The organism is Streptomyces adelaidensis, assembly GCF_016598475.1.
Lineage (GTDB): Bacteria > Actinomycetota > Actinomycetes > Streptomycetales > Streptomycetaceae > Streptomyces > Streptomyces adelaidensis.
The window spans coordinates 1-55,617 of the sequence record NZ_JAEMUX010000037.1; the positions used below are offsets into that span (position 1 = coordinate 1).

Below are 55,617 nucleotides of genomic sequence, written 5' to 3' on the forward strand. Positions count from 1 at the left end.
AGGCGTAGAGGACGCTCGCGGCGGCCTCCTTCAGACACGGGTTGCCGAAGGTGCGCTCGTACGCGACGCGCCTGCCCTGCCAGACACCCTGGACGGTGACGACGACGGGGTCGTACTGCTTGTTGCACATCACCCCGGTTCTGCCGGCCAGCGCGTCGAGGTCCCCGCCGCTGCTCCGGAGTTCGGCACAGGCCTCGGCGGGCGCCGGGTGCGTGCCGGACGGCTTCGGCGCGCAGGTCAGGGTGACCGCGCGCGCGGGGGTGACGGTGGCCGCGCTCTCACCGTGGCCCGTGGTCAGGACCAGGGCCGAGGGGGCGTAGAGCCCGGACGTCGTGGGCTCGGGGGCGGCGACCGCGGAACCCGTGAGGGGTCCGCAGACAGCGGTGGCCGTCAGGGTGAGAGTCGCTGCCCAACGCGCGGTGTTCGGCATGGTGTGCATCCTTCCGCTCTGCTGGAGTCACCGGACGGCTTCGCCACATGTGTCGTGTATGCGAGACCCGTCCGATCGGTGCCGTATCGGCGAGCGCGAGTCTGCCGGGTCCGAGGCCGGAACACACATCGACCCCACAGGTTTCGGTAACTTTTAGTATTCAATCAGTGGCGTGAAGTTACGGAATTCGACCAAGCAAACCCCGAATCTGAGCGGTTCTTGATCGTCCGGAGTTTGCAGATGGCCGGATCTCCACGGCTGAGCAATCGGCCTGAAACATTCCGCTTCAGCCCTCGGAGGACCCGCCCGGCAGAGCCCCGGGCACCCCCAGCCCGTCCGGCGTTTGAGGACAGGGCCGTTCAGGCCGACAGCGGGGGTCTGGGGCGGCAGCCCCCAGGAACGGGATGGGACGGGTAAGGGCGGCGGGGGCGAAAAAACCGTCCCCGCCGCCCCAGTGACCCTCTACAGCCCCAACCCCGACAAAAGCTCCGGAAGTTCGAGCGACGTCAGCGGCAGCACGGACTCGGCGCCCGTCCCTGACTCGGAGTCGGAGTCGGACCCCGTGGTCGTACCGTCGCCGACCGACAGGATCGAGCCGCCCCGCTCGGCCTCCACGGAGGAACCAGGCACGGGGGAAGCCGTTTTCTTCGCCCCCGGCGACGGGGTCGCGTCGTCGACGCCCGCGCCCGGCTCGTCGGTGACGGGCTCGGTCTCGGGCGGGGGCACCTCGGAGCCCGAGACGGAGAAGGACTCGGGGCTGGCGGTCACGCCGTCGGTGAGCCACCGCTGCGCGTCGGAGTCGTCGCGGATCTTGACGACGACATCGGCCTTGGGCTCGGAGACGGTGGGGGCGACGGCGAGCCCCTCCCCCCACCGGGGCAGCAACTGGCCCCGCACGGTGAAGTCGTAGCGCACATCGTCCCCACGCCGGGAGTCCTCGTCCGCGCACGTGCCGAGAACGAGGACACCGGCGTCCACCTGGGAGTCGAGGCACAGTTCGGGGTCCGCGACACTGCGCAGCAGTCCGTCCTCCTCGTACGACCACTTCTGGGTCCAGTCGGAGGAGCACACCGCGAGTTCGGTGGAGGCTCCCTTCTCGGCCTCACCGCCCTGGATGTCGAGGCACAGATCGGCGGCCTGGTTGCGCAGCCGGGTCTGCTGCGGTGCCGTGGGCTGCCCGGCCATGGCGGGCGGCGTCGGTGAGGCGGAGTCGGAGGTGGTGTTCCCGGGGCCGGTGTCCGGCGCCGTGGCCACTCCGCTGGAGGCCGCGGGAGCGGCGCCGCTGCCGTCGTCCGACAGCAGCGCGGCACCGAGGATGGCCGCGAGCAGCGCACCCGAGGAGACGCCGACGGTGAGCAGCGCCCTGGGACTGCGCGCCGAGGAGGTGAGCCGGCGGCGCTGCGCGGGGATCTGGGAGAGCAGGCGGTGGCGACCGCCGTTGCCCGGACGTCTTGAGTTGCCCTTGTACGGCATGCGGCCGGGACGGGAGTCGAGATAGCGCCGGGCGCCCCAGCCGAGGGCGGCCTCGGCGATGACCCCGCCGAGACCGCCCTCGAAATGGCTGAGCTGCTCGGCGGCGTAACGGCAGTAGCGGCACTCCAGCAGATGCTGCTGGACATCCGGCAGCAGGGCGCCGCCGCGTCGAATCGGCACGTCGAGGAGCCGGTTGTAGAAGCGGCAATCCTTGGACGGCGCGAGTTCGCGATGCGCGCGGACGCAGCCCTCACGGAATTTGTCGCGCGCCTGTTCCAGCGTGGCCGCCGCGCTGTCCGTGTCCAGACCCAGCAGACCAGTGGGTATGGTTATCATTTCTGCTTCTACCTCGGTGTGCCACAGCAAGCACTGGGCGACCGCCGGGAGGGCCTGGAAAGAGCGCTCGACGAGCTTGCGATTTTCGGGCGTCATGGACTTCGCCGCCCGCATACCGCGGCCGCCTGCGGGTTTCCTCAGGTCCGGCAGCACACCGGACACTCCTCCTTCGGCGGACCACTCCTTGACGGTGTCGCGCGCCGCGACCAGGAGCCGGGGCCGCAGGGCGACTCCGGATTCGCCCCGCATCAGCCCGTCGAGCACCCGGTGGAACGCGGTCGCGGCCACCATCGAGGCGACAGCGGACCCGGTGGCGAGGCAGATGACCGCATAGTCGTACGTCGGTTGCCAGTGACGCGCCATCAACAGGGCGACCGGGTCGCCGGTGCCGCCGTCCGGCCAGCCCCTCAGCCGGGCGGCGAGAGTCTCGTCGGACTCGCCGGGGACCGGTCCGGGCGCGGGCGCATATGTGGGGCGGGGAGGGTGGGGGGTGTGCACAGAGCGGGTTCCTTCCAAGGCGCAAGATGGCACACGGAGTTGTGGCCGCCGAAAAGGGCCCTGGATTGGTGCGTACCTTTTTGGCGGGCGCCGGGAAAGCGGGTCGGAGGCCGAGCCGCACGATGACCGCCGACCTTGAGCCTTTTGGGCCCTTCGGCGACCGGAAAAGCCAAATGGCCTTTCTGGCCGGGCCATTGCCCATGCGCAGGAAGTTCACCCTTGCACAAGTTACTCATGGCTAACAAGGCACTTGGGCAACATCCGCATCACTAAAAGCAGGTCAGATGACCGGTACGAAGCCCTCCGCTTAGCAGAACGAAGCCTTCCGGTTCGCTGAAAATTCAAGCTTCCAAGCACCCCGTGTGAACCGTGCGCACTCCCCGGCGGCCCGCGCACGCTCCCGGTGCGGGTGTGGTTCGTTGTTCACTGAAAACGGCCGCCTCTGAAGGCCTCGCGCGAAACGGCGGCTCTCCCGCGCGAAACGGACCGCCGACCGTGTTCCTCCCGCCCTCGGTCGGCGGCCCCGGGGACGGCGGATCTCTCAGAGCACGTGTCCATGCGTCTGCGATCCCGGTCTCTCGCCATCCACGAGGGCAGCGCCGTGAAGGAGGTTGACCGGACGGTGACGCTCCCGCAGGGGAAGTGACCACGCCCGGTTCGGGCTGTGTCAGGCCGGCTGCGCGGAGGAGCGCGGCACCGGGGTGAGGGCGGGGGCCAGGCTCTCGGGTGTGTGGGGGTAGGCGGCTGTCCGGTGCTGGAAGGAGAGGATCTTCGGGTTCTGGACGACGCCGTCGCGGATCTCGATGGCCTTTCTGACCGTGACGTCGGTGTCCCATGCCGTGGGGCCGCTCATGACCTTGCGCAGGTAGGGAAGGAGCGCCTCACTGTTTTCCCAGGTGGCGGAGTTCCACAGGTGGGACGGACTGTGGTCCACCGCGTAGTAGTGGCAGCCCGGCCCCACCGCGGGCATGGGCTCGCCGAAGGTGGTCGGACGGGCCCATTCGAAGCCCATGCCCTCGTCGCAGGCGACGTCGATGAAGAAGGTCCCCGGCCGGAACAGGGCGAGTTCCTCTTCGGTGACGAACGTGAGCGGCGCGTCGGTGTCCTGCAAGACGCAGTTGACGATGATGTCGAACCCGGCCAGGTACTCCGCCAGCGGCACGGAACCGGCCGCGGTGAATGCCCGCAGGCGCGACGGATCGTCCTCCTGGTGCTCGAAGTGACCCATCACGACCGAGGGCATCGGCGAGGCGACCGCTGCCGCGGCACGTTGGGTGAGCACCGTGACGTCGGAAACCCCCATGGCGCCCAGGCCCGTGACGGCTCCGCGCGCCGTGGCGCCGAAGCTGATGACCACGGCACGCAGACGCCGCCCGTAGCTGCCGGTCAGCCCGCCGAGCTGCAGGGCGTGCAGCACCGAGCAGTAGCCCGCGAGCTCGTTGTTCTTGTGGAACACATGGACGCTGAAGGCGCCCGTGGACGTCCAGTGGTTCATGGCCTCCCAGGCGATCAGGGTCAGCCGTTTGTCGATGGCGAGCTGGGTCAGCTTCTCGTCCTGCACGCAGTGCGGCCATCCCCACAGCACCTGGCCCTCACGTAGCGCGGCGACGTCCTCGTGCATGGGTTTGGGCAGCATCAGCACATCGCATTCGGCGAGGAGCTGCTCGCGCGAGCGCAGGCCCGCCACGAGCGGTCCGAGCGTGTCGTCGGCGACACCGAACCGTTCGCCGTAGCCCTGTTCGAGGAAGATCCTCTCGCGTACGTCCGGGGCGATCCGGTCGAGGTGAGCGGGGTGCAACGGCAGGCGGAACTCGTTCTCCTTGCGGGAGGAGGCGAGTACTCCGAGACTCATCAGGCTCATACGCTTCCTCATCATTTCGTTCGCTTCGCTCTTCGCGTGCTTGTTGTGGCTGCCCGATATCCGCCTCAGGAGCCGGCGGCCCCGTGCCTGCGGACCCGCTCGGCCAGCGGGAGGGGCGTTTCGTCCAGACCGTCGACCGACCCGCTCGCCATGCGTGCGCACGTCCCGTGGCAGGCGAGGAGCTGCTTGTCGTCGCGGTGGGAAACCACCACCGCCTCCGGTTCGGGTACGTTGCGGTAGTCGGTGCCGCAGATGAGGCAGGCCAGTCCGGAGAGCATCTCCGCGGTCGGTTCGGGACGGCCGCGACGGCGGCCGGAGATCGAGTCCTGTGAATACATGCGTCCCGCATCCTCTTGATCGGTGCAAAGCGGTGCTGATCGGTTCAGAGCAGTGCTGATCGGTACAGGGCCGTGCGCGAGACGCAAGAATGCCTCGCGGATGTCCCGGAAACCGGGACATCCGCTACCGCGCCGCGCGGGACCGGATACGGAAGACGGCGTGACAGTGCGAGCCAGGAAACATGGTGCGGCTCGTTTCCGGCCGGATCCGATGTACGCCCGACCTGTGCCGTTGCCCGAGGGCGACGCCGAAACTGATGACGGCGTGCGAGGTGCGCTCGGTGCCGCAACCGTACTCCCCTCCGGACCCGGCACGTGCCGGATGCCTGACGCCCCGGAGCCGAGCCGCCGGGGCGTCACCGAGCCCTTCCCGGCTCAACCGGGAACATTTCCGGCGCACCGGACGTTGGGCCGAGTGGTGGTCGTTGAAGTTTGCGAACGTGGAAGCGCCCGCGGAGTTCTGGCAGCGGGCGTTTCGTCGTCTACGGGTTCCCTCCGACGGCCGGCGACCGACAGCCGCGGGATGGGGGCCTGCTCGCGCTGCGTTCACACCGATCCCCGACGGGTGCCACATCCGGCCCCCCGCCCCTCGCGCCGTGGGCAACGCCCCGTGCGCCCCGAAAGGAACTCCTTGACCACAGAGATCAGCGACCGGAGCACCGTCCCGGCACACCACACCGCGACGGGCGAAGCCCCGGCCGGCGGCCGGGGCAGCGACTACGCCGCGCTGTCCCGCGAGGTGAAGCAGAGCGGGCTGCTGAAACGGCGCCCGGGCTACTACTCCGTCAAGGTCGGCGTGAACCTGCTTCTGCTGGCCGCCGGCTGGACCGCGTTCGCGCTGATCGGGCAGTCCTGGTGGCAGCTGGTGACCGCCGCCTTCCTCGCGGTGATGTTCACCCAGACCGGGTTCATAGGGCACGACGCGGGACACCACCAGATCGCCGCCTCCAAGCGCGTCAACAACCTGCTCGGCCGCGTGCACGCCGACCTGCTGATCGGCCTCAGCTACGGCTGGTGGATCGCCAAGCACAACCGGCACCACTCCCACCCCAACCATGTCGACCGCGACCCCGACATCGCCGACGGCGCGATCGCCTTCACCCAGGACCACGCCCGCGTCCGCACCGGAGCGTACGCGTGGCTGGCGCGTCACCAGGCCTGGCTGTTCTTCCCGATGCTGCTCCTGGAAGGACTCGCCCTGCACGTCGCCGGCGTACGGGCGCTGCTCGACCGCACCGGCGCCGCGACCTCGCGGGCGACCAAGCTGGCCGAGGCGGGACTGTTGACGGCGCATCTCGTCGGCTATCTGGCCGCCCTGTTCCTGGTCCTGTCTCCCGTCCAGGCCGTGGTCTTCCTCCTCGTGCACCAAGGGCTGTTCGGCCTGTACATGGGATGCTCGTTCGCCCCCAACCACAAGGGCATGGCCCTGTTCGCCAAGGACGACAAAGTCGATTTCCTGCGTCGGCAGGTACTGACGTCACGCAACATCCGCGGTCACCGACTCACCGACTTCGCACTCGGCGGGCTCAACTACCAGATCGAACACCACCTGTTCCCCTCCATGCCGCGGCCCAGCCTGCGCCATGCCCAGGAACTCGTGCGCGCGTACTGCGCCCGGCACGGCATCGCGTACCACCAGACCGGGCTCTTCGACTCCTACGCCCAGGTACTGCGGCACCTCCACGAGGTCGGCGGCCCGCTGCGCCTGCGCCCCGAACTGGAGTACTGATCACTTCGCCGTCCGTGCCCTCTATGCCCTCTTGAACCCTGCGGATGCTCATACGTCGCCCGCTCAGATCTGCCAGGACCGCAGCCGGTCCGCCGCGCCGTAGATGTCCGTCTTCCCGGAGAGCAGGTCGCGCGCGAGGTCCACCAGGGCCCCGTACGGCGGGTCGATGCCGACGCCGCTGACGAACATGTACGCCACGGCCGTCGCGCAGGCGAAGCGGGCGTTGGCGGCCGGCAGGGGCTTGAGCAGGGCGAGGGTGTGCAGCAGCGCGGCGGCCCGCCAGGCCGGGTCGGTGTCGACGCCGAGGCGCGGCGGATCGACGCGGTGCCGGGCCACGGCGGCGACGAGTGCGGAGAAGTCGTTGATGGTGGGCTGCTCGGGCATGACCTCTTCGTGTCGCTGGAGCAGCCAGGGCACGTCGATGTGAATGACGGGAGCCATCGGTCAGACGGCCCGTCCTTCCACCTTCGCGGCGGGTTCGTCGTCCGGGAAGGCGGCGGCGAACTCGTCGGCGTGCGCGCTGAAGAACTGTCGGAACGCCTCCGCGCCCTCTTTCAGCGCCCGGTGTCGCACTATGTCGGCCGCGGCCGCCTCACGCACGAGCGCCTTCATCGACGTACCGCGCTCCTTGGCTATCTGCCGCAGGTCCTCTAGCTCACGGTCGCTGAACTCCACATTCAGAGCTGGCATGCGTCAACGGTACCGCGCGGGTACTTACCCGTAAATAGTCCCAGGTCACATGGCCTGCGATGCGGTACCGGCACCGCAAGGGCGCGGCCGACGTCCCGGGGGACATCGACCGCGCACGTTCGTACAAGGGACTCACGCGGGGCTCAGGTCTGGTCCGCCACGAACGACGCCATCCGGACCAGCGCCGCGTTCCAGTTGATCGTGTGTTCGTTGGTCGACCAGGACTGGATGTCGTCGATGTAGCAGAACTGGCCTATGCAGCCCTGGAGTTTGCTTTGCGCGAAAGGGTCCTGAATGCTCGAATTGGGGCCTCCGGCGAGCGTGCCGCGCGGCGGGTTGGGGAGGTCCGGGTCGAGCTGACGGGCGTACCAGCGGCTGTGCTGGTTGCGGGCGTCGGCCTCGCCGTAGCCCGTCACGTAGGAGATGTTGAGGGCGTTGCGGCCGAAGAGGTAGTCCATGCTCTGGAGGGCGCCCTCGCGGTACTTCGACGCCCCGCTGATGTCGTACGCCGTGGCGATGACGACCGCGTTGTTGAGGATCTGGTGGTTGGAGCCCCAGTCGTAGAGGTTGTCGCCCGGCGCGTACGGCATGCCGTACGGGTGTGCCTTCAGGGTGGCCAGGTAGCGGTCGGCGCCCTTGATCACCGACTGGCGGACCTTGTCACGGCCGGGGAGTCTGCTGGGGACGGTCGCCAGGTCGAGGCGGCCCGCGGCGGCCGTGCGGGCCCAGTCGAAGCCGAGGCCGCCGAAGATGTCGGCGGTGTGGACGGGTGAGTCTAGGACGTACTCCTGGAAGGCCTTCTCGCCGGTGGTGAGGTACAGCTGCGCGGCCGCCCAGTAGAACTCGTCGGTGACGTTGTTGTCGGAGTAGGTGCCGCCGCCGATGCCGTCGCTCTCGGAGGCGTGGATCGCGGGGTGTTCGAGGGCCGCTGCCCAGGCCGTCCGGGCCGCGTCGAGTGCCTTCGCGGCGAAGGCGCGGTCGTACGGGCGGTAGAGGCGGGCGGCCTGTGCGGCGGTGGCGGCGAGGTTCAACGTGGCCGCGGTGCTCGGGGGGTGCAGTTCGCGCTTCTGCGGGTCGTCGCTCGGCATCAGGGGCAGGCCGGTCCACTGCTCGTCGTGGATCTTGTGATGGGCCATGCCCGCGAGTGGCTGCCCGTCCGGCACCTGCATCTTCAGCAGGAAGTCCAGTTCCCAGCGGACCTCGTCCAGCAGGTCCGGCACCCTGTTGCCGCTCTCGGGGATGTTCAGCGAGCCGTCGCCGAGTTTCTCGCTCTGCCCGGTGCGGGCGTACAGGGAGCGCTCGTAGGTGCCCAGCACCTCCCAGGTGGAGATGCCGCCGTTGACGACGTACTTGCCGTGGTCGCCGGCGTCGTACCAGCCGCCGGTGACGTCGAGCGTGTAGTCGCAGACGCCGGGCTGGCAGGGCACCTCACCGTCGCCCTGGTTGGGCGCGACATCGACGTGGCCGGCGGCTCGGCCGTAGCCGGGGCGCAGGTCGTCGCTGATCGCGGTGCCGCTGCGCTGGGTGTAGTAGTACTTCAGCGAGTCGAGCCGCAGCCTTTCGTACGCGCTCGGGTCGATGTCGAACGGGCGGCTGGTCTCACCGTCGGCGACCAGCGTGAAGCCGGTGCCGCGCGCCCGGTACGCGCCGAAGTCGATCGAGTGGACGTTCTGCCCGGACGAGGCGTCGACGCCGCGCGGGGTGGTCCGCCCGTGGGCGACCACGGCGCCCGAGGCGTTCTTCAGCTGCCAGGGCAGTTTCGCGGCGGCGTCGGTGACCAGGGTGGCGTTCTTCGGCCCGGCGGGCAGATAGGCGACCTGGTTGACGCGCACCCGGGGCCCGGTGTCGGGCTCGTACACCTCCGGCGGGACCCCGCCGAGCAGCGACACGTCGTCCATGCAGAAGGTGAACGGGGCGGCGTTGCCGCCGAGTTGGAAGCCGACCTGGCCCTGGGTGGTGTCGACGGGCGAGGTGAAGGTGTAGGAGTACGAGTCGCCCGAGACGTTCAGTTGCGGGCTCACCTCGAAGTAGGTGTCGTACGGGGCCGCCGACAGGCCGACGATGGCGCGCAGGACGTTGCCCTGGGGTGTGCCGGACGCGGAGAAGGCGAACCGGTACGACTCGCCCTTGACGAGGGTGATGTCGTTCTGGCCGACGGCCGCGTCCCAGCGGTTGGTGGTACCGCCGGGGATGTCGGCGCAGAGGCGGCCGTCGGTGAGGCCGGCGGTGACGTTGCCGGTCGTCCACCAGGGGGCGGTGGTGGTGTCGAAAGTGCCGTTCTCGACCTGTTCGACCTCCTCGGCCTGGGCCGAGCCGGTGGGCAGCGCGGTGAGCGCCGCCGCGAGGAGGGCCGTTATGGCGAGCAGGGTGGTTCTGCGTCGTTTCACGTCTGGGCTCCTCGGGGGAGGTGGGGGCGCACAGCGGTGACGGATTGCGACTGGTGGCGTGGGAGCGCTCCCAGATGCGGACGATGGCCATGCTGTGCGAGACATGACTGTCCGTCAACGGTCCGGACGGGGCTGGTTTTCCGTCCGGACCGACGCGGCGGCTCCCCAGGGGGACGCGGCTGTGCGTCACCCGTGGTCAGAGTGCGAGGACGTCCAGTCTGCCGATCCGCAGCGCGCCGCGTGCCTCGCCCGGATGGCGGCTGGTCAGCGTGAGCCGGATCCGGGTGCCGCGCAGCGGGGTGAACGTGATCGCCGTGGGGGTGTCGGAGGCCGTGGCCCAGTCGACCTTCGTGCTCTCGGCGGGAACGTACCGTCTGCCGTCCCACACCGCGACTTCGACGGTCTCGGGAAGCGTGTGACCGGCGTCGACGGTGAAGGAGACCTCGACCCGGTCGACCCTCTGGGTCCTCCCCCAGTCGACCGACACCCAGTCCTCGGGCCGGGCAGCACTGAACGCGGGCAGCAGGGCCGTGGCCGCCTTGAGGAAGGCGTTGGACCAGCCGGTGGCGGGGTCGCCGTCGAGCATCGCGGCGGGCAGGGTGTCGGGGCGCCCTGAGTAACTGGCGTCGGCGAGCGGGTAGTTCGGGGCGGCCGGATGGTCGGGCGCGAATTCGGCGGCCGGGGTGGCCGACCCGCCCCGTGCCGCGGTGGCCCTGACGGTCACCTTTCCGGTGCGCAGGCCCGCCACCTCTGCCGTCACCTTCACCGAACCGGACTCGGTCCCGGACCGTACGATCGCGAGCGCCTTGCCGCCGAACGCGGTCCGGGTGGTGGCCTGGTAGCGCTCGGCGCTCTCCTCGCGGCCGTTGTCGAGCCCGGCCAGGGAGCCTCCCTTCACGTCGAAGGAGATCAGGTGCTGGGCGTCGGGCACGACGGTGCCCCGGGCGTCGACGACCTCGGCGGTGACGAAGGCGAGTGAACGCCCGTCCGCCGCGAGGGACTTGCGGTCGGCGGTCAGGCGCACGGCGCGCGGTTCGCCGGCGGTGCGCAGGACGTCGGTGGCGACCGTCCTGCCGTTCCGGCGCGCCACCGCCTTCAACTCACCCGGCGCGTAAGGGACTTTCCAGGTGAGGTGCAGTTTCCCGGCACTGCCGTTGGGGCTGGTGTAGCTGCCGGGATAGGGGCCGTCGGTGAAGGTCTTGTCGTCGCCGGTCGCCTCGGTGGTCTCCAGGTAGGGCCGCCCGTCGACGGTCTTCTTCTCGTCGAACTTCCGTGTCCCGAGGGACCTTCCGTTGAGAAACAGCTCGACGGTGTCGACGTTGGAGTACGCCCATACCTCGACCGTCTCGCCCTTCTCGTGGTTCCAGCTCATCGGCAGCAGATGCACCATGGGCTCGCTGATCCACTGGCTCTGGAACAGGTAGTACATGTCCTTGGGGAAGCCGGCCGTGTCGACGGCGCCGAAGAAGGACGCCTTCACCGGGAAGACGTCGTACGGCGTGGGCTCGCCGATGTAGTCGATGCCGGACCAGAGGAACTGCCCGGCGAACCACTTCCGGTCGCGGTCCTTCTTGTGCCCGTACTCGCCGCTCATGGTCCAGGAGGCGAGATTGTTGTCGTACGACGAGACGCCCCGCTTGCCGGGGGTGTGGTTCTCTCCGGTGTTGAGGCGCTCCGGCTCCTGGTAGACGCCTCTGGTGGACGTCTCCGAGGACGACTCCGACTCGAAGAGGAACAGGTGGGGATAGCGGGCGTGCAGCGCGTCCACCGACTTGGCGGTGTTGTAGTTGAGGCCGAGGCCGTCGAGCTTGGCCAGGATCAGGTCGCCCGGGGTGCCGGGGGCGGGGACGCTGCGGTGGCGGTGGGAGCCGATGACGACGGGGCGGGTGTCGTCGGCGGCCTTGACGGCGGCGATCAGCCGGTCCGCCATCGCGAGGCCGGCGGTGGAGGTGAACTCGGAGACCTCGTTACCGACCGACCACATGAGGACGGCGGGCGAGTTGCGGGCCGCCAGCACCATCTCGGTGGCGTCCCGGTCGGCCCACTCGTCGAAGAAACGGCCGTAGTCGTAGCGGGTCTTGGGGCTCTTCCAGCAGTCGAAGGCCTCCACCGTCATCACGATGCCCAGTTCCTCGCAGATCTCGATCATCTCCGGCGAGGGCGGGTTGTGCGAGGTGCGGAAGGCGTTGACCCCCATCGACTTCATGATCGTCATCTGCCGACGGATCGCGTCGGCGCTGACGGCGGCGCCGAGCGCGCCCAAATCGTGGTGGAGGTCGACGCCCTTGATCTTGTGCGGGGTGCCGTTGAGGTGGAAGCCCTCGTCCGGGTCGAACCGGAAGGTACGGATGCCGAAGGTCGTGCGGTGGGTGTCGGTGGTTCTGCCGCCGACCCTCAGCTCGGTCTTCAGGGTGTAGCGGTGCGGCGTCGCCAAGTCCCACAACTTCGGGTCTCGCACGGTGAGTTCATGGGTCTCGGTCGCCGTGTCGGTGACCGCCACCGTGGAGGAGGTACGGGCGACGGTGCGGCCCCGGGCGTCGACTATCCGGGAGACGACCTCGACGTCCGCCGCATCGCCGGAGGCGTTCGCCACGGAGGTCCGTACGCGGACGAGGGCGCGCTCCTCGGTGATGTCCGGCGTGGTGACGTACGTGCCCCAGCGCGCCACGTGGACCGGGTCGGTGACGACGAGGCGGGCCTCGCGGTAGATGCCGCTGCCGGAGTACCAGCGGCTGCTGGGAAGCCGGTTCTGGACCTTGACCGCGATGACGTTCTCGGTGGTGCCGTCGGTGTGCAGCAGGTCGGTGAGGTCGAAGGCGAAGCCGGTGTAGCCGTAGGGGTGGCGGCCGACCTCGGTGCCGTTGCAGTAGACGTACGAGTCCATGTAGACGCCGTCGAACTCGACGGAGACCCGCTTGTCCGCGAGCGCGGGCGGCAGGATGAAGGTGTTGCGGTACCAGCCGAGGCCGCCGGGGAAGAAGCCGGTGCCGCTGGTGGTGTTGTGCTGGGTGGTCGGGGCGAGCTCGATGCTCCAGTCGTGCGGGACGGCGACCTGGCGCCAGGCCGAGTCGTCGTGGCCGGGGTTCGCGGCGTCGGTGTACTCGCCGGTCGGGTCGGTGATGCCGCCCGGGTTGACGAGGGCGAAGCGCCAGCCGTCGCGGAGCGGGATGCCGCGGCCGGTGGACGAGGGTCTCGCCCGGGCCGCGGCGGCCGCGGTGCCCGTCAGCCCTCCCGCCATCGGGGCGGCGGCGCCCGTGATGAGTAAGGACCTGCGTGTGACGGTCATGGTGTTCCCTTCGTCGAACGTGCGGGTGGACGTTCCGGGAGCCGTGAAGCACAAGGCCCCACAAGCACTCACAATTGATCGTGACCAAACAGAATCTGACGACGTGCCCCAGGGACGTCAAGAGCCCCTCGTATCACTTGGCGAACGTCGGCACCGCAAACTCCGCAGGGCTGTGGGTTTCCGGTCCGCTTTCCCGGCGTAGCGCATAGGCTCGATTTCGCCCGTAAGCCAGTTCGGTCCGGCGGAATGGAACTCGCGACGATGAGGAGCCGCAAGGTAACGCACGGTGATGCACCTGCGTATGCCCTGGACGGTGCCGCGACCGCGCGGGCGGTCATGGACGGCGAAGGCACCATCGTCGAGTGGAGCGAGGGCGCCACCCGCCTGCTGGGCTGGCCCGCCGAGAAAGTCGTGGGACGCCCCGCCGAGGAGCTGCTGGCCGAGGGGGGCTCTTTGCTGCCGCCCCCGCCGGGCAGCCTCATCTGGAGCGGCACGCTCACGTTGCGTCACCGTGACGGTCAGAAGGTGTCCGCGTGGCTCCTGGCCCATCGCCGGAGGCCGAAGGACGGGGACGGCAGCGGCGGCTGGCTCATTCTCTGCCCGCTGGACGATCCCGGCCCGCTGGTGCGGGAAGATCCGCTGGCGGCGGCGGTCATGGTCCAGTCGCCGTGCGCCATGGCGGTCTTCGACGACCGGCTCCGGCTGCGCGGTATCAACGACGTGATGGCGGACGCCGTGGGGATGCACGAGGAGAACCTCCGGGGCCTGCACATGTCCGAGATCGTGGGCGGACGGCAGGGCGAACGGCTGGAGCAGCAGCTGCGCGAGGTGCTCGCCCGGGGCCGGCGCGTGGACGTACAGACCTTCCTGCGGGCCGCCGACGAGAACCGCGCCCACGCCTGGTCGGCGGCGATCGCCCCGCTCACCGACGACTCCGGTGTGCCGATCGGGGTCTGCGTCACCGGGCACGACATCACCGAGCAGTACCTGGCCCGGCAGCGACTGCAGCTGGTGAACGAGGCGAGCATCCGCATCGGCACCACCCTCGATGTCCGGCGTACCGCCCAGGAGCTGGCCGACGTGTGCGTCCCGGCCCTCGCCGACTTCGTCAGCGTCGACCTCATGCAGTCCGTCGACCACGGCGACGAACCCCTCGAAGGCCCGCTCTCCGCGCCCTTCACGCTGCGCCGTGCCGCCCACCAGTCGATCACTCCCGGCTGTCCCGAGGCGGTGGTCGAGGTGGACGGCACGGATGTCTACCCGGCCACCTCGCCGCAGGCGGCGTCTCTGTCGGTCGGGCACACCGTCGTGGCGACGGACCCGGCCAACACGCTGGTGGACTGGCTCGCCTGGGACCCCAAGCGCGGTGCCCGGGTCAAGGAGCTGGGCATCCACACCACCATGTCGGTACCGATCCGGGCCCGGGGCACCACCCTCGGCGTGGCCGTCCTGACCCGTTTCAAGCGGCTCGACCCGTACACCGCCGACGACGAACTGCTCGCCGAGGAGGTGACGGCCCGGGCCGCCGTCTGTATCGACAACGCCCGCCGCTACTCCCGCGAGCGGGAGACGGCCCTCGCCCTCCAGCGCAGCCTCCTGCCCCAGACCCTGCCCCGGATGCCCGCCCTGGAGGCCGCCTCCCGGTACCTTCCGGCGGCCCAGGCCGGGGTCGGCGGCGACTGGTTCGACGTCATCCCGCTCTCCGGGATGCGGGTCGCCATGGTCGTCGGCGACGTCGTAGGGCACGGCGTCCAGGCCTCGGCCACCATGGGCCGCCTGCGGACCGCCGTACGCACCCTCGCCGACGTCGACCTCGCCCCGGACGAGCTGCTCACCCACCTCGACGACCTCGTCGTACGGCTGTCCGCGGAGGCCGGCAGCGAAGGTGTGACGGGCGAGGTGGGCGCCACCTGCCTGTACGCCGTCTACGACCCGGTGACCCGCCGCTGCACCTTCGCCAGGGCCGGGCACCCGCCGCCGGTCGTGCTGGACCCGGACGGACAGCCCATGGAGGTGCATGTGCCGTCGGGACAGCCCCTGGGTCTCGGCGGACTGCCCTTCGAGTCCGCCGAGCTCGAACTGGCCGAGGGCACCGTCGTCGCCCTCTACACCGACGGACTGATCGAGACCCGGGACCGGGACATCGACGCCGGTCAGGAGCTGCTGGCCAGGGCCCTGTCCGGCCGCAAGGGCCCGCTGGACGACATCTGCCGGGACGTCGTCCAGTCCCTCCTGCCCCCGAACGGCGCCCCCGACGACGTGGCCCTGCTGCTGGCCCGCACCCGTGGGCTCAAGGCGGCGCAGGTCGCGACCTGGGCGATACCGGCCGACCCGGCGTTCGTCTCGCGGACCCGCCAGTACGTCCTGACGCAGATGGCGCTGTGGGGCATCAGCGAGTCGGCGTTCACGGCGGAACTGGTCGTGAGCGAGCTGGTCACCAACGCCATCCGGCACGGCGCGCCGCCGATCCAGCTGCGGCTCATCCACAACGAGACCACCTTGATCTGCGAGGTGTCGGACGGCAGCGGCACGGCCCCGCATCTGCGCCGCGCCAAGACCTTCGACGAGGGCGGGCGCGGCCTGCTGCTCGTGGCCCAGCTGACCCAGCGGTGGGGCAGCCGGCACACGGAGGACGGCAAGACGATCTGGGCGGAGCTGACGTTGTCGGAGGAGTGAGGCGCTCGGCACGGGCGCCGTCCCCGCCGTGCTCCTCGGGGAGTTCTCCGGCGCCGCTCCCTGTGCCGGGCCGCCGGCCTCAGCCGGAGCCGGCGTCCCTCAGCCCCTGCCGGTACTCCCCCGGCGGCGCCCCGTAGCGCTGCCGGAACGCTCGGCTGAAGTGGAACGGGCTGCCGAACCCGGAGGCGGCGGCCACCCGTTCGACGGGCAGTTCGGTGGCCTCCAGGAGCCGGGCGGCGTGGCGGAGGCGGGCGTGGCGGAGGGCGCGCATCGGGGAGTGGCCGAGCTGTTCGGTGAAGAGGTGCGCGAAGCGGGACGGGGAGAGGGCGACGCACTCGGCGAGGGTGCGGACGGTGTGCGGGGCGCCGGGGTCGGCGGTGATCAGGTCCTCGGCCCGGCGGATCCTCGGGTCCACCCCCGCCCGGCGGGGCTCGGCCCGGGCGGCGGTGAGCAGCACGATCTCCTCCAGGGAGCACAGGGCGAGTTCGCGGGCCGCCGCGCCGTGCGCCACGGCGATCTCGCCGTCCACGGCAGCGGATTCCGGCGACGGCGGTGTGCCCTCCCCGGTCCAGCGGGCGTCGGCGAGCATCCTTCGGAAGGCCGCGTCGACGCGCTCGCGGATTCCGCCGGGGGCCGACGGGACGGCGTAGAGCCGGTCGCCGTTCCCGTGCGGGCGCAGCCAGACCGTCCAGGACGCCCGCGCCTGGCAGTGCACCCACCAGAACGCCCAGTGCCCGGCGCCGGGCCGCACCGCGTAGTGCTGCGCTACGTCCGGGCCGAGGACCACGAGGTCACCCGGGCCCGCGGCCGTCTCCGCCGCGCCCTGCCTGAGCAGGCCTTCACCGCCCGTGGTCCAGGTGAACAGCCAGCTGCCCGCGCCGCGCGGCCGGTTCACGGCGTACGGCGGCCGCGAGTCGAACCGCCCGATGATCACCTGGCCGGGCGGCGGTGACGGATCGGCAGTGACAGCAGTCTCAGGCAGGTCGTCAGCACGCACAGGCATCCTCCCGAACAGCGCTCGGACCTAGCGTGGAGCACGGTTGACGACGGTGGGAAGGGACGCACGGATGACAGTCACAGGCAAGAGCGAGTTCGAGGGCATGCACAGGGGCGAGTTCGAGGAGAACGGCTATGTGGTGGTGCGGGGGCTGTTCCCGCCCGCCGAGACCGATGAGCTGTGCGGCCGGTTCACGGCCCTCACGGCGGGCGGCCCGGTGCCGGGGCACTTCGAGCCACGCCCGCCCACGGCCGAAGGACCGGCCGAAGCACCGGCCGACCCGCTGCACGTCCACCCCCGGGTCATGCACCCGCACCGCATCGACGACCTGTCGCTGCGGGTGCTCCTCGACGTCCGGCTGCGGGACATCCTCCAAGGGCTGCTCGGGGAGGAGGTCCTGGCCGCGCAGAGCATGTTCTACTTCAAGCCGCCGGGCGCCCGGGGGCAGGCGCTGCACCAGGACAACTTCTATCTGCGGGTCGAGCCGGGCACCTGTGTGGCGGCGTGGATCGCCTGCGACGTGATCGACCGGGACAACGGCGGCCTGGAGGTCGTGCCGGGGACGCATCGTATGGACCTGTTCTGTCCGGAGGAGGCGGACTCGGTGGTGTCCTTCGTCCGCGAGTACGTACCGCCGCCGCCCGGCCTGGCCCCCGTACCCGTCGACATGGCGCCGGGCGACGTCCTCTTCTTCAACGGCAGCCTCGTGCACGGCTCCCAGCCCAACCGCACCACCGACCGTTTCCGTCGCTCCTTCATCGGCCACTACATGGGGCGCTCCGCCGAACGCATCGGGCGCTACTACGACGCGCTCACCATGAACGGCGAGTCCCATCCCCTGCCGGAGAGCGAGGGGGCCGGCCCGTGCGGCACGGAGTTCGAGGCGGCGGGCGCCCACTGACGGCGACCCGGAGCGCGAAGGACAGCGGGCGGCCATGAACACCCGCATCCCGCTCCGGCAGCCAGGTGACAGCGCGGCGTGGGAGGCGAGGGCACGGTCGGGCGCTCCCGCATCCTCGTGGCACCTGACCGGCGCCGGGCCGGTCGCGGCCGTGAGTCGTAGGTCGTACCGGAGGAAGCGGTGCCCATGCCACGCCTGATGTCCTGGACGAAACCCCGTGCGACGCACCGTGGGCTGGTGGCGGCGGCCGTGCTGGCCGCCGCCACCGGCTTGGCCGCCCCGGCCGCGTCCACGCCGGGTCACCCCACCGCCGCTCCCCCGGGACCGGCCGCTCCCTCGACGCTGTGTGTGCCGGCGGGCACCCTGCGCGGCGAGGACGGGCAGCGGGCGTCCGTCAGCCTGTGCGCGACCGACGGCACCCCGACACTGTCCGTCTCCGCCCCGGCCGCCTGCGAACACCCGGGCGGGGAAGGCCCGTTCACCTGCCTGACCGCCGGTACCTGGACCGCGCGTCGCGACGGCCGGCCGGTCGCCTCGGGGCCGCTGCCCGGCGGCCGGGACTACCCGGGGCCCGGCACGTACGACATCAGCGCCTTCGTGCGGGTGCGCTCGGCGCCCGCCGGTGTCGACCTGCGCGGCGAGGTGCACGCCACGCTCACCCTGACCGCGCCCAAGCCGGACCCCACCCACCGGGTCGAGGTGGACGGGGGCGCCCTGCGGCGCGATTCCGTGACGACGCTGACGTACACCGTGGCCCGGGACAGTGAGCGGGGCGACGACAGCGCGCGGTTCGGGCTGATCGGGGAGGAGGGCGTGGGGATGGAGCTCACCACGTCCGACGCGCGGTGCGGGAATCCACTGCCGGGCCGCTTTCCGTCGGCGGAGCGGACACCGCACGTCGTGGACTGTGCCCTCACCGGGCTCCAGCCGGGCCGTTCCACCACCGTGACCGTGCGGGTCTCGGTGAAGGACACCTGCGGCACGATCGTCTCGAAGCTGGGCTACTGGATCCCGCAGGGGCAGAACCTGTACACGGGCGGCATGCTGGCGGGGCCCACGGTCGGCTGCGCCTGAGCGTCCGCCCGCACCGGCTCAGCCGAGTTCGAGCAGGCCCCGCCGGACCGCCTCGGACACGGTGCCCGCCCGGTTCTCGGTGCCGAGCTTGCGGTAGACGCGGACGAGGTGGGTCTTGATCGTCGCCTCGGTCAGATGCAGGGCGGCGGCGATGGACCGGTTGCTGTGGCCCCGCGCGAGCAGCCGTACGACCTCGATCTCCCGGTCGCTCAGAACGGCCCCCGGATCGGTCAGGCGACCGGCGAGGTGTCCGGCGGCCTCCGGGGCGAGACCCATGCCTCCGGCCGCCGCGGCGCGTACGGCCCGGAACAGTTCCTCGGGCGGGCCCGCCTTGAGGACGTAGCCGCGCGCGCCGGCCGACATCGCCCGTACGACGTCGGCCTGGGTGCCGGAGCTGGTGAGCACGACGACGTGGGTGCCGGGGGCCTCGGCGGTGATCCGCCGGGTCGCGTCGAGGCCGCCCGCCCGGTCGCCGGGGGCCGTGTCGTCGGTCAGGCGGAGGTCCATCAGCACCACGTCGGGGCTCAGCCGCGCGGCCAGGCGCACGGCCGTCTCGCCGTCGCCGGTCTCGCCGATGACATCGAAGCCGGGTTCGCCGGTGAGGAGGGCGCGCAGCCCGGCGCGTACGACGACGTGGTCGTCCACGATCAGGACTCGGAGCGGCGGAGGGGCCGGGGTGCTCACCGGCGGCCCGCCAGGGCGAAGGCGCCCACCACGGGCAGGGTGGCGCGGGCCAGGGTGCCTCGGCCGGGTGCGCTGCGGACGGTGAGCGAGCCGCCGAGGGCGCCGAGCCGCTCCCGGCCGGCGGTCAGGCCGAGGCCTCGCTCGCCCGGCTCCGCCGTCGCCGCCGGGTCGAAGCCCACGCCGTCGTCCCGTACTTCGACGGCGACCGTGGTGGTGTCGCGGTGGTCGAGGGTGACCCAGACGTGCCGGGCGCGGGCGTGTTGGCAGGCGTTGGCCAGCAGGCCCTGGGCCGCGCGGAGCAGGGCGGCGGCCCGGTCCGGGGGCAGGTCGCCGGGTGCCTTGGTGCGGAACTCCACATGTACGGGGGTGGCCGTGTCGCGGGCGCAGAGGGAGCGCAGGGCGGCCGTGAGGTCGTCGTGTTCCAGGGCGGGCGGGGTGAGGTCGCGGATGATGGTGCGGGTCTCGGCGAGGTTGGCGCCGAGCGCGTCCACGACCGTCCTGATCTGTGCCCTGTCGGCTGCCGAGGGGGACGGCCGAGGACCTCGACGTGTGACGGGACCCGTCGTCAGCGCGTGACGGGCCCGCCGTTCCCGTCCGCCGTCAGCAGGTCGAGGGCCCGTTCCCAGTGGAACTCCTCACGCCTGCCGTCCTCTTCGGCCTCACCGCCGTACGGGTCGCCGAACCGCACACCCATACCGCGCAGCCGTTCCAGGCCGGCGCGGTACGCCGGGTGGGCCGCCAGGGCGTCGGCCACACAGGGCAGTACGGCGATGGGGACACCGAGGCCGTACGCCTCGCACAGCGTGCCGAGCGCGAGGGTGTCGGCTGTGCCCGCCGCCCATTTGTTGAGGGTGTTGAAGGTGGCGGGTGCGACCACGACGGCGTCCGGCGGCGGGAAGGGGCGCGGGTCGCCCGGCGACCGCCAGGCGGAACGGATCGGGCGGCCGGTCCGCGCCTCGACCTCCGCCGTGTCGAAGAAGCCGCCCATGGCTACGGGCGTCGCGATGACCCCGACCTCCCAGTCCCGCTCCTGGGCGGCGGTGATCAGCCTGCCGACGTCCACCGCGACGCCGGCCGCGCAGACGACGACGTAGAGGAAGGGTCTCCCGCCCTGTCCGGGCCCGGCTCCGGCTCCGGCTCCGGCTCCGGCCTGATTCGTACGCGTAGTCACCCGTCGACCCTACTGAACCCGGCTCAGTCCCCGAGTGCCCTCTCGACGAAGCGTTCGACGTCGACGGCGGTCGGGCGGAGCAGTCCGTCCCGTACGGCGAGGGCGGTGGCCTCGGCGCGGGAGGCGGCGCCGGTCTTGCGCAGCAGGTGCTCGACATGGGTGTGCACGGTGCGCGGGGAGAGGAACAGCGCCTGGGCGATGGCCTGGTTCGTCCGGCCCGTGGCCGCCCGGGTCAGCACCTCCAGTTCGCGCGGGGAGAGACCGTGCGGCAGGGGGGTGGGTGCCTCGTGCACGAGGACCGCCCGGCGGAAGACGGCGGTGCCGAGGGTGTGGCGGCGGAGGGTGACCCGGTACCAGTCGGGCCCCACGGGCCACAGCAGGCGCAACCGGGTGCCGTGGGAGTCGGCGAAGGCGCACAGGAGAGGGCGGAACTCGGGGTCCTGGAGGACTCCGGCGGGGTCGCGGCCGGGGAGTCTCAGGGTCTCGTCGGCGACGACCAGGCTCGCCCCGCCCCCGGCGGGGAGGTCGTGGAGGTGGCCCGCGTGGGCCGTGGGGTCGGCGAGCACGCCGAGGGCGAGCACGCCGAGGGCGGGCAGGAGCGAGGCGAGCAGGTGGCGGGTCCCGGTGTCGTAGGCGCCCGGGGTCGCGGTGGAGAGGGTGATCAGGCCGACGAGGCGCCCGTGGTGACGCAGGGCGCCCGTCACCGCGTCGCGGACGCCCGCCGGGCGGATCCGCTCGGCGTAGAACCAGCCGTCGCGGTAACGCTCACCCGGGTCCCCGACGGCTTCGCCGTCCCCACCGTCCCCACCGTCCCCACCGTCCTCGCTGTCCTCGCTGTCCTCGCCGTCCTCGGAGATGGAGGGCGGGAGATCGCTGCGCAGGACATTGGCGTACCAGGGGGTCGCGACGAACTCGGCCGCCAGCGCCTCGGAGACGTCGGCGTCGTAGCCGACGCCCGCGATCTGCACATGGCTGCCGGTGACCGGGTCGATCTCCAGCAGGGTGGCGGCGTCGAGGGGCAGGGCTCGGCCGAGTTCGCGCAGGGCCTCGGCGCAGGCGGCGGCGGTGTCCCGTTCGCGGGTGAGCATGCCGATGCGGGTGGCGGCCGCGATCTGGTGGTGGGTGAGCATGCGAGCGCCTCCCGGGGCCGCCCCGAGACCGTACTGGACGGTACAGCTCTTTTGGGCCCTAACGATAGAAGGGGCGGCGATGCGTGGACAAGGCATTCACCGATCCGTGACCTGGACGCCCGCCGTGGCTCGCCCGCCGTACGCACTCGGTATTTGTACGGATGGCGGGGCCGGGCGCCGGGGTCTTTCCTGAGCGGCACAGCCGGACGCCCAGCGCTTTCGGGCCCACGTCCCCTTGGAGATCACCGCCATGACCAGACGCCCCCCTTCCGCCGTCCCGGCCTCGCGCCGGCAGTTCCTCACGTGGACCACCGGAGCCCTCGCCACCACCGGGCTCGCCGCCACGGGATGCAGCGCCCCGGAGAGCGGCTCCGGCTCGGCGAAGGCCGCGGGCGCCTCCCCTTCCGCGACGGCCCTCACCCGGATCGGCCTGGACTACCCCTTCACCCAACTCCCGCTCCACAGCACGCTGGTGAAGCTCTCGACGGCCGCCGCGAAGAAGCACGACGTCCGGCTGCTCACGACGGTGCACGCCCTCCTCGGACACAACGGCGCCGGCAAGTCCACCCTGATCAAGTGCCTCGGCGGCGCGTACCCGCCGGACGCGGGGACCATCGAGGTGGGCGGCGTCCCGTATCACCGGCTCAGCCCCCGCGACTCGATCGCGGCCGGGGTCGCGATCATCTTCCAGACACTCAGCGTCGTCGACTCCCTGACCGAGAACATCTTCCTCGGCCAGGAGTGGACCCGGTACGGCCGCATCGACCGCCGGGCCCAGGAGCGGGTGGCCGCCGAACTCCTCCACCGCGTCGCCGCGAGCTGCTCGCCGCGCGACCGGGTGGGTGAACTGCCCATGGGCCAGAAGCAGTTGGTGGAGATCGCCAAGGCTCTCAGCCGCAGTGCCTCGGTCCTGGTCCTGGACGAGCCCACGGCTGCCCTGTCGGGCACCGAGAGCGACGCCCTGGCCGCCCGGGTGGAGGACCTGCGCAGGCAGGGTCTCGCCATCGTCTACGTCACCCATCTGCTGGCCGAGGTGGAACGGCTGGCGGACGCGGTCACCGTGCTGCGGGACGGGCGGGTCGCCCATCATTCGGCGACGGGGGGTCACAACCGCCGGGAGCTGGTCGAGGCGATCACGGGTGGGCGTGGAACGGTTCCGTCGGGCGCGGCGGGGGGCGGGACGGCAGCGAGCCGCGCGGTTTCGAGCACGGGCACCGTCGGCGGAGCGGGCGGCCTCGGCTCGACGGTCGCCACGGCTGCCGGGGCGGAAGCCGGGACGGACGCGGGGACGAAAGCCCGGACGGAAGCCCGTACCTGCCACGGCTCCGCCGGGACCGGTGGCCGGGGTCGGCGCCGCGCCGGAGGCGAAGCCACCGGTCAGGAGCAGGCAGGGGCCCACGCCTCACCCCGGTCACCCGCCGCCCGCCTCACCGTGCGCGGGCTGCGCGGCCCCGGCTTCGGGCTGCAGACAGCGTGGTCGCGGGCACCTCGGGCGCGGGCTTCGAGCTGACAGTGCTGACCGCGGTGCTGCTGGGCGGGGTCGCGCTGAGCGGCGGCTCCGGATCGGTTCTCGGCGTCCTGCTCGGCGTGCTGTTCCTGGGCTGTCTGCAGAACGGGCTGACACTGCTGAGCGTGCCCGCGTTCTGGCAGCAGATGGCCCAGGGCGCGGCCCTGGTGGCGGGCGCCGGGCTCGCCTGGTTCGACCCACGCGCGAGCCGGTGACCGGCGATCCGCCTCCCCTTCTCCCCCTTCTCCCCCTTCTCCCCCTCAGTCTCCTCCGTCTCCTCCCCTGTTCGGACATTCAGAGAGGCCCTCGTGAGCGACACTTCCCGCACCCCCACCCCCACCCTTGCCCCCACCCTCATCCTGACCGGCGGTCAGGTCATCACCGTCATCCTGACCGGCGGTCAGGTCATCACCGTCGACGCCGGTTTCACGGTCGCCGAAGGTGTGGCCGTGCGCGGCCGGGGGATCGTCGCGGTCGGCACGGACGCCGAGATGCGTGCGCTGGCCGGGCCGGCGACGCGGATCGTCGAGCTGGCGGGGCGGACCGTGCTGCCGGGCATCAACGACTCGCATCTGCACGGCGCCGCGTACGGGCTGGCCAAGCCGCCGTTCGCCCTCGACGTCGGCCACCCGGCGGTCGGCTCGATCGCCGGCATCGCGGCGGCCGTGGGCGAGGCGGCGCGGGCCGCCGCACCCGGCGAGTGGATCGTCGGCCTCGGCTGGGACCCCGGCTATCTCGCCGAGTGCCTCGCCGATCCTGGCCGCTTCCCGCACCGTACGGACCTGGACGCGGTGGCGCCCGACCACCCCGTCTGTCTGACCGACTTCTCGCAGCACATGGTGTGGGCCAACAGCGAGGCGCTGCGCCGTTGCCGGATCGACGCCTCCACGGAGGCGCCCGCCGGCGGGGTCATCGACCGGGACGCCGAGGGCGGGCCCACCGGAATCCTGCGCGAGGCCGCCGGGGTCCTGCTCCAGGCCGCCCTGCCCTCCCCCACCGTCGCCCGGCGTCGCGAGGCCATCCGGAACGTCGTCGCGGAACTCCACTCGCGCGGCATCACCAGCTACACCGAGCCGGGCCTCGGGCCCGGCGGCTCCGAGACCCTGTTCGGCGGCCTGAGCACGGACAACTGGACCGCGTACGCCGACCTTGCCGCGACCGGCGGCCTGCACGCCCGGGTCAGCGTCCTCCTCCTGCCCGCGCCCATGGGCGGCTCCACGGACGACGTCCGCAAGGGCCTCGCCGAGCTCCACCGGCCCGAGTCCGCGGATTCTCGGCTGCTGAACGCGATCGGCGTGAAGATCTTCGCCGACGGGGTGCCGCCGAACCGTACGGCCTGGATGAACGAGCCCTATCTCGACGGCGGCCACGGCTCCCTGTGCGTGCACGGGCGCACGCCCGAGCTCCAGGTGGACGAGCTGTTCATGATGATCCGCGTCGCCCACGAGGCGGGCTACCAACTGGGCGTCCATGTCACGGGCGACCGGGCCATCGACACCGTGGTGGACGCGTTCCTCGCCGCACAGGACGCCGCCCCCCGCCCGGACGCCCGGCACTACGTCATCCACGGGGACTTCATCGGCGGGCGGAGCCTCGCCCGGCTGGCCGCGCGTGGCTACGGCGTCAACATGAACCCGGCCATCAAGTGGACGATCTCCGACCTGATGGAGGAGGTCGTGGGCCCGGAGCGGTCGGCGTACGAGTGGCCCGTCCGCTCGGCCTTCGAGGCGGGCATCCCGGTGTGCGCCAGTTCGGACGCGCCGATCACGGAGCCCGACTGGCGTCAGGGCGTCGCCGGGATGCTGCTGCGCGAGTCGAAGGCCGGCGGCCGGGTGAGCGGTCCCGAGCAGCGCGTGGAACTCGCCGAGGCGCTGCGCGCGTACACGATCAACCCGGCGCGGCAGGACTTCGCCGAGGACTGGAAGGGGTCCGTGGAGGTGGGCAAGGTGGCCGACCTGTGCGTCCTGGACCGGCCGTTGCTGGACCTCGACCCGCACGACATCACCGGGGTGGGGATCGACATGACGGTGTTCGACGGCCGGGTCGTCTTCGAGCGAGCCCTCCGTACAATTTGAACCCGAAAGACCGCTTGCCCGACTGCCCGACCGACTCACCGACCCACCGACCGACCCACCGACCGACCCACTGCCCGACCGACTGACCGACCGACTGACCGACTGACCGACCGACAGGAGCACCCGTGCCCGGCCAGCGATCCATCACCGAAGCCGAGAAGCTCGCCGCGGCGAAGCTCGGGGGCGTTCCGATCCGTCGGGAGCAGATGGCGGCGGTGGCGAACGTCTACCGGGCGGCCTCGGCGGTGCGGCAGCACCTGGAGAACTCCGTGCTGCGCGGTTCCGACCTGACCTGGACGGCCTTCGTGGTGCTGTGGGTCGTATGGGTGTGGGGCGAGTCCGAGACACGGCACGTGGCGGAGGAGGCGGGCATCTCCAAGGGCACGCTCACGGGTGTGGCGCGCACCCTGGAGTCGCGTGGGCTGGTGCGGCGGGCGGACCACCCCACGGACGGCCGGCTGGTCCTGCTGGCGCTCACCGACAAGGGCGAGGAGCTGATGCGGCGGGTGTTCCCGGCGTTCAACGAGGAGGAGGCCTTCGTCACCGCGCGGCTCAGCGACGCGGAGTGCCGCGGCCTCGCGGAGGGCCTGCGCAGTGTGGTGATGCAGGTCGAGGAGCACGGCGAGGAGCGCCGCCGCACCCTGCTGAACGGCGCCGAGCCCGCGCCCCGCCGCAGCGGCCGCCGCCCGAAGGCCTGAGGTCCCGGCCGCCCGACGGCCGCGCCGCGCCTGCGCCCGTGCGGCGAGCGGGATCGCACGCGGTAATTCGATTGCGGGGGCGGCACGCCCGCCCCCAGGATCTGCCCATGTTCATCAACGACGCCTTCCTGCCGCCGACCCCCGCCGCCGCCGCTTCGTCGGTGCGGGGTCAGCAGCGGTCCGGCCGACCGTGGGGGCCGACACCGCCCCGGTCGTGACGGCCGCGCTGGTCGCTGGGCTCCTCGCCGGCTATGGCATCGCCATCCCCGTCGGAGCGGTCGCGACCTATCTCGTCTCCCTCACCGCCCGCACGTCCTTGCGGACCGGCGCCTGCGCCGCCCTCGGCGTCGCGACCGCCGACGGACTGTACGCCCTGCTCGCCGCCCTCGGGGGTACGGCCCTCGCCGCCGCCCTGCGACCGATCCTGGAACCGCTTCGCTGGGCCTCCGCCCTGGTGCTCGTCGCGCTGGCCGTACGCGGCGCGGTCACGACCGTGCGCCGGTACCGCGCCCGGCGGCTCACCACCCGGCCGCGCAAGGACCCGGTGAGCCCGGCACGCGCGTACGCCGCCCTGCTGGGGATCACCCTCCTGAACCCCACCACGGTCGTCTACTTCGCCGCCCTCGTCCTCGGCAGCCGCGCCACCGACGCCGTGAGCCCCCTGGAACAGGCGGTGTTCGTCCTCGCCGCGTTCCTCGCCTCCGCGAGCTGGCAGCTGCTGCTCGCGGGTGGCGGCGCACTGCTCGGCCGGGCCCTGACCGGCCACCGGGGGCGGCTGGCCACGGGGCTCCTGTCGAGTGCCGTGATCGCGGTGCTGGCGGCGCTGATGCTGGTGCCGTCGTGACGCCCGCCCCTTCGCCCTGGCCCTGGCCCTGGCGTCCGGGCCCAGCTCCCGTGCGGACGCGGCCGGATGAGGCCGAGAGGGAGATGAGGATGAAACCGGAGGAGGTCGTTGTTCCATGCCATGACAGTGTCCGTATGCGACAACGAGGGACGGTGGCCATGCCTCTTGAGGGCGAGTACGTGCCCAGCCCGACCCAGTGGGTCCGTGAGCAGGTCGAGTTGTACGAGAGCTCGGGCGGCACGAAGGGGACGACACTGCGGGACACGGGTCTGCCCGTCGTCGTGCTCACCACGCGCGGCGCGAAGAGCGGCAAGATCCGCAAGATCCCGCTGATGCGGGTGGAACACGACGGACGGTACGCCCTCGTGGCCTCGCAGGGCGGCGCGCCCAAGCACCCGGTCTGGTACCACAACATCAAGTCCGACCCGCATGTGGAGCTCCAGGACGGGCCCGCAAGGCAGGAGTTGACGGCGCGCGAGATCACCGGGGACGAGAAGGCCGAGTGGTGGGAGCGGGCGGTCGCCGCGTATCCGCCGTACGCGGACTACCAGGAGAAGACCGAGCGGGACATACCGGTCTTCGTGCTGGAGCCGGCCGCCGGGTAGCGGTGCGGCGTCCGGGGAGCCCGAAGAAAATCTTCGATTCGCCTCGCATGATCCATCGCGCACCGGGCACCCGAGCCTCAGGTCCCGCCGCGTTCCCCCGTCGCGGCGGGACTTTTCTCTGCCTTCTCGGCCTTCTCTGCCTGTACCCCCCGCCCTCCCCGCTCCGCCTTCTCCGTCACGTCGAGGAAGATCTGGTCGGCCTCGGGGACCACGTGGGTGATGGAGCGCTTGATGCGTACGGCGACCTGCTCGACGTCCTCGCTGTCGAGGCCGGGGACGAGGTCGACGCGAGCGGCCACGAGGGTGGAGTCCAGGCCGAGGCGCATGGTGAGCAGGGCCTCGACGCTGTCGATCTCGGGCTGGGCCGCCAGCAGGGCGCGGATCCGCCGGCTGGGTTCGGGGCCGGCGGCCACCCCGATGAGCTGTTCTCGGGCGTCGCGGCCCAGCCAGTAGGCGACGTAGACGAGCAGCGCGCCGATCGCGAAGGACGCGGACGCCTCCCAGATCACCTGTCCCGTCACCAGGTGCAGGGCCATCCCGGCGATCGCGAGGGTCACACCGAGCACCGCCGTACCGTCCTCGGCGACGACCGTACGCAGGGCCGGGTCCCGTAGCCCGCCGCCCGCGCCGCCACCCTGCACGCGCACCTGGTGCAGGGCGCGCAGCAGCGAGGCTCCCTCGGTGAGGAGGGCGACGCCGAGTACGGCCAGGCCTGCCACATAGCCGTCGTAGGACTCCTCGGCTCCGGTCGTCAGGGCGTGGACGGCCTGGTAGAAGGAGAAGCAGCCGCCCATCACGAAGATGCCGACGGCGGCGAGCAGGGACCAGAAGAAGCGTTCCTTGCCATAGCCGAACGGGTGGCGGCGGTCGGCGGGGCGGCGGCTGCGGCGCAGCGCGGCGAGGAGGAAGACCTCGTTCATGCCGTCGGCCACCGAGTGCGCGGCCTCGGAGAGGAGGGCGGGCGATGCGGCGAGGAGTCCGCCGATGGTCTTGGCCACGGCGATCAGGAGGTTCGCGCCGAGGGCGACGAGGACGGTGACGCGGGTTCTGCGGTCCGTGCGTGCCTTGGCCTCCTCGTGCAGGCCCGTCCCTCGCGGAACCCGCCCGCCCCGGTCGTCCGCCGTCTCCGTGTCTGTCGGGGTGTCTGCCGGTGTGCGCTTCACGTACGCCGGTTGCCCTGACCAGTTCCGCTCACACTGTGGGGCTCGCGAAAATCGGGGAACTCTCATCATGGCAGGACGTATCCGGACAGTTCGGGAGGGCGGGCGGCATGAGTGTCGGCGAGGGCAACGAGGCGTACGGCAGGAAGGCCTTCAAGCGGTCCAAGAGCCACTTCGCGGACCGGATCACCGCCGACGGCCGGGACGGGTGGCCCGTGGAGGCGGGCCGCTACCGGCTGGTCGTCAGCCGGGCCTGTCCCTGGGCGAGCCGGGCGGTGATCTCACGGCGGCTGCTGGGCCTGGAGGACGCCCTGCCGATGGGCGTCACCGATCCGATCCAGGACGACCGCAGCTGGCGGTTCACGCTGGACCCGGACGGCCGAGACCCCGTTCTCGGCATCCGGTATCTGAAGGAGGCGTACGACGCGCGGGAGAGCGGCTATCCGGGCGGGGTCAGCGTGCCCGCGATCGTCGACGTGCCGAGCGGCCGGCTGGCCACCAACGACTACCAGCGGCTCACGCTCGACCTCGCCACCGAATGGACGGACCTGCACCGCGAGGGCGCGCCCGACCTGTATCCGGCGGCGCTGCGCGAGGAGATCGACGCGGTGATGGCGGAGGTCTACGAGGACGTCAACAACGGCGTGTACCGGGCGGGCTTCGCCACGGGTCAGCAGGAGTACGAGGAGGCCTGCGCCGGGGTGTTCCGGCGGCTGACGGCCTTGTCGGAGCGGCTCGCGGGGCAGCGCTATCTCGTCGGGGAGACGATCACGGAGGCGGACATCCGGCTGTTCACCACGCTGGTGCGTTTCGACCCCGTCTACCACGGTCACTTCAAGTGCAACCGCTGGAAGCTGGCGGAGGACCCGGTGCTGTGGGCGTACGCCCGTGATCTCTTCCAGACCCCGGGGTTCGGCGACACGGTCGACTTCGACCACATCAAGCGGCACTACTACCAGGTGCACACAGGCATCAACCCGACCGGCGTGGTGCCGCTCGGGCCCGATCTGGCGGGCTGGCTCGCGCCCCATGGCCGTGAGGATCTGGGCGGCGGCCCGTTCGGCGACGGGACACCGCCGGGCCCGGTGCCCGCCACCGAGGTAGTGGCCCCCACGGGCCGTCCCTGAGCCGGCGGCATCACGACGCGAAGGAGGAACACCACATGTCCAAGAAGAAGAAGCTCCCTCTCGCCTACAAGCCCCTCGGCTTCGCCCTCGGCTGGCTGAGCGGTGCGCTGGCCTCGGCGGCGTTCCGCAAGACGTGGAAGGTGATCCGCCACGAGGACGACGCACCCGACGCGCTGGACCGGGACCGAGGCTGGGGCGAGGTGCTCCTCGCGGCGGCCATCCAGGGCGCCATCTTCTCGGCCGTACGCAGTGTGGTGGACCGCACCGGCGCGAAGGCCATCGAGCGGTCCACCGGGGTGTGGCCGGCCCCGGCGAAGGGGGGCCGTGACTGACGCCGCGGTCCTGCCTCCGGCTCGGCGCTACCCCTGCTTGGGAGCCGTCGGGTGTTCGCGGCGCAGGGTGAAGGAATGGCCGGCCGGGTCGGAGTAGCCGCGCTCCTCGAACGGCCCGGCCGGCTCCTTCGTGTCCACCGGGCGCCCGCCGAGGGACACGATGCGCCGCTCGGCCTCGTCCAGGTCGTCGACGTAGAAGTCCAGGTGGGCCTGGAGGGAGTTCTCGGGGCGGGGCCAGCTCGGCGGGGTGGCGTTGACGTCCCGGCGGAATGCCATCCGGGCTCCGCAGGCGCCCTTGATCTCGACCCGGTTGGCGGTCGCGTCCGTCTCCTGCGCGTCGAGCAGTTCCCTGTAGAACACCGCGAGCTTCTCGGGCTCGGCGCAGTCCAGCACCACGAGGCCCGCCTGTACCAGTGCCATGTCTCCTCCGTACCGGTTCCGGGCGCGGGCACCGGTCCGCCGGTGCCCATACGCTCCCCGGGTACCCCCCGGCTAGAGGTTCAGCCGCAGCGTGAGCGCCTGCGGCCGTAACCGCTCCCGCTCGTAGAACCGGATGCCGTCCCCATTGGCCGCCGAAGCGGTCACCTCCGCGTGAACCGCGCCCTCCCGCCTTCCCCACTCCACAAACGCCTCGACCAGCCGGGCCCCGACCCGCCCCCGCCGGTGCTCCGGCCACACATAGAGGGCCATCAGGGTCGCCGATCTGACGGGCCGCATGGCCGAGGGCCCGGACATCGAGCCCGACAGATGGCCCACCACCTCGCCGTCGCACAACGCGGCCAGCAGCAGCCGCGCCGGGTCCCGGAGGGCGGCTGTGAAGGCCTCGGCACCGTGCAGGCGGGGCCAGTCCGTGTTCAGGCTCGGGTCCCGAGGTCCGCCGTCCTCGGCGAACAACCGGGAGCTGGAGCGGACGATCCCCGGTACGTCCTCGGGGCGGGCGCGCCGCACGGTCACCTCTTGATCAGTCATGGACGGGAACGTAGCCGCAGGGTCTGACAATCCACGGGGGGCACCTGCCGGTACGACCCACAGCTCGATCGATCCACCGGCATTTCCTGGACAGGCGTCCAGCTATAGTAGACACCTGTCCAAGAAGTTTCCCGGAAGCATCAAGCGAACGACGGAGTCTGTTGACCATGGAGATCCTGGCGAACGTGCTGGTCGTGGCGGTGGCGGCGCTGCATGTGTACATCCTGGTGATGGAGATGTTCCTGTGGCAGAAGAAACCAGGGATGGGATTCCACGGGTTCGACGCCGACCTGGCGCGGCGGACCGCCGCCATGGCCGCCAACCAGGGGCTCTACAACGGATTCCTCGCGGCCGGTCTGGTGTGGGGACTGATCGCCGACGACCCGACCGGGTACCGGGTCCAGATCTTCTTCCTCGGGTGTGTGATCGTCGCCGGTGTGTACGGGGCCGTCACCGCCAACCGCCGCATCCTCTTCGCGCAGGCGCTCCCCAGCGCGCTCGCCCTGGCCGCCGTCCTCGTCGCCGGATGACCCCGCAGGACCCCCGGGCCGCCCGCACCCGGGCCAAGTTGCGGGAAGCCCTCCTCGACGAGTGCGCCCGGCACCCCCTGCACGAGGTCAGCGTGGCCGCGCTGGTCCGTCGGGCGGGGGTCGGCCGGGCCACGTTCTACGTGCACTACCCGGACCTGGAGGCGCTGGCCGTCGACGCCTGCGCCGATGTCGTACGGGAGGCGGTGGAGGCTCTGCACGCCTGGCGCGGGCGGCCGGACCCGGTGCGGGCGCCGGCGGCGCTGCCGGAGTTCTTCGCCGGCCTCGCCCCGCACGCGGCCCTCTACCGCGCGCTGCTGGCTCCCGGTGGCGGCGGGCCGCTCGGCCGTGTCCTGCACCAGGATCTGCGCGCCTACAGCCTCCGGGAACGCGAGCTCGCGGGGGCCGCGGACGCCCCGCTGGTGGCCTCCGCCGTGGCGGCGACCTTCGCGGGCGTCCTCGCCGACTGGCTGCACGGCCTCCTCGACGGCACCCCTCAGGAGATCGCCGACCAGTCGTGGCAGCTGCTGGTCGCCCTGCACCGCAGCCGGTGACCCGACAGCCCTGTGGGTGACCTGGCAGGCAGGTCACCCACAGAGCCGGAGTCACGCAGGGGAGGACGTGACCCGGGGGGAGATGGCCTCTCGGAACGTCAGTGCAGGTCAGTCCAGATCAGTACGGGCCAGTGCGGGCCAGTGCGGTCAGAACGTCAGTACGGGCTTGATGCTCTTGCCGCCGCTCATGTCCGCGACCGCCTGGTCGATGTCCTCGAACTTGTAGCGGCTGATCAGCCGGTCGAGGGGGAGCTTGCCCTCCTTGACCAGCTGGACGAGGACCGGGATGGCGGTCTGGATCTCGTTGTCGCCGAGGGTGAGGCCGACGACGCGCTTGCCGCCGAGCATGCCGTTGACGTCGAGGGAGACCTCGGTGCCGAACGGCGGGGCGCCGACGATGACGAGGGTGCCGCGCGCGGCGAGGGAGTCGACGCCCTTGCGCAGGACCAAGACGCTGCCAGTGGTCTCGACGACGCCGTCCGCGCCCCGGCCGCCGGTGATCTCCATGATCGCCTCGGCGATGTCGGCGACCTCGCCGCCGTTCACCGTGTGCGTGGCGCCCAGTTCCCTGGCCAGCTCCAGCCGCTCGCCGACCTTGTCGACGGCGATGACCGTGGTCGCGGGCGTGAGGGCCGCCGCCATGACGGCCGAGAGGCCGACCGCTCCGGCGCCGAGGACGACGAGGGTGCTGCCCGCGCGGGGCTCCAGGACGTTCCAGACGGCGCCGACGCCGGTCTGGACGCCGCAGCCGAGCGGGGCGATGGAGTCCAGCGGCACGTCGGGGTCGACCTTGACGAGGCCCCGCTCGTCGACCAGGGCCCGCTCGGCAAAGGAGGACTGGCCGAAGAAGTGGCCGCCGAGCGCCACGCCGTCGCGGCTGATCGTGCTGGTGCCGTCGGCGCGGCTGCCGCCGATCAGGTTCAGCGGGAGCCAGGTGGCGCAGTACGCCGGGTGCCCGTCGCGGCAGTTCTGGCAGCCGCCGCAGGAGGTGAAGGACAGCACGACGTGGTCGCCGGGCGCCACGGAGGTGACCCCGGGCCCGACGGCCTCGACGACACCGGCGCCCTCGTGCCCCAGGACCCCGGGGAGCGGGAAGGGCAGCCCGCCGGCGGCGACACCGAGGTCGGTGTGGCACAGCCCGGCGGCGACCATGCGCACCAGGGCCTCACCCTCTCCCGGCTGGTCGAGGACGACCTCGGAGATGGTGAAGGGGGCGCCCCCGGACTCGACCACGGCGGCGCGTGTGGCGGTGGACATTCTGATGAACTCCTTCGTTCCCGGGGATGCGCTCAGTCGAGCGAGACGACGACGGACTTGACCTTGGTGTACGACTCCAGGGCCTCGGGGCCGTACTCGCGGCCGAAGCCGGAGGCCTTCACGCCGCCGAAGGGGACGGCCGGGTCGAGCATCGGCCAGTCGTTGATCCAGACGATGCCCGCCTGGAGCCGGTCGGCGACGCGGTGGGCGCGGGTGAGGTTGGTGGTCTGGATGCCCGAGGCCAGGCCGTACGGCGTGGAGTTGGCCAGTTCGACGGCCTCGTCCTCGGAGTCGAAGGGCTGCACGGTGAGGACCGGCCCGAAGACCTCCTCCTGGACGACGCGGGAGTCGTTGGTGAGGTCGGCGATGACGGTGGGCTTGTAGTAGTAGCCGCCGTTCAGGTCGAGGCGCTCGCCGCCGCAGACGATGCGGCCGCCCTCCTTGCGGGCCAGCTCGACGTACTCCTCGACCTTCTTCAGGTGCCGCTCGCCCGCCATGGGGCCAATGACGGTCTCGGGCTGCCGGGGGTCTCCTATGGGCACGCCGGGCACGGCGTCGGCGAGGATGCCGACCACGGTCTCGTACACCGAGCGGGCGACCAGCAGGCGGGGGCCGCCCATGCAGAACTGGCCGGTGTTGAAGACGAAGCCCTTGATGATCGCGCCGATGGCCTTCTCGATGTCGGCGTCCTCGAAGACGAGGTGCGCCGCGTTGCCGCCGAGCTCCATCGTGACCTGCTTCAGGCCCTCGCCGGCGACGCTGGCCGCGTGCCGGCCGGTCGCGGTGGAGCCGGTGAAGGCGATCTTGTCGACGCCGGGGTTGCGCAGCAGGGCCTCGCCCGCGACCGGGCCCGTGCCGGTGACGACGTTGAAGACGCCGTCCGGGACACCGGCCTCCTTCAGGAGCCCGGCCATGTAGAGGGCGCTGAGCGGGGTCTCCTCGGCGGGCTTGTGCACGATCGTGTTGCCGGCCGCGAGCGCGGGGGCGATCTTGGAGCCGGCCAGGATCAGCGGGAAGTTGAACGGGGTGATCGCGGCGATCACGCCGATCGCGCCGCGCTTGGTGTACGCGAGCCGGTTGAGCGGGACGTCGCGGGCGGAGCCGTCCAGGGACCAGGCGAGTGAGGCGTAGTACTCGTAGTCGTTGGCCGCGTTCGTCACGTCGACGGCGTGGGCCAGCGTGATGGGCTTGCCGACGTCACGGCTCTCCAGGGCCGCGATGTCGTCGGCGTTCTCCCGGATCAGCTCAGCGACGCGGTGCAGGACGCGGCCGCGCTCACGGCCGCTCAGTCCGGACCAGGCGCCGTTGTCGAACGCCTCGCGCGCGGCGCGTACGGCGGCGTCGACATCGACCGCGCCCGCTTCCGCGACGGTGGTGACCACCTGACCCGTGGACGGGTCGATCACGTCGACGCGTGCCCCGTCAGTCGCCTCAAGCCACTGTCCACCGATGAACAGCCGCCCGGGCTCGCTCTCGAAGGTGGTCGTCATTGCCCGCTCCTCAGCCTTGATCGCTAAGTTTTCAAACCAGTCGCAACCGACAGGATTCCTGTTGGTTCGCAGTTTCATCACAGACAGGTTTCCTGTCAATGCCTTACGCTGACCCCATGGTCGGCACCAAGGCACCCCCCTCCCTCCTCTACATGGTCAAGCAGGTCGAGCTCGTTGTCCGCTCGCACCTCGACGACCTGGTGAGACCGGCCGGGATCACAGCCCTGCAGTACACCTCCCTGACCGTCCTGGAGCGGCACGACGGCCTCTCGGCCGCACAGCTCGCCCGCGACTCGTTCGTCACGGCCCAGTCCATCGCGGATCTCGTACGGAGTCTGGAGAACCGCGGACTCGTACGCCGGGAGCGCAATCCGCGCAACCGGCGGGAGCTGCTGATCCTGCTCACCGACGAGGGGCGCGAGCTGCTGACCCGCTACGCAGAGCCCATGCGTGACCTGGAGGAACGCATGCTCCGCGACCTCACCGCACACCAGGCCGACCAGTTCCGGCAGGCACTGTCGAAGGCGTGGCACGCCCTGTCGTAGGGGGGCCTGCGCAAAACTCCGGACGGATTGCCGGAGAAATCGAAGACATATGTCAATCGAACATGCTGAAATTCACTCTGACGGGGGTAACTTGCAGGGCGGGGACGGGATTTGCCCTCACCACACAGTCCGGTTGGAGGCGATGCCGTCGTGTCGAGCGACCCCACTCCGCCCACGACCGGGTTTCTCCGCGTCCACACGGACCGCGGCCGCACCGTGCTCGAACTGCACGGCGAGATCGACATCGCGGCGGCCGTGGAGATCATCCCCCACCTCGACGCCGCGACGGGCCGTCCCGGCGCCCGCATCGTGATCGACCTCCGGCACGTCGAGTTCTTCGACTGCTCCGGGTTACGCCTGCTGTACCGGGCCCGGCAACGGGTGCTCGACCGCGGCGGCGAGCTGCTCCTCGTCTGCGCCCACCCGCTCACCCTGCGCGTCCTCAAGGTCACGGGCCTGGCCCGGCTGCTGCCGCCGGCCCCGTCGCTGGACGCGGCCCTGGAACGGCCCGAGGCCGCGTCCGGCACGTCATGACCGGCTTCCGAGGCTTTTCCGCAATGACCTGCTCCTGATCTCTCCGGAGCTTCCTATCCGCCCGGCGGCGCGCCGGACAGGGCGCTGACGGACTCACCGTGGTGAACGCGGCGCACGGCCCCGGCGACATGATCATTACGGGTTGCGCGGCTCATGCTACCGGCCGCCCGGCGTACGCCGATTCGGTACGGCGGCCCGGACAGGTCGGACCCCACACCTACGGCGAAGTACGGACAATGCCCAACTCGGCGTTCCCCCAGGGGCTTTGAGGGCATTCGTTGAAATAGGAAGGAGGTCCGTCGACATGACGACGTCCATCAAGCGCACGCGTCTGCCCGGCTGGGCCAAGCTGCTCACCGCCGTGGTCATCCTCATCGTGGTACTGCTGGCCGCGCTGCGGCTGCTGGTCTTCGGGGGGCTGAACGACGTGTTCGGCACCGAGGAGCACGACCGCTCGGGGCCCGCACTGCTGAAGTCCATCCAGGACATGAGCCGTTACGACGCCGCCTCGGGCAACTTCCAGGTGGTCGTCGACCTGGAGAAGGACGCCAAGTACCTGCCCGACGCGCTCCGCGGCACCCGCACGCTGTACGTCGGCGCGGGCACCGTCGACGCCTATGTCGATCTCGGCAAGGTCGGCGAGAACGACGTGAAGGTCAACAAGGACCGCACCTCCGCCACCATCAACCTCCCGCACGCCCGGCTCGGCGAGCCGGCCCTCGACACCGAGCACTCCTACGCCGTCTCCAAGCAGCGCGGTCTGCTCGACCGCCTCGGTGATCTCTTCTCCGACAACCCCAACGGCGAACAGGCCGTCCAGCGCCTCGCCGTCAAGCACATCGGCGACGCCGCGAAGGACAGCAAGCTCACGGACCGCGCCGAGTCCAACACCACCGACATGCTCGAAGGGCTGCTGACGTCCCTCGGCTTCAAGGAGGTGAAGGTGACGTTCGGCTCCTGACGGACGCCGGCGACCCGGTGGCGGGGCCGGGGAGGGGGTGGGCCGGGGCGCGGTCCGCCTCCTGCGCACATACTCCCCGTGCGGCGGAATCGTGGGCCGCTACGGGGGTAACCACCTTGGGACAAAGGGAAGTTGAAACTGGGAGGGTTGTATGGCCCGCACCACGTCACGTTCCCGCACGACGTCACGATCCCGTTCCACGTCACGTTCCCGCTCCACGACCTCCGGCCGCCGTGCCCCGGCGGCCGCCCGCGAGCGACGGCCGCTCGCGCTGCCCCTGCGGCTGCTCGTGATGACGCTGTCCTTCATGGCCATGGTGGCGTTCGGCGCGGTGCTGGCCGGGCTCACCCTTCAGCCGTCCCCGGCGTCGGAGGCGCTCACCCACAGCAACCTCCGGCCCGGCAGCTCCCTGGAGCTCTACTGGCACCATCCCGACGCACGTGACGCGATCAAACAGGTCGGCGGGAACATCCTGCTGGGCGTGCCCTTCGGCATCCTGCTGCCGGTCCTGGCGCCGGGGGCGCGCGGCCTGCTGCGCGTGCCCGCCCTGACCGCCCTGATGATGCTGCTGGTCGAACTGGTACAGGGCGCCCTGGTCACCGGACGGGCGTTCGACATAGATGACGTCATCCTCAACACCGCGGGGGCGCTGCTGGGCTATCTGCTGCTGGGCCGACGGCTCGGCCGCGCGGTGCACACGCGCGTCCCGCGCGAGCCGGCCACCCCACCCCCACCGGCCCAGCGGAAGAAGACGCCACGCGCCCCCTGGCTCCAGCGTCTGCGCACAAGGCGCGGCAGTCGTGCCAAGCGGGCTAGTGCGGCGTCCAAGTGAACTTGCCGCCGCCGACCCATCGCACCTGTTCCGGGTCGTCGAGGTCATGGACGGTGGCCCCGTGCGCCGCCGCTGTCCGCAGCACGTCCGTCAGTGTCGTCGCCTCACCGACCACCTGGCCGTCGATCTCGACGATCCGGAACGGCGGCGTACCCGGCTGCACCCCGAGCACCATGACCCGGGGGTGGGAAATGTGAGGGCTCGCGATTTCGGTCATGTCTAGAGCGTAGAGCGGTTCCGGCGGTCGTACCGCCGCCGTGCGGGTGTCCGGGGGCTGGGCGAGGCTGGAAGCGGAGGCAGCCGGAGGCTGGAGGTGCCATGGATCCCGTCGAGGCCCTGGACCGGATCGCTTTCCTGCTGGAGCGGGACCGGGCGCCCACCTATCGCGTACGGGCGTTCCGTACGGCCGCCGCCGTGCTCGGCGCGCTGCCGCCGGACGAGGTGGCCGAGCGGGCGGCCGGGGGCTCGCTGGAGTCGCTGAAGGGGGTCGGGCCGAAGACCGCGCAGGTGGTGCGGGAGGCGCTGGCCGGGCAGGAGCCGGGCTATCTGCGAAAGCTGGAGCAGGATGCCGAGGCCCCGCTCACGGGTGGTGGCGAGGGGCTGATGGAGCTGATCCGGGGCGACTGCCATGTGCACTCGGACTGGTCGGACGGCGGCAGCCCGATCGAGGAGATGGGCCGGACCGCCGCGCGCCTCGGCCACGAGTGGACGGTCCTCACCGACCACTCGCCCCGGCTGACCATCGCTCGCGGACTCTCCCCGGAGCGGCTGCGGGAGCAGCTCGACGTGGTGGCCGCGCTGAACGAGACGTGGGCGCCGTTCCGGCTGCTCACGGGGATCGAGTGCGACATCCTCGACGACGGTTCGCTGGACCAGGGGCCCGAGCTGCTGGACCGGCTCGACGTCGTCGTGGTGTCCGTGCACTCCAAGCTGCGGATGGACGCCCGCGCGATGACCCGCCGCATGGTCGCCGCCGTACGGGACCCGCACTCCGACGTGCTCGGGCACTGCACGGGACGGCTGGTCACCGGGCGCGGGCGGCCCGAATCGGAGTTCGACGCGGACGCGGTGTTCTCGGCGTGCGCGGAGACGGGGACGGCCGTGGAGATCAACTCCCGGCCCGAGCGACTGGATCCGCCGCGGCGGTTGCTGCGGCGGGCGGTGGAGGCGGGTGTCCTGTTCTCGATCGACACGGACGCGCATGCGCCGGGGCAGCTCACCTGGCAGGTGCACGGTTGTGCTCGGGCGGAGGAGTGTGGGGTACCCGGGGAGCGGGTGGTGACGACGTGGACGGTGGATGAGGTGCTGGGGTGGGCTCGGGATCGGAAGGTTCCGGCGGGAGTGAGGGGTGCCTGAGAGCTCGGGGGTTCACCCGCTCGGGCGGTTGCGGTGCGGGTGCGTGGTGGCTGGTCGCGTGGTTCCCCGCGCCCCTTCAGGACGCGGATGTCGGACTCTTGAGGAAGGTGCGCCATGGTCAGGGCTGCTGTGTTCGATGTCGACGGGACCCTTGTCGACACCAACCATTTGCATGTGGTCGCGTGGTGGGAGGCGTTTCGGCAGGGCGGGCATCAGGTGGCCATGCATGACATCCATCGGGCGGTGGGCCTGCCGTCGGAGGACCTGATCACGCATCTGCTGGGGGACGAGCGGGACCCGGCGGAGAAGGACGCCCTGAGCGCCGCGCACAAGGCGCTCTACGGGACGTATTTCGACCGGCTGCCCGCGTTGCCGGACGCCGGGCGGCTGTTGCGGCGGCTCGACGGACAGGGCTGGAGTGTGGTGCTGGCGACTTCGGCGGGCGGGGCGGAGCTGGCCGCGCTGCGGCGGGCGATCGGCGCCGATGACGCGATCATGGCGACGGCGAGCGCCGACGACGTGTCCGAGGGGAAACCCGCGCCGGATCCGATCCAGCATGCCCTGGAGCTGGCGGGCGCGACGGCCGAGCGGTCGGTGTTCGTCGGGGACACGGTGTGGGACATGCGGGCCGGTGTCCGGGCGGGCGTGCGCTGTGTCGCGCTGCTCTGCGGGGGCATTCCCCGGCCCGAGCTGGAGGCGGCCGGCGCGGAGGCGGTGTTCCGGAATCCGGCCCATCTGCTGGCCGCCCTGGAGGACAGTCCGCTGGACCGGGAGGAATGACCTGGTGGCGGCCACTGTGGACGGAGTCGGGCGACGTGACGCAGATCACCGGCAATGTCCGGATACCGAAGGAACAGTCGCTGATACTTTCCCGTTGAACAAGCCGTGGGTGCGGATGGGGACAGTGTCCCCGGGCCTCACCTTTTGCCCACAGGGACGATCGTTCGGCTGAAGCCCTGTGGAGCGTTTCGCCGAGAGGCGACCGCCGCCCGCGCCCACCCACAGGCCGCCCCGACCGTGATTCCCCCGTCCGGTCGGGGCTTCTCTTTTCCGCTCCGGCCCAGAGGCCCTGCCCCAGGGGACTCCTGCCCCAGAGGCCCTGCCCGGAAGCCCTGCCCGAAGGCTCAGGCGCCGAGTTCCCTCGGCCCGTACAGCGCGGCCGGTGCGCCCGTCATCAGGGCCCAGTAGCGGTCGCCGTACGACCAGTGCCACCACTCGGTCGGGTAATTGACCAGGCCGGCCGCGGTGAGGGCGGCGGCGAGCGTTTCCCGGTGGGCGCGGGCCTCGGCGGTGATGTCGTCGGCCCCCGTGTAGCAGGCTCCAGAACTCTCCTCGGGGCTGGCGTTGACCGGCGTACCGAAGTCGAGTTCGCGGCCCTCGGCGTCGACAAGGGTCAGGTCCACGGCCGCGCCGGCGGAGTGCGGGGCTATCTCGGGCGGGGAGACATAGCGGCTGGCCGCCGTACGGATACGGTCGGCGGGCCAGTCGGGGTGCAGGGTGCGCAGTTCGGCCGCGTACTTCTCGAAGTACTCGCGCTGCAGGGACGGCGGCCGGTAGCCCTCGACGAACAGCAGGCGCAGCCCGCCGGGCAGCAGTGACTGGGCCTCGACCAGCCGGTCGAGCACACCCGCGCGCAGGTGTGCGTAGGCGCCCGTGGAGTCGGTCTTGCGCTCGTCGACCGGCAGCGAGCTTCCCCGGCGGACGTCGACGAGCGGCTCGTCGCAGTCGTGGACGGGTACGGCCGCCACCTTCGGGTCGGACATCAGGATGATCTCGGTGGTGGTCGCGGTCTCGGTCATGGTCGCGGTCGCGGTCTCGGTCGTGATCTCGGTCATGGGCCGATCATCTCCTGGGCCTGGCCCGTTCCCGCTGGAACCGGTCAGGCCGGTGGCCGGGCCGCGCGTGGGCAGGTCCGCCGGCAGCTGCGTGTATTCGCCGGGGCCGGGTACTCGTGGGCGGCCCTGAAGGAGTCGAAGCGCGAGAGGAGTCAGCGGTGAACCGAGAATCCGACGGCAGGATCGTGATCACTGGCGCCACCGGCAATGTGGGGACGAGTCTGGTTCGGCTGCTCGCGGAGGACCCGCAGGTCGGCCGGATACGGGGGCTGGCCCGGCGGGTTCCCGACTGGACGCCGGCGAAGACCGAGTGGACGGCCGTGGACGTGGGGGACGAGGAGGCCGATCTGGTCAAGGAGTTCGAAGGGGCACGCGCGGTCGTCCATCTCGCCTGGGCGTTCCAGCCGACACACGATCCGGCCGTGACCTGGCGGACCAATGTGCTGGGCGGCATGCGTGTCTTCGAGGCGGTGGCGGCGGCGAAGGTCCCGACGCTGGTGCACACCTCGTCGGTCGGCGCCTACTCGCCGGGGCCGAAGGGACGCGCGGTCGACGAGTCGTGGCCGACGCACGGGTGGCCCGATGCCGCGTACTGCCGGGAGAAGGCGTATCTGGAGCGCGCGCTGGACTCCTTCGAGCACGAGCACCCCGGGGTCCGGGTGGTGCGGATGCGGCCCGCGTTCCTGTTCAAGCGGGAGTCCGCGAGCGAGCAGCGGCGTATCTTCGGCGGGCGCTTCCTGCCGGGGCCGCTGGCCCGGCCCGAGCTGCTGCCGTTCCTGCCCGACATCCCCGGGCTGAAGGTGCAGGCCCTGCACACCGACGACGCCGCCGAGGCGTACCGGCTGGCGCTGCACACCGACGCGCACGGCGCCTTCAACCTCGCGGCCGAGCCGCCGGTGGACGCCGCGCTGCTCAGCGAGGTGATGGGGTCCCGTGCGGTGCGGCTGCCCCGGGTCGCGGCCCGCTCCGCGGTCGCCGCCGCGTGGAACCTCCGGCTGCTGCCCGCCTCACCGCACCTCTTCGACGCCGTGCTGCGGCTGCCGCTGATGGACTGCACCAAGGCCCGCGCCGAACTGGGCTGGCGGCCCGAGCGCACGTCGGTGGAGGTGCTGGAGGAGTTCCTGTCGGGGATGCGGCAGGGGGCCGGGGAGGAGACCGAGCCGCTTCGGGGGCGGAAGGTCGGCTGAGCCGAACCGGCCGGGCGACTACATGTACATGACGGTGCCTCCCCGGGTCCCACCGGGGAGGCACCGAGCTTCGGAGGGGCGGCGAGGTGAGGGTGGCCAGGGTCGAGCGTGATGGTGGCCAGGGTCAGCGGTCAGCCGGACGACTCGTCGGGCACCGGCTGCTCGGGATTGACGGGGGCCGACTGGGGCACGCCCCGCCGACCGGTGCCCGCCTCGTCCGTGTCGGGCACATCGGTCGCCTCGGCCGCCCGTTCGTCGTCCCGGTCGCGGTCCGGTTCGTCGTTCTCCTCGTCGTCGGTGGCGCGCGCCGGAGCCACCTCCCACGGGTCCTCACCCGTGTTCGCCTGTTGGTCGGGCAGGTCCCTCGGTACGGGGTCGCCGTGCTCGCCGGGACCCTCCAGCCGGTGATCGGTCACGGCGTGCTCCTTCCTGTCGTGCACCGGGCGCGGGTACCTCGGTCTGATCGACTCAAACCAGGTGTCCCGTCCAGGTACTCCGTCAGGAGAGATCGCCCAGCTCGTCCAGGGCCGCCGTCAGCCGCGGCGCCACCGTCTCCCGCCGCCACGCGACGTGCCCGTCGTCCAGGCCGCGCGGCACCGTCTCGACCAGCATGATCAGGTAGAGGTAGCTGCGGTAGAGGGCATAGCGCCGACGGACCGACGGGGTGAATTCCAGTTCCCCGCCCGCCGCTTGATAGCCCCTCAGGAAGTCGGCGTCCTGCTGGATGTCGCCCAGCAGCGCCAACGAGACGAAGTCCGCGACGGGATCGCCCCAGAACATGCGCTCGCCGTCGATCAGACCGCCGACCCGGGGCGACTCCCCCGCCTCCGCCTCGACGAGGATGTTGCCCGGCCACAGATCGAAGTGGACCAGACGCGGGACAGTCACCTCGTCGAGGGCGTCGTACGCGGACTTCGCCGTACGGGCCACCTCCTCCACGGAGCGGGGCAGCCAGGCCCGGTAGCGGCGGGCGTCGGCGAGGACACCGTCGTACATGGCGGTGAAGGCGGTGCGCCAGTCGGCGGTGAGGGGGCCGAACGTGCCGGACGGGTAGCCGAAGCCGGGGCCGGTCACCTGGTGGAGCCGGGCCACCAGGCCGCCCAACTCCCGGCGCAGCGAGGCCTCCTGGCCGGGCCCCTGCCCGTCCCATCCGCCGCCCGGGCAGAAGGTGAGCAGCAGAAGGCGGCCCGTCGGCGCGGTGTCGTCGAGGACGACTCCGGCCACCTGTGGCGCGGGGACGCCGACGGTCGCGGCGGCCCGGCAGAACTCGGCCTCGGCGCCGAGGAGTTCACTCTCGTAGGCCAGGCCGGGCGTGGTGGACGGCGGGGGGATCTTGAGGACGAGCCGGGTGCCGTCGGTGAGGCGCAGTTCCTCGACCGCGTTGTACGTGCCGCCGGCGAGCGGCAGCCGCTCGGCCAGACTCTCGGGCGGCAACCCCGCCGCCACGAGGGCGAGCCGCGCCCGCTCCCAGTCGTCCATACCCGTCCCCCTCGTCCCGCGCGGCCGTGTGGGCCCACTCTGCCAGGTGGACCCCCACCTCGAATACGGCCGTGTCGGCGGAGGAGACACCCCGTCCCATGAAATCCATTGGCCTCCTTCCAGAATACTGAGTAGCTTAGCCATCTACCTAGTACTCCTAGGTTTTGACCATCGTGCCCCCACCGGAGGAACCACCATGAAGCCGCTCACCGAGCAGGACATCCGCAGTTCGTTCGTCAACTGCTCGAAGGGCGAGGCGAAGCGGATCTCGCTGCCGCGTGACCTGCAGCAACGTCCGTGGGACGACCTGGACTTCCTCGGCTGGCGGGACCCGGGGGCGCCCGACCGCAGCTATCTCGTCACCGAGCACGCCGGCCGGACCCTGGGGATCACCCTGCGGTTCCCCTCCGCGCAGCGTGGCTTTCTGCATCGCAGCATGTGTTCGCTGTGTCTGACGACGCATCGGGGCAGCGGCGTGTCGCTGATGACGGCCCGCAAGGCGGGGGCGGCCGGGCGGGAGGGGAACTCGGTGGGGGTGTACATGTGTGCCGACCTGGCGTGCTCGCTGTATGTGCGGGGCAGGAAGGCGCTCGACGCGGGAAGCCGGTTCGAGGAGAGTCTCACGACGGAGGAACAGATCGCCCGGACGGTGGGCAACCTGTCCGCGTTCCTGGCGAAGCTCTACGACTGAGAGGGCCGGGGGGAGTGCGGGGGCGGGGGGGCTTCACCGGGCGTTTCCTGGTCCCGTAGCCGTGCCGCCTCGACCTCGTGGAGGTGGACCAGGACGTCGTAGTTCGGTGTTGTTCCACCACAGGTAGGTGTCTGGAACTCGTCGCGCATGATGCGCCGCGGGTCGGCCTCGCCGTGCACGACGTCGTCGTGCGAGGAGCAGGCCGGTGCTCCACGGGGCCTCCAGGGCGAAGGGGCAAAAAGCCCTTCTCCTCGACGAGGTGGCGGAAGACGCGGTGCTTCAGGGCGAAGAAGTCGTGCGAACCGTGCATGGCCTCGCCGAGGCCGACGACGCGTGCGTCGCCGATCATGCGGTCGAGCGGACGCAGGTCGCAGGTCGCAGGTCTGTCGCCGCCCGCTTCCACCGTGTGCAGCGGGTGCGCCGCGCGGTCGAGGGCCGCGACCACGGGGGCTATGGGGTCGTCGGTCGCCGCCGAGGTGGTGGAGCTCCCGGTCGTCGGCGCGGCCTGGGCCGGGGTTCCGGCCGCCACGACACCGAGGCGGACGAACAGGGTCAGTGCGCGTGCGGTTCGAGGCCAGTGCATGATCCAAGGCTTTCGTCCGGAGCGGTCGCCCGCCATCCGGTGGACCACCGGTCCCCCGGTGGGGGTTCCCCCCACCTCCCGCGGAACCGGCGGGGGGTTAGGGTCCTCGCTCAGGAGTTCGGTGCGCGGCGTAAGGGGAACAGCCCAAGGATGCGAGACGTACGTGGTGTGTGGGCCCAGGTCGGCACGTGGGTCGTGAAGTGGCGGCAGGATCCGGTGATCGTGCAGTCGGTGCGGTCGGCGGCGGCCGCCACGGTGGCCTATGTGGTGGCGCTGCAGGTCAGCTCGGAGGCGGCGCCCCTGACGGCTCCGCTGACCGCGCTCCTCGTCGTGCAGGTCACGCTCTACGCCACCCTCACCACCGGTATCCGCCGGGTGAACTCGGTGGTCGCCGGCGTCGTCATCGCCATCGGCTTCAGTGTCCTGGTGGGCCTCACCTGGTGGAGCCTCGCCCTGCTGATCCTCGCCTCGCTCGCGGTCGGGCATCTGGTGCGGGTCAGCGAGTTCGTGCCCGAGGTGGCGATCAGCGCGATGCTGGTGCTCGGCGTGACCAGGGTCGGGGACACGGCATGGGCGCGGGTCGTGGAGACGCTGATCGGCGCGGTCGTCGGCCTCGCCTTCAACTTCCTGCTCGTTCCCCCGGTGTGGGTCGAGGCGGCCGGCGACTCCATCGAGGACCTGGCCCGCCGGATGCGGCGGCTGATGATCCGCGTCGGCGAGGAGGCCTCGGGCCGCACCCCCGTGGAGGCCGCGGAGGCCCGGCTCGACGAGGCCCGGAGGCTCGACTTCGACATCGTCGAGGTGGACGCGGCCCTCAAGCAGGCCGAGGAGAGCCTCAAGCTCAATCCACGCGTGCGGGAGGGTCTGCTGCACCGGGTCGTGCTGCGCACCGGCCTGGACACGCTGGAGATCTGCACGGTGGTCCTGCGGGTGCTGGCCCGCACCCTCACCGATCTCGCCCGGGAGCGGGAGCCGAGCCCGCTGCTCTCCGCCCAGGTGGGGGCGGCCGTCGAAAGGCTCCTCGCCGAGATCGGTGACGCGGTGGTCAGTTTCGCGGTGCTCGTGACCACCGATGTCAGCCGCAGCGCCGAGTCCGCGGAGGCCCGGCTCGCCGCCGAGCTGTCCACGGCCACCGCGACCCGCGACAAGCTGGCCCAGCTGCTCCTCGAAGAGGTCCAGCGCGACGCCCGGCAGTGGCAGCTGCACGGTGCCGTGCTGACGGAGGTCAACCGCATCCTGGACGAGCTGGACACCGAGCACCGTTCCCAGCGGCTGCTGGAGGAGCTCGACCGCTGCACTCGCGAACAGCGCGAGCGCTCCCCCCGGCTCACGCGCCTCCGCGAGCGCGTGCACATCCCGCGCCCCCTCCGGCGGAACCGGTCCGGCCTCGGTGGACGTACTGACTGACAAGGCACAACGCGATATCGAGGGGAGCGTACGGAATGGCCGAAGGCGCCGTGCGGATCGACGGGACCACACTCCATCTGCCGGGTGGTGTGCAGGTGCGCTTCAAGCGCACCCTGCGCCTGCCCGAGTCGGGCACGCACCAACTCCCGCCGGGTCTGGGCGACTTCCCGATCCGCCGGGTCGAGGACTACCCGAACACCGCTCCGGAGGAGATGCGGGCGCGTGGCGGTGTGATGCTTCCCGTGTATCTGCGTGAGGCGATGTGGCTGCACTTCGGCGGCAGCAGGGAACCGGCCGCGCTCCAGGTCGGCGTCGGCAAGGTGTGCGCGGTGTCGGGCAAGCCGTGGAGCGGCACGCTCATCCGTGACCCCCAGAACTATGTCGTGCTCCCGCGTCAGCCGTGGCTCGACGGCATCAACTCCGGCAAAGGCACGGTCCGCCAGTTCGTGGCCGTCCCGCTCGGGCTGGGTGCCACGGTCGAGGGCCAGGTCACCGGCGAGGAGGTGTTCGGCGGGGTCCAGTTGCAGTCGTTCCCGCTGAACGACCAGCAGCTCGCCGGGTGGCGGGCGAACGAGCGGGCGCGCGTCGAGCGGGAGCGGAAGATGGGCCCGGTCGGTGGGTACGGCGGCTACGGCGGCCCGGTCCCGGTGCCGCCGGGTGCGGCACCGATGCCGCCCCCGTCGAGCGGCGCGCCGATGCCTCCGGCGCCGGGCGGCGGGCCGATGCCGCAGGGTGCCGCGTACCCCATGGCGGCGCCGGGCGCGGCCCCGGCGGCTCGCGCTGCCGCGGCCCCGCCCCGGGCGCCCGCCGCGATGGGGCTCGGTGTCGGCGGCTCGATGCGCCAGGAGGTCTACAAGGACAACTGGCCGCGCGGCAGCTGGGCCGAGCAGCCGGCCGGCCGGATCTTCGTGCATCTCGTCACGCCGCCGGAGTGGCGCCGGATCACCGGCGAGGCCCCGCCGCCGTCGCCGGTGGACCGCGCGGCCTACACGCGGGCAGGGCTCCCCTGGTTCGACTACTACGACCAGGATGCCCAGGATCTCGGCCCGGCCGACGCCCTCGGCACGGTGAAGCCGGTCGGCGACTGGCTCGGCGACGACCTCGACCCGTGGCAGCAGCCGGCCCCCGGCCAGGTCAAGCCGCTCGGTGACGCACCGGGCCGGCCGATCCAGGACGGCGACTGGTAGCCGCCCCAGGATCCCGGCGGCGGGCGTTGCATGGCGCGCGACGTCCGCCGCCGTGTTTTGCGCCGAGCCGCTCGTACCCGTCAAGGTGAGTGAGGCCGAGACGAGCGACACCCGAGGTGCACGAATGACGAATGAGGCGGCAGGGGACCGAGGCGGCTGGAGCAGGCGCCGTGTCCTGGGGATGCTGGCGGCGACGGCCGTACCGGCGTCCCTGGTGGGCTGCTCCGACTCCGAGCAGGCGGCCGGGCCCGCCTCGTCCTCCCCCGCGCGGAACGCCTCGACCCCGACGGCACCGTCACAGGAGGCTGAGGCGGGGGCGGACACAGGGGCCGAGTCGGCCTCGCCCTCCCCCGCTCCCACCGGCCCCCAGCCGCTCTTCCTCGGCACCTACACATCGGCCGAGGGCGGCGGCACCGGCATCGGCGTGGCCACGTACGACGCCCGGAGTGGCGGGATCACGGGCAAGGGGACGATCACCGGCGTCGGCGACCCGTCGTACCTCGCCGTGCACCCGGACGGCCGGACGCTGTACGCCGTGAACGAGCGCACGGAGGGCGGGGTGACCGCCGTACGGCTGTCCGACCGGAAGGTCCTCGGCACCCGGAGCACCGGCGGGGAGGCGCCCTGCCATCTGTCCGTGCATCCGAGCGGACGGTGGCTGCTGAGCACGAACTACGGAACGGGCAGCGTCGCCGTGCACCCCGTCGAGGAGTCGGGTGCGCTGGGCGAGCGCACGGATCTGGTCGTGCACCGCAGCCCGGCGCCGGGCCCGGGCCAGGAGGGACCGCACGCGCACCAGATCGTCACGAGCCCCGACGGCGGGCATGTCCTCGCCGTCGACCTGGGCAACGACACGGTGTACACCTACCGTCTGGACGAGTCCCGGGGCACGCTCGCCGAGGTCTCCCGGGCGCGGACCCGGTCGGGCGCGGGACCCCGGCAGCTCACCTTCCATCCCGGCGGCCGGTACGCCTATCTCGCGAACGAGACCGACAACACGGTCGTGGTCTGCGCCTACGACCCCGGCAGCGGGCGGCTCACGCCGGGCGACCCGCAGTCCACCGGCACGGGCTCGGGCACGAACTATCCGGCGCAGCTGGTGGTGACGCCGAACGGCTCGTACGCGTATCTCGCCAACCGGGGGCACGACAGCCTGACGCGCTACGCGGTCGAGGCCGACGGCGCCCGGCTGAAGCTGCTGGACACCGTGCCGGTCGGCGGGGACTTCCCGCGCCAGATCGCCCTCTCGCCGGACGGCAGCCTGCTGTTCGCCTCCCTTCAGCGGTCGAGCGCGGTCAGCGTCTTCCGGGTCGACGCCGAGGCCGGTGGACTGCGGCTCGCGGGCGAGCCGTTCGCGTCACCCGTCGCCGTCTGTGCGCTGCCGCTGTAGAGCTCGCGGGCAGGACGCGGTGCCGGCCTGGGAGAGCAGGCTGTGCATGCGTTCGGTGAGCTGCGCCATGGTGTCGGCGGGCTTGTGGAACGTCAGGCGTACGTCTCCGTTGCTGCGGGCCCGCTCGATGCGCAGGGTCAGACCGTGCCGGTCGACGGCGAGCGGCTGGACGCGTACGGCGCCGTGCAGGCTGTCGTGCGGAACGAGCCGGGTGAGGCGCTCCACGGCGTCGGGGTGTGCGTCCGCGAGGTGCGTCAGCAGCCCGGACTCGGCCGTGGCCAGCGGATCGGGCGCGGCGGCGGCGAACTCGTCGAGATCGACCACGACCGCGCCGGACGGCTCGCGCAGCACGATGCGGGTGGCGTGGAACTCCAGGTCGCCATCCTTGGGCGTGAACCAACCGGCGAGCCAGAGCCGGGCCCGGATACGGTTGCGCACGGGCACCGGCGCGACATCGGCGAACTCCAGCACCGCGGACGGCTCGCCGCGCGGTGCACAGATCGCGGCGGCCACGAGCGTACTGTCCTCGGGAACGCACAGGATCACCCGGCCGTCCTCCGTGACGGTGTGCGCGCCGACGAACTCCTCGCGGCCGCCGTCGGCGGTCACCGCGCAGGACCACGCCGCCGCGAGCACCGAGCGGGCACGCTCCGCCGCGGCGGGCGCGGCCGTCCAGCTGTGACGGTCACCCATCCCAAACCTCCCTTAGGTAAGCCTTGCCTAACCTATCGAAGATCGGGGCGTACGCCAACCACCACCCGTCGGTCTGTGAACTTCCTGTTCGCCGCCGCGAACCGGATCAGGGAGCGAGCACCCCGAAAAGCGCCCGTACACACAGGTCCCGCACCTGTTCCCGGGTCAGCTCCGAACCCCTCAGCCACTCCAGACAGACCGCTGTCGTGAAGGACAGCCACCCGCGCACGGCGAGCCGCATCTCCGTCCGGCGGTCGAGCGCCGCCGCGAACTCGGCGTCCGACGCCAGCGCCGCGAGGACCTGTGCCTCCTGTGCGGCCAGGGCGCGTTGGTAGACCTTGCGGACGGCCTGGTCGCCGGTGGCGTCGGCGCGATGGAAGGCCCGGAAGCCGTGGGCGTGTTCCTCGACGTACACGAGGAACACGTCGAGTCCGTTGGCCAGTCGCTCGCGCGCCGACCGGCCGGGGGCGGGGGCCATCGTCCGCAGCATCCGCTCGCTCTCGCGCCGCACGACGGCCGCGAAGAAGTCCCGTTTGTTCGGGAAGTAGTGGTAGAGCAGGCCCCGTGAGACGCCGGCGATCTCGGCGACCTGCTCGATCCACACGTCGTCGTACGGGCTCTCCGAGAACAGCCGGGCCCCGACCGCGAGGAGTTGCTCCCGGCGTTCCTCGGTACTGAGCCGACGACGCGGGCGCTCCCCCTGCTTGGCTGCCATGGCGGCACCTTACTTGACGCGGGTTCAACAACGGGATGAGACTGAGCGCGTTATTGAACCCGAGTACAACAGCTTCGACGTGGCGCGCGATGCCGTGCGGTGGCGTGCGCACTAGGGAGACGTGGTCATGACGGCGACGACAGGGGCCACGGCTGTCAGGGGTTTCCGCAGCGCCGAGCTGGGCTGGCCCGAGCTGCACCGCATCCCGCACCCGCCGTACCGGCTCCCCGTCGTCGGCGACGCGCTCGGCAGCAACCCCCGGGCCCCGATCCAGGACTCGCTGCGCCTCGGGCGGCGGCTCGGGCCGATCTTCCGGCGCAAGGCGTTCGGCAAGGAGATCGTGTTCGTGGGCGGTGCCGGGCTCGCGGCCGAGATGGCGGACGAGGCGCGGTTCGCCAAGCATGTGGGCCTCGGCGTCGCCAATCTGCGGCCGGTGGCCGGGGACGGGCTCTTCACCGCGTACAACCACGAGCCCAACTGGCAGCTCGCGCACGACGTATTGGCGCCGGGCTTCAGCCGGGAGGCCATGGCCGGCTACCACCCGGTGATGCTCGACGTCGCCGAGCGGCTGACGGAGCACTGGGACGCGGCGGGCGCGGCGGGCAGGGCCGTGGACGTGCCCGGCGACATGACCAAGCTGACCCTGGAGACGATCGCCCGCACCGGCTTCGGCCACGACTTCGGCTCCTTCGGGCGCACCCGGCCGCACCCCTTCGTCGCCGCGATGGTGGGCACCCTGACGTTCGCGCAGCGCCGCAATGTCGTCCCCGACCCGCTGGCCCCGCTACTGCTGCGGAGCGCCACACGGCACAACCAGGCGGACATGGCGTACCTGAACGACACCGTCGACGCGGTGGTGCGGGCGCGCCGGTCGTCCGGTGGCAGCGGTGGTGGTGGTGACCTGCTCGATCGGATGCTGGAGACGGCGCATCCGGAGACCGGGGAGCGGCTGTCCGCCGAGAACGTCCGCCGGCAGGTCATCACCTTCCTGGTCGCGGGCCACGAGACCACGTCGGGCGCCCTCTCCTTCGCCCTGCACTACCTGGCCCAGCACCCGGACCTGGCCGACCGCGCCCGCGCCGAGGTGGACCAGGTGTGGGGTGACACCTCGCGGCCCGGATACGAACAGGTGGCCAGGCTGCGGTATGTGCGCCGGGTGCTCGACGAGGCGCTGCGGCTGTGGCCGACGGCGCCCGCGTTCTCCCGGGAGGCCCGCGAGGACACCGTGCTGGGCGGTGTCCATCCGATGCGGCGGGGCGCGTGGGCGCTGGTGCTGACGGCGATGCTGCACCGGGACCCGGAGGTGTGGGGCGCGGACGCCGAACGGTTCGACCCGGACCGCTTCGACGCGGCGGCCGTACGCGCCCGGCCCCCGCACACGTTCAAGCCGTTCGGCACGGGTGCGCGGGCCTGCATCGGCCGCCAGTTCGCCCTGCACGAGGCCACGCTGGTCCTGGGGCTGCTCCTGCGCCGCTACGAGCTGCGGCCGGACCCGGCGTACCGGCTGCGGGTGGCCGAGCGGCTGACCCTGATGCCGGACGGGCTGCGGCTGAACGTGGACCGGCGGGTGGGTGGCGCGGGTGCCGATGCCGAAGCCCCGCAGGTGTCGTCGTCGCCGTCAGGCTGTCCAGTGACCGGGGCGGGTGACTGAGGCCGGCAGGCGGGTTCCGGCGCTGCCGCGTGCCGCGTTGACCTGGGGCTGGGTGAGGAAGAAGGCGCCGGTCAGGTCCGCGTCGGTGAGGTCGGTGTCGCGGAGGTCCGCGCCTATCAGGTCGGCGCCGCGCAGATCGGCACCGGTCAGGTCGGCGGCTATGAGGTAGGCGCCACGGAGGTCGGCCTTGCGCAGGTCGGCTCCTTCGAGGCGGGCGCCGATGAGGTCGGCGCCCCGGCGGTTCCGCTTGCGTCCGGCGCCGGCCCGCATGAGTTCACTGGTCTTCAGCAGCAGTTCGTTGACCTGCCGGCGGTGCGCGCCGACATCGGTCGCCGCCAGCTCCTCGGCCGTCTGTGCGGCGAGCCGCTCGCTCTCGGCCAGTGCCCGGCGCAGGCCGGCGTGCAGCGAGCGGGCCGCGGCGAGGGTCAGCGCCTCGGTCAGGTACCAGAGCAGCTCATGGAGTTGGCGGACGACCGGGAACACGTCGGACATCCGCCGGGCGTGCTCGGGGCCTCCGCTACGCCAGTCCCGGCCGCCGAAGGTGACCTGGGAGACCCGCTGTCCGGCGCCGAAGCAGTCGTAGACCGTACAGCCGGTGAAGCCCTCGCCCCTGAGCCGGGTGTGGATCCCGCACCGGAAGTCGTCCCCGAGGTTCCCGCACGCCTTGCCGGCCGCCTTGTCGACGGCGAAGTCCGCCGAGGCGGTGAAGGGCAGCGCCACACAGCACAGTCCGAAGCAACTGCCGCAGTCCGCCCGCAGGTCACTCAGGTCGAGCAGGTCGCGCGGGGTGGGGACGCCATCGGATCTTTGTTCCATACGGTTCACCATAACGAGAACTCACCGATGAGTTTTCAGGGCTGGAGGGGTCTCTCATACAACCGAAAACAAGCACTGCTACCACTGAGGTGGACACCTCGGACGCATCCCCTGAGGAGACATCATGTGCACCCACCGGCCCGCCTGCCCCACCGCCGACCGCTCCGACCACCACACCGCCGTGATCGTCTCCGCCCATCCCGAGCAGGGCTGGAGCCTCCTGTGCAACGGCACCGTCGTCTTCGACGACACCGGCGAACTCCTGCCGGACGGCAGCGTCGTCGCCCCGCTGCGCGGGCTCACCCAGGCGCTGGCCGCCTGAGCCCAGCCGTCCGCCCCACTGTCAGCCCCGCCGTCACTCCCGGCCCAGCTCCAGCCGCCAGTCGTTCGACATGCTCCAGTGGCCCTTCGGGTACTCCACGCAGACCTCGCCGAGCAGGGTGAACCCGGCCTTGCGGCACACCGCGTTCGACGCGGTGTTCGCCACCCGGGGCAGCGCGTGCAGATACCGGTGCGTGCGCGTGTCCCGCGCCACGTCGGCGACCGCGCGGGCGGCCCGCGCGGCGAGGCCCCGGCCCTGGAACTCGGGCAGCACCCCCCAGCCGGTCTCCCATACGGTCTCGCCCCGCCAGATGTGCTCCCAGTAGCCGATCGAGCCGACGCTCTCGCCGGTGCCGGCCAGCGTGATCCGGTACATCCGCCCGGCGGCCACTTCGAGATAGCGGCGGTGCCGCGCGGTGAGTTCCTCCCGGGTCTCCGGGCCGCCCAGGTGCTCCGTCATCCGGGGGCTGTTGATCCGCCGGAGCAGCCAGAAGTCGTCCTCCGACCACGGCTCGAGGCGCACCGCGCCCGGCCCGCCCCGCGCGCCGGTCACCGGGCGAACACCTCGAACGCCACGGCCGGCCGCCCGCCGAACCGCTCCCCCGTGCTCCGCGTGTGACCGGTGAGGAACTCCCGCACGTACGTCTCGGGGTCCTCCTTGGTCAACACCTCCAGGTAGGTGCGGTGTTCGAGCAGGGAGGCGACCGCGCGGTCGAGGCCGGGGGTCGCGTCGACGGCGTGGGTGGGGGTCGAGGAACCGGCGACCGCGACCCAGCGGACGCCGTCCCAGGGCGGCAGGCCCTGCTCGACGAGCTCGGGAAAGATCCAGCGGTTCCCGGCGTCACCGGCGGCGTCGAGCGTGGCGCGGCCCACGGCGACGTGGTCGGGGGTGTTCCAGACGACTCCGCCCCAGGTGTCGCGGTGGTTGAGCGTGATGAGCAGCTCGGGGCGGTGTCTGCGGATGGCGGCCGCGATGTCCCGGCGCAGCGCGATGCCGTACTCGATGACGCCGTCCTCGTGGTCGAGGAACTCGACCTCCGACACGCCGACGACGGCCGCACTCGCCCGCTGTTCACGCTCGCGCAGCGGGCCGCACTCGGCGGGCGGCAGGGTGTCGATGCCGGCTTCGCCACGGGTCGCCAGGACGTACGCGACCTCGCGGCCTGCGTCGGTCCAGGCGGCGATCGCCGCCGAGCAGCCGTATTCGAGGTCGTCGGGGTGGGCCACCACGGCGAGGGCGCGCCGCCAGTCCTCGGGCATGGGGGCGAGCCGGTCGAGCTGGGAATCGGTCATTTCCGCACACTAACCCCGGGCACTGACATCAACGGGCCGTCGCTCACTCCTCGTCGCGCGTCAGCGCCAGCAGCCGGTCCAGCACGCGCGGCCCGCCGGCCCGTACTCCGTCGTGCTCGAACTCGTCCGTCACCCAGGTGCGCAGGCCCCGGATCGAGCGGGCCGTGCGGAGCGAGTCGGCGGTGTCGACGTACATGTCGTCGTGGTAGATCGCGGCGGCGACCGGGACCTCGTTGGCGGCGAGGCGGGCCGGGTCGTACAGGGGTGCCCAGCCGGTGCGGACGGCCAGTTCCTCGGCGGTGTCGCGCAGGGGGCGCAGGGCCGGGTCGGTGTCGAAGGTCCAGGGATGGATGGACTCGCCGGTGAACAGGATGGGCCCGTCCCCGGTGAGGGTCTTGGCGGCGTCGAACTGCGGGAACTCCCCACGCACCCGTTCGGCGGACCAGGCGGTGGGGCGCTCGCCCCGGCCGTAGCAGGCCTCGTGGACGAGGGCGTAGAGCGGATGCCCGGCGAAGGAGAGCAGTCCCTGGACCTGCTCCTGGAAGGCGTCGGAGAGGGCGGGGCCCCGCGGGGTGCGGACGAAGGCGTCCTCCAGCAGGAAGTGCAGCCGGTGGCTGCCGTCGCTCCGGCCGAGAAGGATACCCAGGGACTGGAAGGCCTCGACGGTGAGCCGGTGACCGTTGTGCGGGACGGGCTCGTGTTCGAGGAGGTGTTCGGCGATCCGGCGGGCCCGCTCGACGTCCTGCGGGTAGCGCGCGTAGTGGGCGGCGACCTTGCGTTCGACGCGCGGGTAGGCGGCGCGGTAGACGTCGTCGGCGTGGCCGTCCAGGGTCGGCAGTCCGCCGGTGATGACGGCGGTGCTCAGGCCCTCGGGCGCGATGGACAGGTAGGTGACCGCGCAGAAGCCGCCGAAACTCTGGCCGAGGACGGCCCAGGGGGCGCCGCCGGTGACCTCGGGGCGGATGGCCTCGCAGTCGCGGACGATGGAGTCGGCGCGGAAGTGGGCGAGGCAGTCGGCCTGTTCGCGGGGGCCGCCGCGCAGCGGGAGGCTCTGGCGGTTGGCGGGCGTGGAGGCGCCGGTGCCGCGCTGGTCCAGGAGCAGGACCCGGTACTCCTTCAGGGCCCGCTCCAGCCAGGCCTCACGGCCGACGAAACGATTCGCTCCGAAGCCGGGGCCGCCCTGCAGATAGACCAGCCAGGGCAGTTCGGCGTCCGCCTTGTCGCTCGCGACGACCTCACGGGCGTAGAGCTCGATCCGCTCCCCCGCCGGGTCGCCGTGGTCGAGGGGGACGGCGAAGCGGCGGTCGGTGAGGACGACTCCGGGCTGCCGGTAGC

At 71.8% G+C, this 55,617-nt stretch carries 55 protein-coding genes (1 of these 55 only partly in view); 27 read left to right on the forward strand and 28 right to left on the reverse strand.

The window, feature by feature from the left end:
- From I8N67_RS21680 to I8N67_RS21695, 4 genes are all read right to left on the reverse strand, one after another.
- On the reverse strand, positions 1-430 hold a 430-nt coding region (locus I8N67_RS21680; protein ID WP_200304832.1), incomplete at its 3' end, for a protease inhibitor.
- A gap of 462 nt (positions 431-892) precedes the next feature.
- On the reverse strand, positions 893-2,737 hold the full coding sequence (locus tag I8N67_RS21685; protein WP_200304833.1) for a ricin-type beta-trefoil lectin domain protein: 1,845 nt from the start codon (positions 2,735-2,737) through the stop codon (positions 893-895).
- Between the two features lie 667 nt (positions 2,738-3,404).
- Entirely contained in the window at positions 3,405-4,598 is a 1,194-nt protein-coding gene (locus tag I8N67_RS21690) for a N(5)-(carboxyethyl)ornithine synthase (RefSeq protein ID WP_200304834.1), read from the reverse strand.
- Positions 4,599-4,663: 65 nt separating this feature from the next.
- A complete protein-coding gene (locus I8N67_RS21695) occupies positions 4,664-4,936 on the reverse strand; it encodes a hypothetical protein (RefSeq protein ID WP_200304835.1) in 273 nt (90 codons plus the stop codon).
- 643 nt (positions 4,937-5,579) lie between these two features.
- On the opposite strand from I8N67_RS21695, the gene I8N67_RS21700 reads away from it, so the two are divergent.
- Positions 5,580-6,665: a fatty acid desaturase family protein gene (locus I8N67_RS21700; RefSeq protein WP_200304896.1), complete on the forward strand. Its 1,086-nt coding sequence runs from the start codon at positions 5,580-5,582 to the stop codon at positions 6,663-6,665.
- Positions 6,666-6,728: 63 nt separating this feature from the next.
- On the opposite strand, the gene I8N67_RS21705 is transcribed toward I8N67_RS21700, so the two are convergent.
- From I8N67_RS21705 to I8N67_RS21720, 4 genes are all read right to left on the reverse strand, one after another.
- Positions 6,729-7,106: a toxin Doc gene (locus I8N67_RS21705; protein WP_200304836.1), complete on the reverse strand. Its 378-nt coding sequence runs from the start codon at positions 7,104-7,106 to the stop codon at positions 6,729-6,731.
- Between the two features lie 3 nt (positions 7,107-7,109).
- The gene (locus I8N67_RS21710; RefSeq protein ID WP_200304837.1) at positions 7,110-7,355 is read right to left on the reverse strand and encodes a hypothetical protein; all 246 of its coding nucleotides are present in this window, start codon (positions 7,353-7,355) and stop codon (positions 7,110-7,112) included.
- A 143-nt stretch (positions 7,356-7,498) separates the two neighbouring features.
- Positions 7,499-9,742: a glycoside hydrolase family 9 protein gene (locus I8N67_RS21715; protein WP_200304838.1), complete on the reverse strand. Its 2,244-nt coding sequence runs from the start codon at positions 9,740-9,742 to the stop codon at positions 7,499-7,501.
- Positions 9,743-9,938: 196 nt separating this feature from the next.
- A complete protein-coding gene (locus I8N67_RS21720; protein WP_200304839.1) occupies positions 9,939-13,028 on the reverse strand; it encodes a glycoside hydrolase family 2 TIM barrel-domain containing protein in 3,090 nt (1,029 codons plus the stop codon).
- Positions 13,029-13,289: 261 nt separating this feature from the next.
- Here I8N67_RS21720 and I8N67_RS21725 point away from each other — a divergent pair, with 261 nt between their 5' ends.
- Positions 13,290-15,704 carry a SpoIIE family protein phosphatase gene (locus I8N67_RS21725; protein ID WP_200304840.1) on the forward strand — a complete coding sequence of 805 codons (2,415 nt, stop codon included), beginning with the start codon at positions 13,290-13,292 and terminating at the stop codon, positions 15,702-15,704.
- Between the two features lie 79 nt (positions 15,705-15,783).
- Here the strand turns inward: I8N67_RS21725 and I8N67_RS21730 are convergent, their stop codons facing one another.
- Positions 15,784-16,707, reverse strand: coding sequence for a helix-turn-helix domain-containing protein (locus I8N67_RS21730; RefSeq protein ID WP_200304841.1), 924 nt, complete (start codon positions 16,705-16,707; stop codon positions 15,784-15,786).
- A 64-nt stretch (positions 16,708-16,771) separates the two neighbouring features.
- Between I8N67_RS21730 and I8N67_RS21735 the strand changes: the two genes are divergently transcribed.
- Together I8N67_RS21735 and I8N67_RS21740 are read left to right on the forward strand one after the other, a co-directional pair.
- Entirely contained in the window at positions 16,772-17,602 is an 831-nt protein-coding gene (locus I8N67_RS21735) for a phytanoyl-CoA dioxygenase family protein (RefSeq protein WP_200304842.1), read from the forward strand.
- Positions 17,603-17,788: 186 nt separating this feature from the next.
- Positions 17,789-18,676 carry a hypothetical protein gene (locus I8N67_RS21740; RefSeq protein ID WP_234046071.1) on the forward strand — a complete coding sequence of 296 codons (888 nt, stop codon included), beginning with the start codon at positions 17,789-17,791 and terminating at the stop codon, positions 18,674-18,676.
- 18 nt (positions 18,677-18,694) lie between these two features.
- On the opposite strand, the gene I8N67_RS21745 is transcribed toward I8N67_RS21740, so the two are convergent.
- The 4 genes from I8N67_RS21745 to I8N67_RS21760 form a co-directional block, all read right to left on the reverse strand.
- Positions 18,695-19,360, reverse strand: coding sequence for a response regulator (locus I8N67_RS21745; RefSeq protein ID WP_200304843.1), 666 nt, complete (start codon positions 19,358-19,360; stop codon positions 18,695-18,697).
- Entirely contained in the window at positions 19,357-19,851 is a 495-nt protein-coding gene (locus I8N67_RS42795; protein WP_307835312.1) for a sensor histidine kinase, read from the reverse strand. Before I8N67_RS42795 ends, I8N67_RS21745 begins: the two co-directional genes overlap by 4 nt.
- Before the next feature lie 74 nt (positions 19,852-19,925).
- A complete protein-coding gene (locus tag I8N67_RS21755; protein WP_200304844.1) occupies positions 19,926-20,531 on the reverse strand; it encodes a flavoprotein in 606 nt (201 codons plus the stop codon).
- A gap of 23 nt (positions 20,532-20,554) precedes the next feature.
- A complete protein-coding gene (locus I8N67_RS21760; RefSeq protein WP_200304845.1) occupies positions 20,555-21,661 on the reverse strand; it encodes a helix-turn-helix transcriptional regulator in 1,107 nt (368 codons plus the stop codon).
- Between the two features lie 250 nt (positions 21,662-21,911).
- Here I8N67_RS21760 and I8N67_RS42800 point away from each other — a divergent pair, with 250 nt between their 5' ends.
- The 6 genes from I8N67_RS42800 (at position 21,912) to I8N67_RS21795 (ending at position 27,390) form a co-directional block, all read left to right on the forward strand.
- The gene (locus I8N67_RS42800; RefSeq protein ID WP_234046072.1) at positions 21,912-23,171 is read left to right on the forward strand and encodes an ATP-binding cassette domain-containing protein; all 1,260 of its coding nucleotides are present in this window, start codon (positions 21,912-21,914) and stop codon (positions 23,169-23,171) included.
- The gene (locus I8N67_RS21770) at positions 23,135-23,383 is read left to right on the forward strand and encodes an ABC transporter permease (protein ID WP_234046073.1); all 249 of its coding nucleotides are present in this window, start codon (positions 23,135-23,137) and stop codon (positions 23,381-23,383) included. Before I8N67_RS42800 ends, I8N67_RS21770 begins: the two co-directional genes overlap by 37 nt.
- 162 nt (positions 23,384-23,545) lie before the next feature.
- A complete protein-coding gene (locus I8N67_RS21775; RefSeq protein WP_307835314.1) occupies positions 23,546-25,243 on the forward strand; it encodes an amidohydrolase in 1,698 nt (565 codons plus the stop codon).
- Between the two features lie 125 nt (positions 25,244-25,368).
- Positions 25,369-25,941, forward strand: a complete 573-nt coding sequence (locus I8N67_RS21785; protein WP_200304846.1) for a MarR family winged helix-turn-helix transcriptional regulator — start codon at positions 25,369-25,371, stop codon at positions 25,939-25,941.
- A gap of 214 nt (positions 25,942-26,155) precedes the next feature.
- Positions 26,156-26,785 (forward strand): LysE family transporter, encoded by a 630-nt coding sequence (locus I8N67_RS21790; RefSeq protein ID WP_200304899.1) that lies wholly within the window; start codon positions 26,156-26,158, stop codon positions 26,783-26,785.
- A 158-nt stretch (positions 26,786-26,943) separates the two neighbouring features.
- Positions 26,944-27,390 carry a nitroreductase family deazaflavin-dependent oxidoreductase gene (locus I8N67_RS21795; RefSeq protein WP_200304900.1) on the forward strand — a complete coding sequence of 149 codons (447 nt, stop codon included), beginning with the start codon at positions 26,944-26,946 and terminating at the stop codon, positions 27,388-27,390.
- Between the two features lie 77 nt (positions 27,391-27,467).
- Here the strand turns inward: I8N67_RS21795 and I8N67_RS21800 are convergent, their stop codons facing one another.
- The gene (locus tag I8N67_RS21800; RefSeq protein ID WP_372443773.1) at positions 27,468-28,553 is read right to left on the reverse strand and encodes a cation diffusion facilitator family transporter; all 1,086 of its coding nucleotides are present in this window, start codon (positions 28,551-28,553) and stop codon (positions 27,468-27,470) included.
- A 107-nt stretch (positions 28,554-28,660) separates the two neighbouring features.
- Between I8N67_RS21800 and I8N67_RS21805 the strand changes: the two genes are divergently transcribed.
- Positions 28,661-29,677: a glutathione S-transferase family protein gene (locus I8N67_RS21805; protein ID WP_200304847.1), complete on the forward strand. Its 1,017-nt coding sequence runs from the start codon at positions 28,661-28,663 to the stop codon at positions 29,675-29,677.
- Positions 29,678-29,712: 35 nt separating this feature from the next.
- Entirely contained in the window at positions 29,713-30,009 is a 297-nt protein-coding gene (locus I8N67_RS21810; RefSeq protein ID WP_200304848.1) for a DUF4235 domain-containing protein, read from the forward strand.
- A 27-nt stretch (positions 30,010-30,036) separates the two neighbouring features.
- Here the strand turns inward: I8N67_RS21810 and I8N67_RS21815 are convergent, their stop codons facing one another.
- Together I8N67_RS21815 and I8N67_RS21820 are read right to left on the reverse strand one after the other, a co-directional pair.
- Positions 30,037-30,429, reverse strand: coding sequence for a VOC family protein (locus tag I8N67_RS21815; protein WP_200304849.1), 393 nt, complete (start codon positions 30,427-30,429; stop codon positions 30,037-30,039).
- 72 nt (positions 30,430-30,501) lie between these two features.
- Positions 30,502-30,978 (reverse strand): GNAT family N-acetyltransferase, encoded by a 477-nt coding sequence (locus I8N67_RS21820; protein ID WP_200304850.1) that lies wholly within the window; start codon positions 30,976-30,978, stop codon positions 30,502-30,504.
- Positions 30,979-31,145: 167 nt separating this feature from the next.
- On the opposite strand from I8N67_RS21820, the gene I8N67_RS21825 reads away from it, so the two are divergent.
- Positions 31,146-31,508, forward strand: coding sequence for a DUF1304 domain-containing protein (locus I8N67_RS21825; protein ID WP_200304902.1), 363 nt, complete (start codon positions 31,146-31,148; stop codon positions 31,506-31,508).
- The gene (locus I8N67_RS21830) at positions 31,505-32,059 is read left to right on the forward strand and encodes a TetR/AcrR family transcriptional regulator (RefSeq protein WP_200304851.1); all 555 of its coding nucleotides are present in this window, start codon (positions 31,505-31,507) and stop codon (positions 32,057-32,059) included. The genes I8N67_RS21825 and I8N67_RS21830 overlap by 4 nt, the downstream gene beginning before the upstream one ends.
- A 147-nt stretch (positions 32,060-32,206) precedes the next feature.
- Here the strand turns inward: I8N67_RS21830 and I8N67_RS21835 are convergent, their stop codons facing one another.
- Together I8N67_RS21835 and I8N67_RS21840 are read right to left on the reverse strand one after the other, a co-directional pair.
- Positions 32,207-33,316, reverse strand: coding sequence for an NAD(P)-dependent alcohol dehydrogenase (locus I8N67_RS21835; protein WP_200304852.1), 1,110 nt, complete (start codon positions 33,314-33,316; stop codon positions 32,207-32,209).
- A gap of 32 nt (positions 33,317-33,348) precedes the next feature.
- Positions 33,349-34,806 carry an aldehyde dehydrogenase family protein gene (locus I8N67_RS21840; protein ID WP_200304853.1) on the reverse strand — a complete coding sequence of 486 codons (1,458 nt, stop codon included), beginning with the start codon at positions 34,804-34,806 and terminating at the stop codon, positions 33,349-33,351.
- Between the two features lie 116 nt (positions 34,807-34,922).
- Here I8N67_RS21840 and I8N67_RS21845 point away from each other — a divergent pair, with 116 nt between their 5' ends.
- From I8N67_RS21845 to I8N67_RS21860, 4 genes are all read left to right on the forward strand, one after another.
- Positions 34,923-35,351 (forward strand): MarR family winged helix-turn-helix transcriptional regulator, encoded by a 429-nt coding sequence (locus I8N67_RS21845; RefSeq protein WP_200304854.1) that lies wholly within the window; start codon positions 34,923-34,925, stop codon positions 35,349-35,351.
- Between the two features lie 150 nt (positions 35,352-35,501).
- Positions 35,502-35,885 carry an anti-sigma factor antagonist gene (locus I8N67_RS21850; RefSeq protein ID WP_200304855.1) on the forward strand — a complete coding sequence of 128 codons (384 nt, stop codon included), beginning with the start codon at positions 35,502-35,504 and terminating at the stop codon, positions 35,883-35,885.
- 304 nt (positions 35,886-36,189) lie between these two features.
- Positions 36,190-36,846 carry a DUF4230 domain-containing protein gene (locus I8N67_RS21855; RefSeq protein ID WP_200304856.1) on the forward strand — a complete coding sequence of 219 codons (657 nt, stop codon included), beginning with the start codon at positions 36,190-36,192 and terminating at the stop codon, positions 36,844-36,846.
- A 151-nt stretch (positions 36,847-36,997) separates the two neighbouring features.
- Positions 36,998-37,678, forward strand: coding sequence for a VanZ family protein (locus I8N67_RS21860; protein WP_200304857.1), 681 nt, complete (start codon positions 36,998-37,000; stop codon positions 37,676-37,678).
- Here I8N67_RS21860 and I8N67_RS21865 read toward each other — a convergent pair.
- Positions 37,659-37,895 carry a hypothetical protein gene (locus tag I8N67_RS21865; protein ID WP_200304858.1) on the reverse strand — a complete coding sequence of 79 codons (237 nt, stop codon included), beginning with the start codon at positions 37,893-37,895 and terminating at the stop codon, positions 37,659-37,661. The genes I8N67_RS21860 and I8N67_RS21865 overlap by 20 nt on opposite strands.
- A gap of 101 nt (positions 37,896-37,996) precedes the next feature.
- Here I8N67_RS21865 and I8N67_RS21870 point away from each other — a divergent pair, with 101 nt between their 5' ends.
- A complete protein-coding gene (locus tag I8N67_RS21870) occupies positions 37,997-39,034 on the forward strand; it encodes a PHP domain-containing protein (RefSeq protein WP_200304859.1) in 1,038 nt (345 codons plus the stop codon).
- A gap of 114 nt (positions 39,035-39,148) precedes the next feature.
- Positions 39,149-39,814, forward strand: a complete 666-nt coding sequence (locus I8N67_RS21875) for an HAD family hydrolase (protein WP_200304860.1) — start codon at positions 39,149-39,151, stop codon at positions 39,812-39,814.
- A gap of 344 nt (positions 39,815-40,158) precedes the next feature.
- Here I8N67_RS21875 and I8N67_RS21880 read toward each other — a convergent pair whose 3' ends face one another.
- A complete protein-coding gene (locus I8N67_RS21880; protein WP_234046075.1) occupies positions 40,159-40,869 on the reverse strand; it encodes a M15 family metallopeptidase in 711 nt (236 codons plus the stop codon).
- Between the two features lie 158 nt (positions 40,870-41,027).
- Between I8N67_RS21880 and I8N67_RS21885 the strand changes: the two genes are divergently transcribed.
- A complete protein-coding gene (locus I8N67_RS21885; protein WP_200304861.1) occupies positions 41,028-42,056 on the forward strand; it encodes an SDR family oxidoreductase in 1,029 nt (342 codons plus the stop codon).
- Between the two features lie 131 nt (positions 42,057-42,187).
- On the opposite strand, the gene I8N67_RS21890 is transcribed toward I8N67_RS21885, so the two are convergent.
- Both I8N67_RS21890 and I8N67_RS21895 read right to left on the reverse strand, forming a co-directional pair.
- The gene (locus I8N67_RS21890; RefSeq protein ID WP_200304862.1) at positions 42,188-42,472 is read right to left on the reverse strand and encodes a hypothetical protein; all 285 of its coding nucleotides are present in this window, start codon (positions 42,470-42,472) and stop codon (positions 42,188-42,190) included.
- 82 nt (positions 42,473-42,554) lie between these two features.
- Positions 42,555-43,535, reverse strand: a complete 981-nt coding sequence (locus I8N67_RS21895; RefSeq protein ID WP_200304863.1) for a phosphotransferase family protein — start codon at positions 43,533-43,535, stop codon at positions 42,555-42,557.
- Between the two features lie 196 nt (positions 43,536-43,731).
- Here I8N67_RS21895 and I8N67_RS21900 point away from each other — a divergent pair, with 196 nt between their 5' ends.
- The 4 genes from I8N67_RS21900 (at position 43,732) to I8N67_RS21915 (ending at position 48,793) form a co-directional block, all read left to right on the forward strand.
- Positions 43,732-44,226 (forward strand): FBP domain-containing protein, encoded by a 495-nt coding sequence (locus tag I8N67_RS21900; protein ID WP_200304864.1) that lies wholly within the window; start codon positions 43,732-43,734, stop codon positions 44,224-44,226.
- A 733-nt stretch (positions 44,227-44,959) separates the two neighbouring features.
- Entirely contained in the window at positions 44,960-46,216 is a 1,257-nt protein-coding gene (locus I8N67_RS21905) for an FUSC family protein (protein ID WP_200304865.1), read from the forward strand.
- Positions 46,217-46,251: 35 nt separating this feature from the next.
- Positions 46,252-47,403 (forward strand): hypothetical protein, encoded by a 1,152-nt coding sequence (locus I8N67_RS21910; protein ID WP_200304866.1) that lies wholly within the window; start codon positions 46,252-46,254, stop codon positions 47,401-47,403.
- Between the two features lie 124 nt (positions 47,404-47,527).
- Positions 47,528-48,793 (forward strand): lactonase family protein, encoded by a 1,266-nt coding sequence (locus I8N67_RS21915; RefSeq protein WP_200304867.1) that lies wholly within the window; start codon positions 47,528-47,530, stop codon positions 48,791-48,793.
- Here I8N67_RS21915 and I8N67_RS21920 read toward each other — a convergent pair.
- Positions 48,761-49,486, reverse strand: a complete 726-nt coding sequence (locus I8N67_RS21920) for a DUF2470 domain-containing protein (RefSeq protein ID WP_200304868.1) — start codon at positions 49,484-49,486, stop codon at positions 48,761-48,763. The genes I8N67_RS21915 and I8N67_RS21920 overlap by 33 nt on opposite strands.
- Positions 49,487-49,592: 106 nt before the next feature.
- Positions 49,593-50,201: a TetR/AcrR family transcriptional regulator gene (locus tag I8N67_RS21925; protein WP_200304869.1), complete on the reverse strand. Its 609-nt coding sequence runs from the start codon at positions 50,199-50,201 to the stop codon at positions 49,593-49,595.
- A 127-nt stretch (positions 50,202-50,328) separates the two neighbouring features.
- Between I8N67_RS21925 and I8N67_RS21930 the strand changes: the two genes are divergently transcribed.
- Complete coding sequence (locus I8N67_RS21930) at positions 50,329-51,852, forward strand: cytochrome P450 (protein ID WP_200304870.1); 1,524 nt, start codon at positions 50,329-50,331, stop codon at positions 51,850-51,852.
- Here I8N67_RS21930 and I8N67_RS21935 read toward each other — a convergent pair.
- Positions 51,820-52,668, reverse strand: coding sequence for a pentapeptide repeat-containing protein (locus I8N67_RS21935; RefSeq protein ID WP_200304871.1), 849 nt, complete (start codon positions 52,666-52,668; stop codon positions 51,820-51,822). The genes I8N67_RS21930 and I8N67_RS21935 overlap by 33 nt on opposite strands.
- A gap of 124 nt (positions 52,669-52,792) precedes the next feature.
- Here I8N67_RS21935 and I8N67_RS21940 point away from each other — a divergent pair, with 124 nt between their 5' ends.
- Entirely contained in the window at positions 52,793-52,990 is a 198-nt protein-coding gene (locus I8N67_RS21940) for a DUF5999 family protein (protein WP_200304872.1), read from the forward strand.
- Positions 52,991-53,023: 33 nt separating this feature from the next.
- Here I8N67_RS21940 and I8N67_RS21945 read toward each other — a convergent pair whose 3' ends face one another.
- The 3 genes in view from I8N67_RS21945 to I8N67_RS21955 are tightly spaced (at most 43 nt apart) and all read right to left on the reverse strand, a layout consistent with a single transcriptional unit that may run on beyond the window.
- Positions 53,024-53,542, reverse strand: a complete 519-nt coding sequence (locus I8N67_RS21945; RefSeq protein ID WP_200304873.1) for a GNAT family N-acetyltransferase — start codon at positions 53,540-53,542, stop codon at positions 53,024-53,026.
- On the reverse strand, positions 53,539-54,282 hold the full coding sequence (locus I8N67_RS21950; RefSeq protein WP_200304874.1) for a PIG-L deacetylase family protein: 744 nt from the start codon (positions 54,280-54,282) through the stop codon (positions 53,539-53,541). The genes I8N67_RS21945 and I8N67_RS21950 overlap by 4 nt, the downstream gene beginning before the upstream one ends.
- Before the next feature lie 43 nt (positions 54,283-54,325).
- Positions 54,326-55,617: the 3' portion of an alpha/beta fold hydrolase gene (locus I8N67_RS21955; RefSeq protein ID WP_200304875.1), read on the reverse strand. The gene runs 10 nt beyond the window's last position; 1,292 of the gene's 1,302 nt are visible here — the last part of the coding sequence; its start codon lies beyond the right edge, outside the window — the gene reads right to left on this strand; it ends in the stop codon at positions 54,326-54,328.

Bases quoted from the DNA above. Each gene is read 5' to 3' on its own strand.
- I8N67_RS21690 (WP_200304834.1), bottom strand. From the start codon at position 4,598: ATGAGCCTGATGAGTCTCGGAGTACTCGCCTCCTCCCGCAAGGAGAAC.
- I8N67_RS21695 (WP_200304835.1), bottom strand. From the start codon at position 4,936: ATGTATTCACAGGACTCGATCTCCGGCCGCCGTCGCGGCCGTCCCGAA.
- I8N67_RS21705 (WP_200304836.1), bottom strand. From the start codon at position 7,106: ATGGCTCCCGTCATTCACATCGACGTGCCCTGGCTGCTCCAGCGACAC.
- I8N67_RS21710 (WP_200304837.1), bottom strand. From the start codon at position 7,355: ATGCCAGCTCTGAATGTGGAGTTCAGCGACCGTGAGCTAGAGGACCTG.
- I8N67_RS21720 (WP_200304839.1), bottom strand. From the start codon at position 13,028: ATGACCGTCACACGCAGGTCCTTACTCATCACGGGCGCCGCCGCCCCG.
- I8N67_RS21725 (WP_200304840.1), top strand. From the start codon at position 13,290: ATGAGGAGCCGCAAGGTAACGCACGGTGATGCACCTGCGTATGCCCTG.
- I8N67_RS21730 (WP_200304841.1), bottom strand. From the start codon at position 16,707: ATGCCTGTGCGTGCTGACGACCTGCCTGAGACTGCTGTCACTGCCGAT.
- I8N67_RS21735 (WP_200304842.1), top strand. From the start codon at position 16,772: ATGACAGTCACAGGCAAGAGCGAGTTCGAGGGCATGCACAGGGGCGAG.
- I8N67_RS21740 (WP_234046071.1), top strand. From the start codon at position 17,789: ATGCCACGCCTGATGTCCTGGACGAAACCCCGTGCGACGCACCGTGGG.
- I8N67_RS21760 (WP_200304845.1), bottom strand. From the start codon at position 21,661: ATGCTCACCCACCACCAGATCGCGGCCGCCACCCGCATCGGCATGCTC.
- I8N67_RS42800 (WP_234046072.1), top strand. From the start codon at position 21,912: ATGACCAGACGCCCCCCTTCCGCCGTCCCGGCCTCGCGCCGGCAGTTC.
- I8N67_RS21795 (WP_200304900.1), top strand. From the start codon at position 26,944: ATGCCTCTTGAGGGCGAGTACGTGCCCAGCCCGACCCAGTGGGTCCGT.
- I8N67_RS21805 (WP_200304847.1), top strand. From the start codon at position 28,661: ATGAGTGTCGGCGAGGGCAACGAGGCGTACGGCAGGAAGGCCTTCAAG.
- I8N67_RS21810 (WP_200304848.1), top strand. From the start codon at position 29,713: ATGTCCAAGAAGAAGAAGCTCCCTCTCGCCTACAAGCCCCTCGGCTTC.
- I8N67_RS21815 (WP_200304849.1), bottom strand. From the start codon at position 30,429: ATGGCACTGGTACAGGCGGGCCTCGTGGTGCTGGACTGCGCCGAGCCC.
- I8N67_RS21820 (WP_200304850.1), bottom strand. From the start codon at position 30,978: ATGACTGATCAAGAGGTGACCGTGCGGCGCGCCCGCCCCGAGGACGTA.
- I8N67_RS21825 (WP_200304902.1), top strand. From the start codon at position 31,146: ATGGAGATCCTGGCGAACGTGCTGGTCGTGGCGGTGGCGGCGCTGCAT.
- I8N67_RS21830 (WP_200304851.1), top strand. From the start codon at position 31,505: ATGACCCCGCAGGACCCCCGGGCCGCCCGCACCCGGGCCAAGTTGCGG.
- I8N67_RS21835 (WP_200304852.1), bottom strand. From the start codon at position 33,316: ATGTCCACCGCCACACGCGCCGCCGTGGTCGAGTCCGGGGGCGCCCCC.
- I8N67_RS21840 (WP_200304853.1), bottom strand. From the start codon at position 34,806: ATGACGACCACCTTCGAGAGCGAGCCCGGGCGGCTGTTCATCGGTGGA.
- I8N67_RS21845 (WP_200304854.1), top strand. From the start codon at position 34,923: ATGGTCGGCACCAAGGCACCCCCCTCCCTCCTCTACATGGTCAAGCAG.
- I8N67_RS21855 (WP_200304856.1), top strand. From the start codon at position 36,190: ATGACGACGTCCATCAAGCGCACGCGTCTGCCCGGCTGGGCCAAGCTG.
- I8N67_RS21860 (WP_200304857.1), top strand. From the start codon at position 36,998: ATGGCCCGCACCACGTCACGTTCCCGCACGACGTCACGATCCCGTTCC.
- I8N67_RS21865 (WP_200304858.1), bottom strand. From the start codon at position 37,895: ATGACCGAAATCGCGAGCCCTCACATTTCCCACCCCCGGGTCATGGTG.
- I8N67_RS21870 (WP_200304859.1), top strand. From the start codon at position 37,997: ATGGATCCCGTCGAGGCCCTGGACCGGATCGCTTTCCTGCTGGAGCGG.
- I8N67_RS21875 (WP_200304860.1), top strand. From the start codon at position 39,149: ATGGTCAGGGCTGCTGTGTTCGATGTCGACGGGACCCTTGTCGACACC.
- I8N67_RS21880 (WP_234046075.1), bottom strand. From the start codon at position 40,869: ATGACCGAGATCACGACCGAGACCGCGACCGCGACCATGACCGAGACC.
- I8N67_RS21895 (WP_200304863.1), bottom strand. From the start codon at position 43,535: ATGGACGACTGGGAGCGGGCGCGGCTCGCCCTCGTGGCGGCGGGGTTG.
- I8N67_RS21900 (WP_200304864.1), top strand. From the start codon at position 43,732: ATGAAGCCGCTCACCGAGCAGGACATCCGCAGTTCGTTCGTCAACTGC.
- I8N67_RS21905 (WP_200304865.1), top strand. From the start codon at position 44,960: ATGCGAGACGTACGTGGTGTGTGGGCCCAGGTCGGCACGTGGGTCGTG.
- I8N67_RS21910 (WP_200304866.1), top strand. From the start codon at position 46,252: ATGGCCGAAGGCGCCGTGCGGATCGACGGGACCACACTCCATCTGCCG.
- I8N67_RS21915 (WP_200304867.1), top strand. From the start codon at position 47,528: ATGACGAATGAGGCGGCAGGGGACCGAGGCGGCTGGAGCAGGCGCCGT.
- I8N67_RS21920 (WP_200304868.1), bottom strand. From the start codon at position 49,486: ATGGGTGACCGTCACAGCTGGACGGCCGCGCCCGCCGCGGCGGAGCGT.
- I8N67_RS21925 (WP_200304869.1), bottom strand. From the start codon at position 50,201: ATGGCAGCCAAGCAGGGGGAGCGCCCGCGTCGTCGGCTCAGTACCGAG.
- I8N67_RS21930 (WP_200304870.1), top strand. From the start codon at position 50,329: ATGACGGCGACGACAGGGGCCACGGCTGTCAGGGGTTTCCGCAGCGCC.
- I8N67_RS21935 (WP_200304871.1), bottom strand. From the start codon at position 52,668: ATGGAACAAAGATCCGATGGCGTCCCCACCCCGCGCGACCTGCTCGAC.
- I8N67_RS21940 (WP_200304872.1), top strand. From the start codon at position 52,793: ATGTGCACCCACCGGCCCGCCTGCCCCACCGCCGACCGCTCCGACCAC.
- I8N67_RS21950 (WP_200304874.1), bottom strand. From the start codon at position 54,282: ATGACCGATTCCCAGCTCGACCGGCTCGCCCCCATGCCCGAGGACTGG.